At 64.5% G+C, this 57552-nt stretch carries 52 protein-coding genes and 1 pseudogene (1 of these 53 cut by a window edge); 41 read left to right on the top strand and 12 right to left on the bottom strand.

What is annotated here, in order from left to right; genetic code table 11:
* The 3 genes from aceE to lpdA form a co-directional block, all read left to right on the top strand.
* Positions 1–1501 carry the 3' portion of a pyruvate dehydrogenase (acetyl-transferring), homodimeric type gene (gene aceE, locus AB3X95_RS04870; RefSeq protein ID WP_368620802.1) on the top strand. It extends 1205 nt beyond the left edge of the window, so only the last 1501 of its 2706 coding nucleotides appear in the window; its start codon lies off the left edge, out of view; the stop codon is at positions 1499–1501.
* An 83-nt stretch (positions 1502–1584) separates the two neighbouring features.
* Positions 1585–3243, top strand: a complete 1659-nt coding sequence (gene aceF, locus AB3X95_RS04865) for a dihydrolipoyllysine-residue acetyltransferase (protein ID WP_184226650.1) — start codon at positions 1585–1587, stop codon at positions 3241–3243.
* A gap of 131 nt (positions 3244–3374) precedes the next feature.
* Positions 3375–5147: a dihydrolipoyl dehydrogenase gene (lpdA, locus tag AB3X95_RS04860; protein ID WP_176108187.1), complete on the top strand. Its 1773-nt coding sequence runs from the start codon at positions 3375–3377 to the stop codon at positions 5145–5147.
* Between the two features lie 325 nt (positions 5148–5472).
* On the opposite strand, the gene AB3X95_RS04855 is transcribed toward lpdA, so the two are convergent.
* Positions 5473–6048 carry a phasin family protein gene (locus AB3X95_RS04855; RefSeq protein ID WP_013089827.1) on the bottom strand — a complete coding sequence of 192 codons (576 nt, stop codon included), beginning with the start codon at positions 6046–6048 and terminating at the stop codon, positions 5473–5475.
* Positions 6049–6827: 779 nt separating this feature from the next.
* Here AB3X95_RS04855 and pbpG point away from each other — a divergent pair.
* Positions 6828–8042 carry a D-alanyl-D-alanine endopeptidase gene (gene pbpG / locus AB3X95_RS04850; protein ID WP_368620801.1) on the top strand — a complete coding sequence of 405 codons (1215 nt, stop codon included), beginning with the start codon at positions 6828–6830 and terminating at the stop codon, positions 8040–8042.
* Between the two features lie 149 nt (positions 8043–8191).
* Here pbpG and AB3X95_RS04845 read toward each other — a convergent pair whose 3' ends face one another.
* The gene (locus tag AB3X95_RS04845) at positions 8192–9016 is read right to left on the bottom strand and encodes an IclR family transcriptional regulator (RefSeq protein WP_176126472.1); all 825 of its coding nucleotides are present in this window, start codon (positions 9014–9016) and stop codon (positions 8192–8194) included.
* Between the two features lie 179 nt (positions 9017–9195).
* On the opposite strand from AB3X95_RS04845, the gene AB3X95_RS04840 reads away from it, so the two are divergent.
* Both AB3X95_RS04840 and AB3X95_RS04835 read left to right on the top strand, forming a co-directional pair.
* Entirely contained in the window at positions 9196–9918 is a 723-nt protein-coding gene (locus AB3X95_RS04840) for a (Fe-S)-binding protein (RefSeq protein ID WP_176108189.1), read from the top strand.
* A 112-nt stretch (positions 9919–10030) separates the two neighbouring features.
* Positions 10031–11446 (top strand): lactate utilization protein B, encoded by a 1416-nt coding sequence (locus AB3X95_RS04835; RefSeq protein WP_176126470.1) that lies wholly within the window; start codon positions 10031–10033, stop codon positions 11444–11446.
* Positions 11447–11536: 90 nt separating this feature from the next.
* Here AB3X95_RS04835 and AB3X95_RS04830 read toward each other — a convergent pair whose 3' ends face one another.
* On the bottom strand, positions 11537–12037 hold the full coding sequence (locus AB3X95_RS04830) for a hypothetical protein (RefSeq protein WP_176126468.1): 501 nt from the start codon (positions 12035–12037) through the stop codon (positions 11537–11539).
* A 276-nt stretch (positions 12038–12313) separates the two neighbouring features.
* Here AB3X95_RS04830 and AB3X95_RS04825 point away from each other — a divergent pair, with 276 nt between their 5' ends.
* The 10 genes from AB3X95_RS04825 to iscX all read left to right on the top strand — a co-directional run bounded on the left by AB3X95_RS04825 (position 12314) and on the right by iscX (position 19553).
* Complete coding sequence (locus tag AB3X95_RS04825; protein ID WP_176126466.1) at positions 12314–12553, top strand: hypothetical protein; 240 nt, start codon at positions 12314–12316, stop codon at positions 12551–12553.
* 155 nt (positions 12554–12708) lie between these two features.
* Positions 12709–13206, top strand: coding sequence for a low molecular weight protein-tyrosine-phosphatase (locus AB3X95_RS04820; protein ID WP_176126464.1), 498 nt, complete (start codon positions 12709–12711; stop codon positions 13204–13206).
* A gap of 198 nt (positions 13207–13404) precedes the next feature.
* Entirely contained in the window at positions 13405–13935 is a 531-nt protein-coding gene (iscR, locus tag AB3X95_RS04815; protein ID WP_013089819.1) for a Fe-S cluster assembly transcriptional regulator IscR, read from the top strand.
* A gap of 83 nt (positions 13936–14018) precedes the next feature.
* Entirely contained in the window at positions 14019–15242 is a 1224-nt protein-coding gene (locus AB3X95_RS04810; RefSeq protein ID WP_176108193.1) for an IscS subfamily cysteine desulfurase, read from the top strand.
* 72 nt (positions 15243–15314) lie between these two features.
* The gene (gene iscU, locus AB3X95_RS04805; RefSeq protein ID WP_013089817.1) at positions 15315–15728 is read left to right on the top strand and encodes a Fe-S cluster assembly scaffold IscU; all 414 of its coding nucleotides are present in this window, start codon (positions 15315–15317) and stop codon (positions 15726–15728) included.
* Positions 15729–15809: 81 nt separating this feature from the next.
* On the top strand, positions 15810–16133 hold the full coding sequence (iscA, locus tag AB3X95_RS04800; protein WP_129959361.1) for an iron-sulfur cluster assembly protein IscA: 324 nt from the start codon (positions 15810–15812) through the stop codon (positions 16131–16133).
* Between the two features lie 138 nt (positions 16134–16271).
* Positions 16272–16799: a Fe-S protein assembly co-chaperone HscB gene (gene hscB, locus AB3X95_RS04795; RefSeq protein WP_368620800.1), complete on the top strand. Its 528-nt coding sequence runs from the start codon at positions 16272–16274 to the stop codon at positions 16797–16799.
* A 181-nt stretch (positions 16800–16980) separates the two neighbouring features.
* Positions 16981–18852, top strand: coding sequence for a Fe-S protein assembly chaperone HscA (hscA, locus tag AB3X95_RS04790; protein ID WP_184226654.1), 1872 nt, complete (start codon positions 16981–16983; stop codon positions 18850–18852).
* 146 nt (positions 18853–18998) lie between these two features.
* On the top strand, positions 18999–19340 hold the full coding sequence (fdx, locus tag AB3X95_RS04785) for an ISC system 2Fe-2S type ferredoxin (protein WP_013089813.1): 342 nt from the start codon (positions 18999–19001) through the stop codon (positions 19338–19340).
* 15 nt (positions 19341–19355) lie between these two features.
* Positions 19356–19553, top strand: coding sequence for a Fe-S cluster assembly protein IscX (gene iscX / locus AB3X95_RS04780; RefSeq protein WP_008922031.1), 198 nt, complete (start codon positions 19356–19358; stop codon positions 19551–19553).
* Between the two features lie 112 nt (positions 19554–19665).
* Here iscX and AB3X95_RS04775 read toward each other — a convergent pair whose 3' ends face one another.
* From AB3X95_RS04775 to AB3X95_RS04755, 5 genes are all read right to left on the bottom strand, one after another.
* Positions 19666–20415 carry a glycine zipper 2TM domain-containing protein gene (locus AB3X95_RS04775; protein ID WP_368620799.1) on the bottom strand — a complete coding sequence of 250 codons (750 nt, stop codon included), beginning with the start codon at positions 20413–20415 and terminating at the stop codon, positions 19666–19668.
* Between the two features lie 343 nt (positions 20416–20758).
* Complete coding sequence (lysS, locus tag AB3X95_RS04770) at positions 20759–22315, bottom strand: lysine--tRNA ligase (protein WP_221313999.1); 1557 nt, start codon at positions 22313–22315, stop codon at positions 20759–20761.
* 135 nt (positions 22316–22450) lie between these two features.
* Positions 22451–23555 (bottom strand): peptide chain release factor 2 gene (gene prfB, locus AB3X95_RS04765; protein ID WP_013089810.1). Its coding sequence is split into 2 segments (ribosomal slippage): positions 22451–23473 and positions 23475–23555, totalling 1104 coding nucleotides; the frame shifts between segments, so codons are not numbered across the junction.
* Between the two features lie 110 nt (positions 23556–23665).
* Complete coding sequence (gene recJ, locus AB3X95_RS04760; protein WP_176368621.1) at positions 23666–25372, bottom strand: single-stranded-DNA-specific exonuclease RecJ; 1707 nt, start codon at positions 25370–25372, stop codon at positions 23666–23668.
* 16 nt (positions 25373–25388) lie between these two features.
* Positions 25389–26507 carry a regulator gene (locus tag AB3X95_RS04755; RefSeq protein ID WP_176125649.1) on the bottom strand — a complete coding sequence of 373 codons (1119 nt, stop codon included), beginning with the start codon at positions 26505–26507 and terminating at the stop codon, positions 25389–25391.
* Positions 26508–26813: 306 nt separating this feature from the next.
* On the opposite strand from AB3X95_RS04755, the gene AB3X95_RS04750 reads away from it, so the two are divergent.
* From AB3X95_RS04750 to ftsB, 9 genes are all read left to right on the top strand, one after another.
* On the top strand, positions 26814–28067 hold the full coding sequence (locus AB3X95_RS04750) for a lipoprotein-releasing ABC transporter permease subunit (RefSeq protein WP_176125650.1): 1254 nt from the start codon (positions 26814–26816) through the stop codon (positions 28065–28067).
* Positions 28060–28815, top strand: a complete 756-nt coding sequence (lolD, locus tag AB3X95_RS04745; RefSeq protein ID WP_013089806.1) for a lipoprotein-releasing ABC transporter ATP-binding protein LolD — start codon at positions 28060–28062, stop codon at positions 28813–28815. Before AB3X95_RS04750 ends, lolD begins: the two co-directional genes overlap by 8 nt.
* 135 nt (positions 28816–28950) lie before the next feature.
* Positions 28951–29739, top strand: coding sequence for a TatD family hydrolase (locus AB3X95_RS04740; protein ID WP_368620798.1), 789 nt, complete (start codon positions 28951–28953; stop codon positions 29737–29739).
* 113 nt (positions 29740–29852) lie between these two features.
* The gene (locus tag AB3X95_RS04735) at positions 29853–32483 is read left to right on the top strand and encodes a DNA internalization-related competence protein ComEC/Rec2 (protein WP_368620797.1); all 2631 of its coding nucleotides are present in this window, start codon (positions 29853–29855) and stop codon (positions 32481–32483) included.
* A 117-nt stretch (positions 32484–32600) separates the two neighbouring features.
* Positions 32601–33404: an alpha/beta fold hydrolase gene (locus tag AB3X95_RS04730; RefSeq protein WP_176125654.1), complete on the top strand. Its 804-nt coding sequence runs from the start codon at positions 32601–32603 to the stop codon at positions 33402–33404.
* A 143-nt stretch (positions 33405–33547) separates the two neighbouring features.
* Positions 33548–35209, top strand: a complete 1662-nt coding sequence (locus AB3X95_RS04725) for a CTP synthase (RefSeq protein ID WP_368620796.1) — start codon at positions 33548–33550, stop codon at positions 35207–35209.
* Positions 35206–36060: a 3-deoxy-8-phosphooctulonate synthase gene (gene kdsA / locus AB3X95_RS04720; RefSeq protein WP_368620795.1), complete on the top strand. Its 855-nt coding sequence runs from the start codon at positions 35206–35208 to the stop codon at positions 36058–36060. The genes AB3X95_RS04725 and kdsA overlap by 4 nt, the downstream gene beginning before the upstream one ends.
* 215 nt (positions 36061–36275) lie before the next feature.
* Positions 36276–37559, top strand: a complete 1284-nt coding sequence (eno, locus tag AB3X95_RS04715; RefSeq protein WP_013089800.1) for a phosphopyruvate hydratase — start codon at positions 36276–36278, stop codon at positions 37557–37559.
* Positions 37560–37672: 113 nt separating this feature from the next.
* Positions 37673–38110 carry a cell division protein FtsB gene (gene ftsB / locus AB3X95_RS04710; RefSeq protein WP_176368626.1) on the top strand — a complete coding sequence of 146 codons (438 nt, stop codon included), beginning with the start codon at positions 37673–37675 and terminating at the stop codon, positions 38108–38110.
* Between the two features lie 95 nt (positions 38111–38205).
* Here the strand turns inward: ftsB and AB3X95_RS04705 are convergent, their stop codons facing one another.
* From AB3X95_RS04705 to AB3X95_RS04695, 3 genes are all read right to left on the bottom strand, one after another.
* Complete coding sequence (locus AB3X95_RS04705) at positions 38206–38568, bottom strand: hypothetical protein (protein WP_176108209.1); 363 nt, start codon at positions 38566–38568, stop codon at positions 38206–38208.
* 205 nt (positions 38569–38773) lie between these two features.
* Entirely contained in the window at positions 38774–39724 is a 951-nt protein-coding gene (gene hslO, locus AB3X95_RS04700; protein WP_176108210.1) for an Hsp33 family molecular chaperone HslO, read from the bottom strand.
* 63 nt (positions 39725–39787) lie between these two features.
* A complete protein-coding gene (locus AB3X95_RS04695) occupies positions 39788–40312 on the bottom strand; it encodes a gamma carbonic anhydrase family protein (RefSeq protein WP_176125657.1) in 525 nt (174 codons plus the stop codon).
* Between the two features lie 273 nt (positions 40313–40585).
* Between AB3X95_RS04695 and AB3X95_RS04690 the strand changes: the two genes are divergently transcribed.
* From AB3X95_RS04690 to AB3X95_RS04645, 10 genes and pseudogenes are all read left to right on the top strand, one after another.
* Positions 40586–41485 carry a ferritin-like domain-containing protein gene (locus AB3X95_RS04690; protein WP_368620794.1) on the top strand — a complete coding sequence of 300 codons (900 nt, stop codon included), beginning with the start codon at positions 40586–40588 and terminating at the stop codon, positions 41483–41485.
* A 72-nt stretch (positions 41486–41557) separates the two neighbouring features.
* Complete coding sequence (locus AB3X95_RS04685) at positions 41558–42442, top strand: alpha/beta fold hydrolase (protein ID WP_368620793.1); 885 nt, start codon at positions 41558–41560, stop codon at positions 42440–42442.
* 176 nt (positions 42443–42618) lie between these two features.
* Entirely contained in the window at positions 42619–43449 is an 831-nt protein-coding gene (locus AB3X95_RS04680; RefSeq protein ID WP_176125660.1) for a 3',5'-nucleoside bisphosphate phosphatase, read from the top strand.
* A 113-nt stretch (positions 43450–43562) separates the two neighbouring features.
* Positions 43563–44198 (top strand): L-threonylcarbamoyladenylate synthase, encoded by a 636-nt coding sequence (locus AB3X95_RS04675; RefSeq protein WP_018435435.1) that lies wholly within the window; start codon positions 43563–43565, stop codon positions 44196–44198.
* Positions 44199–44254: 56 nt separating this feature from the next.
* Positions 44255–44917 (top strand): site-2 protease family protein, encoded by a 663-nt coding sequence (locus AB3X95_RS04670; protein ID WP_176108214.1) that lies wholly within the window; start codon positions 44255–44257, stop codon positions 44915–44917.
* A gap of 6 nt (positions 44918–44923) precedes the next feature.
* Positions 44924–46126 carry a tryptophan--tRNA ligase gene (locus AB3X95_RS04665; RefSeq protein WP_176108215.1) on the top strand — a complete coding sequence of 401 codons (1203 nt, stop codon included), beginning with the start codon at positions 44924–44926 and terminating at the stop codon, positions 46124–46126.
* A gap of 28 nt (positions 46127–46154) precedes the next feature.
* A pseudogene (locus tag AB3X95_RS04660) lies at positions 46155–46757 on the top strand (class I SAM-dependent methyltransferase).
* A gap of 43 nt (positions 46758–46800) precedes the next feature.
* Positions 46801–47718: a 4-hydroxy-tetrahydrodipicolinate synthase gene (gene dapA / locus AB3X95_RS04655; protein WP_176125663.1), complete on the top strand. Its 918-nt coding sequence runs from the start codon at positions 46801–46803 to the stop codon at positions 47716–47718.
* 123 nt (positions 47719–47841) lie between these two features.
* Complete coding sequence (gene bamC / locus AB3X95_RS04650) at positions 47842–48981, top strand: outer membrane protein assembly factor BamC (RefSeq protein WP_176125664.1); 1140 nt, start codon at positions 47842–47844, stop codon at positions 48979–48981.
* Between the two features lie 7 nt (positions 48982–48988).
* Positions 48989–49762, top strand: coding sequence for an MBL fold metallo-hydrolase (locus tag AB3X95_RS04645; protein ID WP_368620792.1), 774 nt, complete (start codon positions 48989–48991; stop codon positions 49760–49762).
* A gap of 145 nt (positions 49763–49907) precedes the next feature.
* On the opposite strand, the gene AB3X95_RS04640 is transcribed toward AB3X95_RS04645, so the two are convergent.
* Positions 49908–50606 (bottom strand): Bax inhibitor-1/YccA family protein, encoded by a 699-nt coding sequence (locus AB3X95_RS04640; protein WP_018417558.1) that lies wholly within the window; start codon positions 50604–50606, stop codon positions 49908–49910.
* A 269-nt stretch (positions 50607–50875) separates the two neighbouring features.
* Between AB3X95_RS04640 and ndk the strand changes: the two genes are divergently transcribed.
* The 6 genes from ndk to AB3X95_RS04610 all read left to right on the top strand — a co-directional run bounded on the left by ndk (position 50876) and on the right by AB3X95_RS04610 (position 57481).
* The gene (gene ndk, locus AB3X95_RS04635; RefSeq protein ID WP_176125666.1) at positions 50876–51301 is read left to right on the top strand and encodes a nucleoside-diphosphate kinase; all 426 of its coding nucleotides are present in this window, start codon (positions 50876–50878) and stop codon (positions 51299–51301) included.
* A 218-nt stretch (positions 51302–51519) separates the two neighbouring features.
* A complete protein-coding gene (gene rlmN / locus AB3X95_RS04630; protein ID WP_176108220.1) occupies positions 51520–52671 on the top strand; it encodes a 23S rRNA (adenine(2503)-C(2))-methyltransferase RlmN in 1152 nt (383 codons plus the stop codon).
* Between the two features lie 213 nt (positions 52672–52884).
* A complete protein-coding gene (locus AB3X95_RS04625) occupies positions 52885–54021 on the top strand; it encodes a helix-turn-helix domain-containing protein (protein ID WP_176125667.1) in 1137 nt (378 codons plus the stop codon).
* 85 nt (positions 54022–54106) lie between these two features.
* Positions 54107–55423: a flavodoxin-dependent (E)-4-hydroxy-3-methylbut-2-enyl-diphosphate synthase gene (ispG, locus tag AB3X95_RS04620; protein WP_176125668.1), complete on the top strand. Its 1317-nt coding sequence runs from the start codon at positions 54107–54109 to the stop codon at positions 55421–55423.
* Between the two features lie 21 nt (positions 55424–55444).
* The gene (gene hisS, locus AB3X95_RS04615; protein WP_184226661.1) at positions 55445–56785 is read left to right on the top strand and encodes a histidine--tRNA ligase; all 1341 of its coding nucleotides are present in this window, start codon (positions 55445–55447) and stop codon (positions 56783–56785) included.
* Between the two features lie 66 nt (positions 56786–56851).
* Positions 56852–57481: a tetratricopeptide repeat protein gene (locus tag AB3X95_RS04610; RefSeq protein WP_184226662.1), complete on the top strand. Its 630-nt coding sequence runs from the start codon at positions 56852–56854 to the stop codon at positions 57479–57481.
* The last annotated feature ends 71 nt before the right edge of the window (positions 57482–57552 follow it).

The following is a 57552-nucleotide window of genomic DNA, read 5'->3' as shown; positions in this document are numbered from 1 at the left end:
CATGGGCGAAGCCGGCCAGGCGATGAACATCACCCACCAGCAGAAGAAGATGCAGGTGGAGCAGCTGAAGAAGTTCCGCGACCAGTTCCGTCTGCCGATCACGGACGAGCAGATCGTCGACGTGCCGTACCTGACCTTCGAGGAAGGCTCGAAGGAACTCGAATACATGCGCCAGCGGCGCATGGACCTCGGCGGCTATCTGCCGGCGCGTCGTCAGAAGGCCCAGTCGCTGCCGGTGCCGGAACTGTCGGCATTCGAGCCGCTGCTGAAGGGCACGGGCGAAGGCCGCGAGATCTCCACGACGATGGCGTTCGTGCGGATCCTGAACATCCTGCTGAAGGACAAGGCGCTCGGCAAGCGCGTCGTGCCGATCGTGCCGGACGAGTCGCGTACGTTCGGTATGGAAGGTCTGTTCCGCCAGATCGGCATCTGGAATCAGGACGGTCAGAAGTACGTGCCGGAAGATTCCGACCAGCTGATGTTCTACCGTGAGTCGGAAACCGGTCAGATCCTGCAGGAAGGCATCAACGAAGCCGGCGGCATGGCCGACTGGATTGCAGCCGCGACGTCGTACTCGACGCACGGCGAGATCATGATCCCGTTCTACATCTTCTACTCGATGTTCGGCTTCCAGCGCATCGGCGACCTCGCATGGGCCGCTGGCGACATGCGCTCGCGCGGCTTCCTGCTGGGCGGTACTGCCGGCCGCACGACGCTGAACGGCGAAGGTCTGCAACACGAAGACGGCCACTCGCTGCTGTGGGCGGCTTCGGTGCCGAACTGCATCAGCTACGACCCGACCTTCGGCTACGAACTCGCGGTCATCGTGCAGGACGGTCTGCGCCGCATGGTCGCCGAGCAGGAAGATGTGTATTACTACATCACGGTGATGAACGAGAACTACGAGCACCCGGCGATCCCGCAGGGCCCCGGGCTGGAAAGCGTAGCCGAGGACATCATCAAGGGCATGTACTCGTTCAGAAAGACCGCTGCCGACAAGAAGGCGCCGCACGTGCAGCTGATGGGCGCGGGCACGATCTTCAACGAAGTGATCGCCGCGGCCGACCTGCTAAAGAACGACTGGGGCGTGAACGCCGACCTGTGGAGCGTGCCGAGCTTCACCGAGCTCGCGCGCGAAGGTCACGAAGTGCAGCGCTGGAACCTGCTGCACCCGACCGAAGAGAAGAAGCTGTCGCACGTCGAGAAGCTGCTGAAAGATGCGCCGGGTCCGGTCATCGCGTCGACCGACTACGTGCGTGCGCTGACCGAGCAGATCCGCGCGTTCGTGCCGCAGAAGTTCGTGGTGCTGGGCACCGACGGCTACGGCCGTTCGGACACGCGCGAGAAGCTGCGTCACTTCTTCGAAGTCGATCGCTACTGGGTCACGGTCGCCGCGCTCAACGCGCTGGCGGACGAAGGCACGATCGAACGCAAGGTGGTCGCCGAGGCGCTCAAGAAGTACAACCTTGATCCCGCCAAACCCAACCCGATGACCGTCTAAGGCATCACCCGTGTGCCACGATGCACGCGCCTGCTCCTCGTCGCGAGGGGCAGGCGGCGTGCGCGGCCCAGGAGACACTAACAATGAGTCAAGCGATCGAAGTCAAGGTGCCGGACATCGGCGATTACAAGGACGTCCCTGTGATCGAGGTGCTGGTAAAGGCGGGTGACACCGTCGAAAAAGAGCAATCGCTCGTTACGCTGGAATCCGACAAGGCGACGATGGACGTGCCGAGCTCGGCTGACGGCGTCGTCAAGGAAGTGAAGGTCAAGGTCGGCGATGCGGTGTCCGAAGGCACGCTGATCGTCGTGCTGGAAGGCGCCAACGCGGCTGCCGCGGCGCCCGCGCCGGCGGCAGCTCCTGCGCCTGCACCGGCACCGGCGCCGGCGCCGGCGGCAGCTCCCGCCGCGGCGCCCGCGGCGGCAGGCGGCGGCGTGCAGGAAATCAAGGTGCCGGATATCGGCGACTACAAAGATGTTCCCGTGATCGAGATCGCGGTGAAGGTCGGCGACCGCGTCGAGAAGGAACAGTCGCTCGTCACGCTCGAATCCGACAAGGCGACGATGGACGTGCCCAGCTCGGCCGCCGGCGTCGTCAAGGAAGTGAAGGTCAAGGTTGGCGATACGGTGTCGGAAGGCTCGGTCATCGTCGTGATCGAAGCGGAAGGCGGCGCTGCTCCAGCACCCGCGCCCGCACCGGCCGCGAAGGCGCCGGTCGAAAAGCCGTCCGACGCACCCGCCACGCCGACCCCGGCGCCGGCCGCGCCGTCCGCGCTCGCGCAGGCGCCGCTGATCCCGGCCGGCGAAGGCGGCACGCGTCATCCGAGCCACGCTTCGCCGTCGGTGCGCAAGTTCGCGCGCGAACTCGGCGTCGACGTGAGCCAGGTGAAGGGCACGGGTCCGAAGGGCCGCATTACGCAGGCCGACGTGACCGCGTTCGTGAAGGGCGTGATGACCGGCCAGCGCGCGGCGCCGGCAGGAGCCGCCGCCCCGGCCGCCGGCGGTGGCGAACTGAATCTGCTGCCGTGGCCGAAGGTCGACTTCACGAAGTTCGGTCCGATCGATCCGAAGCCGCTGTCGCGCATCAAGAAGATCTCGGGCGCGAACCTGCATCGCAACTGGGTCATGATCCCGCACGTCACGAACAACGACGAAGCGGACATCACCGAGCTCGAAGCGCTGCGCGTAAAGCTGAACAAGGAACACGAAAAGGCGGGCGTCAAGTTCACGATGCTCGCGTTCGTGATCAAGGCCTGCGTGGCGGCCCTGAAGAAATTCCCGACTTTCAACGCGAGCCTCGACGGCGACAACCTGGTGTTCAAGCAGTACTACCACATCGGTTTTGCCGCGGACACGCCGAACGGCCTCGTCGTTCCGGTGATTCGCGACGCGGACAAGAAGGGTCTCGTCGACATCGCGAAGGAAATGGCCGACCTGTCGAAGGCCGCGCGCGAAGGCAAGCTGAAGCCGGACCAGATGCAGGGTGGCTGCTTCTCGATCTCGTCGCTGGGCGGTATCGGCGGCACGCACTTCACGCCGATCATCAATGCGCCTGAAGTCGCGATTCTCGGCCTGTCGCGAAGCGCGATGAAGCCGGTGTGGGACGGCAAGCAGTTCGAGCCGCGCCTGACCATGCCGCTGTCGCTGTCGTACGACCATCGCGTGATCGACGGAGCGGAAGCCGCGCGCTTCAACGCATACCTCGGTTCGATTCTTGCCGATTTCCGGCGTGTGATTCTTTGACCGGCTGATGAGGTCCGCCGGCGCGGGCGCGGATAGTTCCGACCGTTCCGCGTCGCGCCGTCCGCGCGTTCGCGTGCGCCATGCGCGCCGAACGCGCCGCTCATCATCGATCAATAAGAGAAGGGGACACCATGAGTCTCGTCGAAGTAAAAGTGCCGGACATCGGTGACTTCAAGGATGTCGACGTTATCGAAGTCAACATCAAGCCGGGCGACGTCATCGAGCAGGAGCAGTCGCTGCTGACGCTCGAATCCGACAAGGCGTCGATGGAAGTGCCGAGCGATACCGCCGGCACCGTCAAGGAAGTGCGCATCAAGCCGGGCGACAAGGTTTCGCAGGGCACGGTGATCGCGCTCGTCGAGGCAGCGGCGGGCGGCGCGGCCGCGGCCGCGCCGGCAGCGAAGGAACCTGAAAAGGCGGCGCCCGCGCCGGCGCCTGCCGCGCCGAAGGCCGCCGCACCGGCGCCGCAGGCCGGCAGCTATTCGGGCAGCGCGGACATCGAGTGCGACATGCTCGTGCTCGGTTCGGGCCCCGGTGGCTATTCGGCCGCGTTCCGCTCCGCCGACCTCGGCATGAAGACCGTGCTGGTCGAGCGTTATCCGACGCTCGGCGGCGTGTGTCTGAACGTCGGCTGTATCCCGTCGAAGGCGCTGCTGCACACCGCGCTCGTCATCGACGAAGCGGCTGATCTCGCGTCGCACGGCATCACGTTCGGCAAGCCGCAGATCGACCTCGACAAGCTGCGCGATTTCAAATCGGGCGTGGTCAAGAAGCTGACCGGCGGTCTCGCGGGCATGGCCAAGATGCGCAAAGTCGAAGTGGTGACGGGCACCGGCGCGTTCGTCGATCCTAACCACATGGAAGTGCAGACCGAGGGCGGCAAGAAGGTCGTCAAGTTCAAGCAGGCGATCATCGCCGCGGGCTCGGAAGCGGTGAAGCTGCCGTTCATTCCGGAAGATCCGCGGGTCGTCGATTCGACCGGCGCGCTCGAACTGCGCCAGATTCCGCAGCGCATGCTCGTGATCGGCGGCGGCATCATCGGTCTCGAAATGGCGACCGTGTACTCGACGCTCGGCGCACAGATCGACGTCGTCGAAATGCTCGAAGGCCTGATGACCGGCGCGGACCGCGATCTGGTCAAGGTCTGGGAGAAGTACAACAGCCAGCGGTTCGCGAACGTGATGCTGAAGACCAAGACCGTCGCGGCCGAAGCGAAGGACGACGGTATTTACGTGTCGTTCGAGGGCGAGAAGGCGCCGGCCGAGCCGCAACGCTATGACCTCGTGCTGGTGGCCGTGGGCCGCTCGCCGAACGGCAAGCGGATCGGTGCGGAAAAGGCCGGGGTCGCGGTGACGGATCGCGGCTTCATCGAAGTCGACAATCAGCAGCGCACAAACGTGCCGCACATCTTCGCGATCGGCGATATCGTCGGTCAGCCGATGCTCGCGCACAAGGCCGTGCACGAAGGCCACGTGGCGGCGGAAGCCGCGCATGGCGAGAAGGCGTACTTCGACGCGATGCAGATTCCGTCGGTGGCATACACCGATCCGGAAGTGGCATGGGCCGGCAAGACGGAAGACCAGCTGAAAGCCGAAGGCATCAAGTTCGGTAAGGCGGTATTCCCGTGGGCCGCGTCGGGCCGCGCGATCGCCAACGGCCGCGACGAAGGCTTCACGAAGCTGCTGTTCGATGAGGAGACGCATCGCGTGATCGGCGGCGGTATCGTCGGTCTGAACGCGGGCGACCTGATCAGCGAGGTCTGTCTCGCGATCGAGATGGGCGCGGACGCAACGGATATCGGCAAGACGATCCATCCGCATCCGACGCTCGGCGAATCGATCGGCATGGCGGCCGAGTTGTATGAAGGCGTCTGTACCGATCTGCCGCCCGTTAAGAAGAAGTAAAGCGGTGCGCCGGGAATGCATGGCGACATGCGGGCCCGGCGAAGTGCGTCAGGCTGTAGCGCAAAGAAAAACGGCGCGCTCCATGTCGGAGCGCGCCGTTTCTGTTTTCCCGGCGGCCGGTAGGCGGGCAAAAAAATCCCGGCTTGGCGGCCGGGCAAACGATACGTCCATTGCAACGTATCGGAGCGTTCGGCCAATCAAACCGTATAAGCGGCAACGGCACGACGCTGTTGCTTGCGATAACGCCGGCGCAGCGCGTAGGCTGGGCCGGCGGGAAAGACGACGACGCCAGGTGTTTAACGCCTGGCGTGTTGATGCGTGAAGCTTAGACTGCCTTCTTGGCGGCAGCGCGCGATGCTTGCGCAGCGGCTTGCGAAGCTGCCTTCGAAGCGGCCGTTGCAGCTGCATTGAAGTTGCTTTCGGCGATTTCGACAGCCTGACGGGTTGCCTTGTGGACCGTTTCGTACGTGGTGTTGGCGGCGGTGATAGCCGACTTCATCACGGCGACAGCGGTTTCCGAACCAGCCGGTGCATTCTTGGCGACGTTTTCGACGAGCGCCTGAACCTTGCGGTTTTGCTCTTCGAATTGCGCTTCCGCGACGCGGGTGAATTCACCTTGCGTTGCCGAAACGATTTCGTACACGTGGCGGCCATACGACAGCGCCTTTTCAGCCACCGGCTGCGCGAGGCTTGCTTGCAGTGCCAGCAGTTCCTGTGCGTCCTTCACGGACAGCGCGCGTTGGGCATTTTCCTGGCTTTCGGCGAGCGTCGACTTCACAACTTGCAGGTTCAGCTCAACCAGCTTTTCGACGCCTTCAAATGCTTTGGTCGTCAGGCCGAACAGGGTTTCGAAGTTGGCTTTCTGGGCTGCGGCGAATTGCTCAGGGGTCAGCAGAGTCATGGTTTACGCTCCTGGATCGCGGCCGGTCTGTGCGGACCGCATTGGGTGGGTGGCAAGACGCCGATTGATCGTCCGCCTGGACCGCGATGTATTGTGCATCGCAGCAATGGTTCCCATTTTAGGATGACCACAAGGAATGTCAAGCGTTTTTTGTGCGTCGCACAATGTTAAGAAAACGCCGATAAAACAAGAGGTTATGCAGTATGCATGTCATTAATATGACGCGGAACGATTGAGTCGCTGCACCTCGCTGGTGCGAGATAAACGACCCCCGCAACAGGCGGCCGCGAGATTATTTTTCGCCGTCAAAGCCTTTATGCGGGCCGAGAGGGTTGCATCGGAGCGATTCGCCCCTGAAAAACCAATCATCATCAATTCGATGTAAACCACCCGATGACAAGGAACGTTAAAGAACGAAGGCAGTCGAACGCGCGTTGGCGACTTTCGTCAGACACTTAAAAGTCTGTCGCACGCTCGCAACGCCCTCATGGCGCGGCGCAGTAGTTTCCGCCGGCGCTCTGACAGTATTTCCCCGGATCAAGGTTGTCTCAAAATTGCCGTTATCCTGCAAGGATCTGCTCGGTTGGGCTGGACGGCAGCAATGGCGAGGCTTGCTGGCGACGATCGTTTTTTTCGATCGAGGCGCGGCACTTATTCGTGTTTTCGCGATCGGAGCTGACAAGCCGGTTTAAGGACCGCGTATAAGTGCTTCAAATTGCTAATTTTTCGTTGCTTTACTACACTTGCGGAAACCTCTCGCCGCTCCCTATCGAACACCCATGAAAACCGACATGTTTTCGTCGCTAAAGGCGCTCCACGGCGCGGCGCGCAGCACCGCTCTGTCGGTGGCCGTCTCGCTGGCGGTCGCAGCGGCGTTCGCTGCGCCTGTCAGCGCTTTTGCAGCTACGTCTGCTGCATCCGCAAAAACTTCCACACACGCAAAAACCGCCAAAAAGCCGGCGCAAGCGGCCGCCACCGAGAAAGTGTCGAGCCGTGCGGCGAAAGCCGGCAAAGCTGAGGCAGCGAAAGCCGGCAAGGGCGAGGCCGTGAAAGCCGCTGCCGCAGACGAAGATGCGCCGCGCGCCAGCGTCAAACGCAAGCGCGTGACGTTCGCGGCGAACGGCCGGCACCATTCTGTGATGCGACGCGTCGCGTTCGAGCCGCGCCAGCCGAGCGTCGGCCAAGCGTTTGGTTTGCACGAGACGCCGGAGGCGCTGATGCTGCGCTCGAGCGTCGCCTACGTAATCGACCAGAACAGCGGCGAGACGCTGTTCGACAAGAACTCGCGTGCTGTGGTACCGATCGCATCGATCAGCAAGCTGATGACCGCGATGGTGGTCCTCGATTCGAAAGAGCCGATGACCGACCAGCTCGAAGTCACCGACGAAGACCGCGACTACGAGAAGAACACCGGTTCGCGTTTGGCGGTGGGCTCGGTGCTGTCGCGCGAGGACATGCTGCACATCGCGCTGATGGCGTCGGAAAACCGCGCGGCGGCGGCGTTGTCGCGCTACTACCCGGGCGGCCGCCCGGCGTTCCTTGCGGCCATGAACGCGAAGGCCAAGCAACTCGGCATGAACGACACGCACTTCGAGAACCCGACCGGTCTGACGAGCATGAACGTGTCGAGCGCGCGCGACCTGGTGAAGATGGTCAACGCGGCGTATCAGTACCCCCTGATCCGCAAGTTCTCGACCGATCACAGCTACGAGGTGTACACCGGCAAGCGCACGCTCGCGTATAACAGCACGAATGCGCTGGTGCGCAACCCGACGTGGGACATCGGTCTGCAGAAGACCGGCTTCATCAACGAAGCGGGTGAGTGTCTCGTGATGCAGGCGACCATCCACGGCCGGCCGATGATCCTGGTGCTGCTCGATTCGTCGGGCAAGTACTCGCGTTTCGCGGACGCGACGCGTCTGCGTACATGGCTCGACAACGGCGGCGACCAGACACGTATCACGAGCGCCGATGCCGGCGGTCCCGGTACCTGAAGCCGGAACGATTAGTCAGCCGATCGTATTCAGACCGGCCGCAGTTGTCGTGCCAAGAAAAAGCCTCGCGGATGCGAGGCTTTTTTCGTTGGCGTCGAAGACGGAGCGCAACGGTGCAACGGCTGTCAGGCGGCCCCTGTGCGTGCGGCCTACGAATGCTGGCCGTGCGAACTGTGCGAGCCGTGCGAATGATCCTGCTGCGCCTGCGGCCGATAGCCTAGCGACTCCGAAATCATCAACGCGGTCTGGCTCAACTGCCCCAGCCACGAATCCTGCAAGCGATCGGCCGGCGCAGACAGCGACAGCCCCGCGACCAGCTTGCCCGTATCGTCGTAGATGCCGGCGGCGATGCAGCGCACGCCCAACTCCAGTTCCTCGTTGTCGCGCGCGCAGGCCTGCTGGCGCACATGCGACAGCTCGCGCTCGAGTTTCGCGAGATCGGTGATGCTGTTTTGCGTGTGGCCCGACAGACCGGTGCGGGTTGCGTAGGCACGCACGCGGGTGGCTTCGTCGGCGGCGAGGAACAGCTTGCCGACCGAGGTCAGATGGAGCGGCGCGCGCCCGCCGATCGCCCGCACCACCTGCATGCCCGAGCGCTCCGAATACGCGCGTTCGATATAGACGATTTCGTCACCCTGACGCACCGACAGGTTCACGGTCTGCCCGGTCTGACGGTGCAGCTCGCGCATCGGCGTGAGCGCCGCGTCGCGCACGGACAGGCGCGCCTTGACGAGATTGCCGAGTTCGAGCAGGCGCATGCCGAGACGGTAGGTGCCGGGGTCCGAACGGTCGACCAGCCGGCACATCACCATATCGTTCAGGATCCGGTGCGCGGTGGAGGGGTGCAGCTCCGTGCGGAGGGCCAGTTCTTTCAGGCTGACCGGGTCGCTATGTGCCGCCAGTGCGTCGAGCAGGCGCATCATGCGTTCGATCACCTGGATCGAGGTTTTGGGATCCGGGTTCGTATCGCTCATATGAGAATCGGTGGATGCGTCAAACAGCGAAAACTGATTGTATCTCGTATTGTGAAAAAAGCGAACGCGCTTCGAGGCGCGCTTCCAATCCGACGGTGCTGCTTCCTATGCCTTCCGGCCGTTGGTATTGCACCAGCAAACAGCGGATAATCAGGGACGTTTCCCCGAAAGGAGGGCTCATGCGAGTCGGATTGTTCGTCACGTGCCTGATCGACCTGATGCGTCCCGAGATCGGTTTTTCGGTCATCAAGCTGATCGAAGGCGCCGGTTTCGAGGTCATGGTGCCGCCTGCGCAAACCTGTTGCGGGCAGCCCGCGTACAACTCCGGAGACCGCCGGCTCGCGCGCGAACTCGCTGAGAAAACGCTGCGCGAGTTCGAACAGTTCGACTACGTGGTGGTGCCGTCGGGCTCGTGCGGCGGCATGATCCGCGCGCACTACGGCGACCTGTTCCGCGATGATCCCGAACTTATGAATCGTTTCGGCCGCCTGCGCGGCAAGGTGTTCGAACTGACGGACTTCCTCGTCAACGTCGCGAAGGTGCAGCTGCAACCGGGCGAGTTCGCAGGACAGGTGACTTATCACGACTCATGTTCGGGCCTGCGGGAACTGGGCGTGAAGGCGCAGCCGCGCGAACTGCTCGCGCAGGTCGGCGTCGCGGTCACCGAAATGAACGGCTGCGAGCATTGCTGCGGCTTCGGCGGCACGTTCGCGGTCAAGTACGGCGATATCTCGACCGCGATCGTCGACGAAAAGTGCGCCAACATCGCCGCGAGCGGTGCCGGTACGGTCGTGCTCGGCGACCTCGGCTGCATGTTGAATATCGAAGGGCGGCTGCGCCGCCAGGGCGACTCCACGACGCGCGTGCTGCATATCGCGCAGGTGCTAGCCGGCGACGTGTAAGCCCCGCGCGGCGAACACGGCGATTGTTCGCGTCGCGTCTCTCTCGTCTTTCACGCATTGCGTCGCGCGCGGATGCGCCGCGCGTTTTCAATCCGATCTCCTCAGGGCCGCCATGCAAGTTCAATCGATGCAGTTCAAGGCTCGCGCCGGTCAGAAACTCGCCGACCAGCGCCTGCAGCAAAACCTGACCAAACTGTCTACGAAGTTCGTGTCGGCGCGCGCCAGCGCGATCACCGCGATCGACTTTCCCACGACCCGCGCGGCGCTCAAGGAGCGTCGCAATCGCGCGCTCGAGAATCTCGACGTGTGGCTCGAAACCTTCGAGCGCGAGGCGACCCGGCGCGGCGTGACGATGCTATTCGCGGAGACCACGCAGGAGGCCGCGCGGCTCGTCGGCGACATCGCACGCAAGCACGACGTAAAGAAGGTGATCAAGACCAAGTCGATGGTCACCGAGGAAATGCGCCTGAACGAAGTGCTCGGGCAGATGGGCGTGCAGTCGATCGAAACCGATCTCGGCGAATACATCCTGCAGATCAACGACAACGAGCCGCCGAGCCACATCATCGCGCCGGTCGTTCACAAGGATAAAGACGAGATCGCCGATCTGTTCGCGAAGACCCACGGCCGGCCGCGGCTCACCGAGATTCCCGACATGACGCGCGAGGCGCGCGAGATGCTGCGGCCGCATTTTCTGAGCGCGGACATGGGCGTGACGGGCGGCAATTTCATCATCGCGGAAACGGGCTCGGTGGTGGTCGTGACCAACGAGGGCAACGAAGGCATGTGCACGGTGATGCCGCGCGTGCACGTCGCAGTCACCGGCATCGAGAAGGTGTTGCCGACGCTCGAGGATCTCGCGACAGCGATGCGCCTGCTGCCGCGTTCGGCAACCGGGCAGGCCACCTCGAACTATTTTTCGGTGCTGACCGGGCCGCGTGGCGCGGGCGATCAGGACGGGCCAGAGCATATGTACGTGGTGCTCGTCGACGGTGGCCGAACTGGGCTGATCGGCGGAGACTTTCAGGAGATGCTTCGCTGCATCCGCTGCGGCGCGTGCATGAATCATTGCCCGGTGTATCAGAAGGTCGGCGGACATGCGTACGGGTGGGTGTATCCGGGGCCGATGGGCTCGGTGCTGACGCCGAGCTATGTCGGCATCGACAAGGCGCTCGATTTGCCGCAAGCAGCAACGTTGTGCGGCGAATGCAACAGCGTGTGCCCGGTCGGTATCCCATTGTCCGATCTGTTGCGCAAGCTGCGCGAAAAGCAGATGGAGCGACACCTGCGGCCGTGGAAGGAGCGCGCCGGGTTGGCGGTGTGGGGTTGGCTCGCGCTGCATCCCGATGCCTATGCGCTCTTTACGAAACTCGCGGTGCGCGTGCTGGAGCGCATGGGTGGGCGCAATCGGTCGATTGCAAAGCTGCCGCTCGGCGGCGCGGGCTGGACCGATACGCGCGACATGCCGGCGCCGGTGGGTCGTACGTTCCGGGAGTTGTATGCCGCGCAGCGCAGCCATATTGGCTGAGCCGGCGGCAGTGGGAGTGGTTTGACGGCTGCGCGCTCACACAGCTGTCATCTTGGGCGCGGGCGGGACTAGCTCGACGTCGGACGGTCCTCAATGTTCCGTCGGTTGCCCCGGGCGACGGGCAGGCGCATTTCTCACCCAGTCGTTGCCCCGTCCGCCGTTGCCTGCTTGCGGCTGCGGCTGCGGCTGCGCCGGCGGCGGGCCCCCTGCGCCGGGGCGCGGGCCGCCATTCGCCCCGCTCGGGCCGTGCGGACCGCCCGCTGCGCCCTGCGGCGGTGGCCCGCCGTGCGGCTGTCCAGGACCGCCACCATTGTTGCCACGATCGTTGCCGTGATTGTCGTGGTCGTTGTCGCCCGGATGACCGCGGAAGCCACGGCCCGGCGGCGGGCCGTAGTAGCGTCCCGGACCGTAATCGCTGTAGCCGAGGTACACATTGGATTGCGGCACGACCGCTACGCCCGGCGCGTAATCGTCATAGCCGCTATAGGCGCCGTAGCCGTTGCCATACATCGGCGTGCCGTCGGGATAGACCGCGCAGCCGCCGAGCAGCGCGGCGGCCACGAGGCCAGCGAAAGGTGCAATGCGTTTCATTTTGTGGGACCAGTTGCAAGTGCAAAGAAATGTCGATGTAAGAATAAGACCATCATTATCGCTTTCCGTCGCGGCGGCTTTGTATGAGTTTGTAAGGTCTTCTTTTTCGTGCCAGCGATCCCGCAATCGCTCATGGAAGACCTCTCAATTGACTGTTCCATTTCGAGCAACGATGTATCGCGTGTGCGCGGGTTTTTCCTGATTGTGAATTCCTATAGCATTTCGACTGGGCATAGTGCGCCAAAAGCTCATGCGCCCCTAATTGGAAAACACATCATGAAAAAGACAATATCGGTGTACTGGCCTCTGGCCATCGTTGGGGCGCTCGCGGTGCTCGCCTATCTGCACATCAACGGCCAAACCTCCTCGCGCGCTTCGCAGATGCCGCTCGATGCCAACCATCTGACCGCCGAACTCGCACGCGCGGTGTCATACGGCATGATCGACACAGCGTCGGCATTGCCGGCCAAACCGATGCCTGCCGCCGCGGCGACCCCGCTGGCCGAGGCGTCGTAGGCAGTCGCGGCGGACCGCGGCGGTACGAAGCCCGCTGCGCTTGCGCGGCTGTACCACGACCGGCGCGAATCCGTCGAGGTTTGTATAATCGCGGCGCAGTCCGCTGACTGTCTGATGACCTCACGCGCGGCGCCTGGAGCGCCGAAGAATCCCTGATGAAAACTGTGTCCATCTGTTTCGTTTGCCTCGGGAATATCTGCCGTTCACCGACGGCGGAGGGCGTGATGCGTCATCTAGTCGACGAGGCGAAGCTCGCGGATCGCATTCTGATCGATTCGGCCGGCACCGGCGATTGGCACATCGGCGCGCCGCCCGACGAACGCGCGCAACACGCGGCGCGCCAGCGCGGCTATGCCCTCGACGCGCTGCGCGGCCGCCAGATCACGGTCGCGGACTTCGAGCGCTTCGATCTGCTGATTGCAATGGACGACCGCAACGTCGCCGCGCTGCGTCAACTGTGCCCGTCTTCTCAGCGTGACAAGATCCGCCTGCTGATGGAGTTCGTGCCGGAGTCGGATGGCCGCTGGAGCGGCGCGCGAGAGGTCGTCGACCCGTATTTCGGCGGCGCGGAAGGCTTCGAGTTGGTGCTCGATCAGTGCGAAGCAGCCTGCCGCGGGCTGATCGCCGCGCTGCGCCCGCAGTTGCTCGCGTAGGTATGGGGCGAAGAGCGCGGGCGAATCCCTCGGGTGACAAACGCAGCCTCATGCTGCGTGTGCCGCGCATGTCAATCTGGCGTCGAAGTATGGTGATCAATTAAGCAGATGACACAAAATTTGCCGCCCATACTTGACTAAATCGGTCATGTATTTATACTTGACAAAACTTGTCGAGAATTGCGGTTCCCACACCATATGAGACTCACCACGAAAGGCCGTTTCGCCGTCACGGCGATGATCGACCTGGCGTTGCGCCAGGAGCAGGGCCCGGTGACGCTTGCGGGTATCAGCCAGCGCCAACACATCTCCCTGTCGTATCTCGAGCAGCTGTTTGGCAAGCTGCGCCGTCATGAAATCGTCGAGTCCGTGCGCGGACCGGGCGGTGGCTACAATCTCGCGCGCCGTGCCGAAGAGGTGACGGTGGCCGACATCATCATCGCGGTCGACGAGCCGCTCGATGCCACCCAGTGTGGCGGCAAGGGCACGTGCGAAGGCACCAAGCAGCACGATGGCCACTGCATGACGCATGAGCTGTGGTCGACGCTGAACCAGAAAATGGTCGAATACCTCGATTCGGTTTCGCTAAAGGATCTGGTCGACCAGCAGCGTTCGCGCGAAGGCGCGCCGGCGGTGCTGCGCGACAGGCGCAGCGACGCGCCGGCGGTCGAACCCGTCCGCGTGGCGCCCAAGGGTCCCAATTCCGTTTTCAACATGGCCGGTTCGTGAAGCGCGGCACGCGATAGAAATCCTTCGCCGCAGCCCCATATCGAATTCAGAAGCCAGAGCACATGACGTCCCCGGAGCAATTGATGAACAACGACTCTCTCCATCTGCCCATCTACATGGACTACAGCGCCACGACGCCGATCGATCCGCGTGTGGTGGACAAGATGATCCCGTATCTGCGTGAACAGTTCGGTAACCCCGCGTCGCGTAGCCACGCTTATGGCTGGAACGCCGAACGCGCGGTCGAGGAAGCGCGCGAGCAGGTCGCAGCGCTCGTGAACGCCGATCCGCGCGAAATCATCTGGACCTCGGGTGCGACGGAGTCGGACAACCTCGCTCTGAAAGGTGCCGCGCACTTCTACAAGAGCAAGGGCAAGCACATCGTCACGGTGAAGACCGAGCACAAGGCCGTGCTGGACACCACCCGCGAACTTGAGCGCGAAGGCTTCGAAGTCACCTATCTGGATGTCAAGGACGACGGTCTGATCGACCTCGACGCATTCAAGGCGGCGCTGCGCCCGGACACGATTCTGGTGTCGGTGATGTCGGTCAACAACGAGATCGGCGTGATCCAGGACATCGAGGCGATCGGCGAGATCACGCGTGAAAAGGGCATCATTTTCCACGTCGACGCGGCGCAGGCCACCGGCAAGATCCAGATCGATCTGCAGAAGCTGAAGGTCGACCTGATGTCGTTCTCGGCGCACAAGACCTACGGCCCGAAGGGCATCGGCGCGCTGTACGTGCGTCGCAAGCCGCGCATCCGGATCGAGGCGCAGATGCACGGCGGCGGCCACGAGCGCGGTATGCGTTCGGGCACGCTCGCGACGCACCAGATCGTCGGCATGGGCGAAGCTTTCCGCATCGCGCGTGAAGAGATGGCGACCGAAAACGAGCGCATCCGCATGCTGCGTGACCGTTTGCTCAAAGGCTTGTCGGAAATCGAGGAAGTGTATGTGAACGGCGACATGGAAAAGCGTGTGCCGCACAACCTGAACATCAGCTTCAATTTCGTCGAAGGCGAATCGCTGATCATGGCGGTGAAGGACGTCGCGGTGTCGTCGGGTTCGGCGTGCACGTCGGCGTCGCTGGAGCCGTCGTACGTGCTGCGCGCGCTCGGCCGCAACGACGAACTGGCGCACAGCTCGATCCGCTTCACGGTGGGACGCTTCACGACCGAGCAGGAGATCGACTACGTGATCAACCTGCTGAAGACGAAGATTTCCAAGCTGCGCGATTTGTCGCCGCTGTGGGAAATGCACAAGGACGGCATCGATCTGTCGACCATCCAGTGGGCCGCGCACTGACGCGCCCGCGGAACGAAACCGACATCGAACGTTCATCGGATTGCAGGTTGAAACGAATCAAGGAGTGTAATCATGGCTTATAGCGACAAGGTCCTCGACCACTACGAAAACCCGCGCAACGTCGGTTCCTTCGCCAAGGACGACGACACGGTCGGTACCGGCATGGTCGGTGCGCCGGCCTGCGGCGACGTGATGAAACTGCAGATCCGCGTCGGCGCGGACGGCATCATCGAAGACGCGAAGTTCAAGACCTACGGCTGCGGCTCGGCCATCGCGTCGAGCTCGCTCGTCACCGAGTGGGTGAAGGGCAAGACGCTAGACCAGGCCATGTCGATCAAGAACACGCAGATCGCCGAAGAACTGGCACTGCCGCCGGTGAAGATCCACTGCTCGATCCTCGCGGAAGATGCGATCAAGGCAGCAGTCGCCGACTACAAGCAGCGCCACGGCGAAGCGGCGGTCGCTGAAGACGGCAAGGCCGCCTGAGCAGCAACAAGGTAAGAACGAAGCAACAGGTGAGCGCGGCGCGAACACGCGTGCCAAGCACACCGGCAACTGAGAAACGTTATGGCAATTACGTTGACCGAAAAGGCAGCACAGCACGTCCAGAAGTATCTGACCCGCCGTGGTAAAGGCATCGGGTTGCGCGTCGGCGTGCGCACCACCGGTTGCTCGGGCCTCGCCTACAAGCTCGAGTACGTGGACGAACTCGCGCCGGAAGATCAGGTCTTCGAGACAGGCGGCGTGAAGGTCGTGGTCGACCCGAAGAGTCTCGCGTATATCGACGGCACGGAGCTCGACTTCGCGCGCGAAGGGCTGAACGAAGGCTTCAAGTTCAACAACCCGAACGTGAAAGACGAATGCGGCTGCGGCGAGTCGTTCCGAGTCTAGATTCGTTACTTTCCGCGTGCGGCGGATCAAAGGCGGCGCGGGCCGCCTTTTTAGTTTGATCGGTGCGCGCGTGAAGCGCTCACGCCTGACACGGCCCAACGTTTCCACACCAGGTTTTCATCAACGGACTTTCATCCGATGGCATCGCTGAACGACAGCCACTTCGATCTGTTTGGTCTGCCGGCGCAATTCGCGCTCGACGCGAGCACGCTCGATCACGCGTACCGCACCGTGCAGGCGCAGGTGCATCCGGACCGCTTCGCGGCGGCCGGCGATGCGCAAAAGCGTATCGCGATGCAATGGGCGACGCGCGCGAACGAGGCGTATCAGACGCTGCGCGATCCGCTCAAGCGCGCGACCTATCTGCTGTCGCTGCGCGGCATCAACGTCGGCGCGGAGAACAACACGGCGATGGAGCCCGCGTTCCTGATGCAGCAGATGGAGTGGCGCGAGAGCATCGAGGATGCGGCCGCGGCGAAGAACGTCGACGCGCTCGACGCGCTGCTCATCGAGTTGCGCGACGAGGAACGTCAGCGCTTGGACAAGCTCGGCGCATCGCTCGATAACGGTGCGAATCAGGCGGCGGCCGAGGCGGTGCGGCAGATGATGTTCATCGAACGCGTCGCGTCGGAAATCGAAGCGCAGATCGAGCGGCTCGAAGGCTAGCCCGGTTTCGTGCGGCGCGCGCAAAAAGCGCGGCGCCGGCAAGCAGCAACACGCCGAAGCAGCACCGGCAGGCAGCGATGTAGCAAGCGACAAACAAAAACCAGAGCGGCCGCGAGCCGTGGCATCACCCCCAGCAACGCGAACATTCAGGACGGGGCACAACGTCCCCGAGAAGATCCAGATGGCCTTACTGCAAATCTCCGAACCCGGCATGGCGCCGGCGCCTCACCAGCGGCGTCTGGCGGTCGGTATCGATCTCGGCACCACCAACTCCCTCGTCGCCGCCGTGCGCAGCGGCCTGCCCGATGTGCTGCCCGACGAAGACGGGCACGTGCTGCTGCCCTCGGTGGTGCGCTACCTGGAACAGGGCGGCCGTCGCATCGGCCGCCGGGCGAAGGCCGAGGCCGCCAGCGACCCGCGCAACACGATCGTGTCGGTCAAGCGCTTCATGGGCCGCGGCAAGGCCGAGGTGGAGGGCGCCGAAAACGCGCCGTACGACTTCATCGACGCACCCGGCATGGTGCAGATCCGTACTGTGGACGGCGTGAAGAGCCCGGTGGAAGTATCGGCTGAAATTCTCGCGACGCTGCGCCAGCGCGCCGAAGACACGCTCGGCGACGAACTGGTCGGCGCGGTGATCACGGTGCCCGCATACTTCGACGAAGCGCAGCGCCAGGCGACGAAAGACGCTGCGCGCCTCGCCGGGCTGAACGTGCTGCGGCTGCTGAACGAACCGACCGCGGCCGCGATCGCCTACGGTCTCGACAACGGCGCCGAAGGTCTGTACGCGGTCTACGACCTCGGCGGCGGCACCTTCGACTTGTCCATTCTTAAGCTCACCAAGGGCGTGTTCGAAGTGCTGGCGGCGGGCGGCGATTCCGCGCTCGGCGGCGATGACTTCGACCATGCGCTGTACCGCCATGTGCTCGAACAGGCCGGCATCGCGCCGCAGACGCTCGCGCCGCACGACGTGCGCCTGCTGCTCGATAGCGTGCGCGAGGCCAAGGAGGCGTTGTCGAGCGCGCCGAAGGCTAACCTCAAGCTCACGCTTGCCAACGGCACCGCGCTCGATCTGACGATCGACGAAGCCACTTTCGAGACCATCACGGCCGAGCTGGTGCAACGCACGCTGGGTCCGACGAAGAAGGCGCTGCGCGACGCGAAGGTCACCACCAAGGACATCAAGGGCGTCGTGCTTGTCGGCGGCGCGACGCGCATGCCGGTGATCCGCCGCGCGGTCGAGGCGTTCTTCGGCCAGGCGCCGCTCGTCAATCTCGATCCGGATCAGGTCGTCGCGCTCGGCGCGGCGATCCAGGCCGATCTGCTGGCCGGCAACCGCGGCGCGGAAGGCGACGAGTGGCTGCTGCTCGACGTGATTCCGCTGTCACTCGGCGTCGAGACGATGGGTGGTCTCACCGAAAAGATCATTCCGCGCAACTCGACGATTCCAGTCGCGCGCGCGCAGGATTTCACGACCTTCAAGGACGGTCAGACCGCGATGGCGATTCACGTCGTGCAAGGCGAGCGCGAGCTCGTCAGCGATTGCCGTTCGCTCGCGCGCTTCGAGCTGCGCGGCATTCCGCCGATGGCCGCGGGCGCCGCGCGCATTCGCGTGACCTATCAGGTCGACGCCGACGGCCTGCTGTCCGTGTTCGCGCGCGAGCTCGCGTCGGGCGTGGAGGCGTCGGTCGTCGTGAAGCCTTCGTATGGCCTCGCCGACGACGACATCGCGCGCATGCTCGAAGACAGCTTTTCGACCGCTGAAATCGATATGCGGGCGCGCGCTCTGCGCGAGGCGCAGGTCGAAGCCCAGCGTCTCGTCGAAGCGACCGACGCGGCGCTCGCCGCCGACGCGGAACTGCTCGACGACAGTGAACGCGCCGAACTCGATGCGCTGCTCGCCGCGCTGCGCAACGTCGCGTCGGGCGAGGACGTCGGCGCGATCGAAGCCGCGACGAAGGCGCTCGCCGAAGGCACCGACGAATTCGCCGCGCGCCGCATGAACAAGGGGATTCGCCGCGCGTTGTCGGGCCGCAAGCTCGACGAGATCTGAACGGGCGAACGAACTGCGAACGTCGCACGAATCACCGGAGCGCGCCGGCTGGACTTAAAAAGTCCGCGCGGCGCCAGTAAAATGGTACGGAGCCTGCACGCGGCATTGCTGGCAGCCGCTGTGCCTCAGACCCAAACGGAAACTGTATGCCTCAAATCGTTGTGCTGCCTCACGTCGAACTGTGCCCGGAAGGCGCGGTGATCGACGCCGTTCCCGGCAAGAGCATCTGCGACAACCTGCTCGATAACGGTATCGAAATCGAGCATGCGTGCGAGAAGTCGTGCGCATGCACGACGTGTCATGTGATCGTGCGTGAGGGTTTCGCCGCCTTGACGCCGTCCGAGGAAGACGAGGACGATCTGTTGGACAAGGCATGGGGGCTCGAACCGGCTTCGCGCCTGTCGTGCCAGGCGATCATGCCGGACGAGCAGGATCTGGTCGTCGAAATTCCGCGTTACTCGATCAATCACGCGAAGGAAAACCACTAACAGGAGGGCGCCGCCATGAAGTGGACCGATACGCAAGAAATCGCGATGGCTCTGACCGACAAGCATCAGGATGTCGATCCGCAGCAGGTGCGTTTCACCGATCTGCATCGCTGGGTGATGGAGCTCGAAGGCTTCGACGACGATCCGAACCGCTCCAGCGAAAAGATCCTCGAAGCGATTCAGGCGGCGTGGATCGAAGACGCGGATTATTGAACGCGCGTTCGAACCGATTCATCGAACTGCAAAGAAAAGGCGATTCCGATGGAATCGCCTTTTTTCATGGCTGCGTCGACGAGAGTGGAGCGCGTGAGTGACGCGGCCGATGTCAGTCGGCGACGAGACCGCCGTTCTGCACGCGCACGCGCTCGCCGTCGTGGAACGGCGGGGCCTCGTGATACGTGAAGTAGCGCGTCTTGCCGTCTTCCATGCGCACGCGCACCGAATACGACGTCGTGCTGCGCAGATGTTTTTCGACCGAGTTGCCGGCCAACCCGCCGCCGAGCGCGCCGAGCAGCGTCATCGCGGTACGCCCGCTGCCGGCCCCGAACTGATTGCCGACGACGCCACCGGCCACCGCGCCGCCGACCGCGCCAATACCGGTGCCATGTCCTTCATGCCGAACTGCAGAGATCGCGACGACTGTGCCGCAAGTCGAGCAATGAGCGGCTTGTGGCGCCGGCTGCTGCGCGTACTGGGGCGCTGCTTGCGGCCCGGGTTGTTGCGCGTACTGCGCCTGAGGTGCGGCCGGCGCCTGTTGCTGCTGCGCGTATTGCTGTTGCTGCGCCGGAACGGGGGCCGGGGCTGGGGCGGGCTGCGCAGCTTGCTGAGCCTGAACCTGCTGCTGTTGCGCGGATGGATTGACCGGTGCGGCCGAATCGACGACGCCCGGCACTTGCGTGCTGACCTGCGCGGCCTGTGTCTGACCGTTCTGTGCGCCGTTGCCCGACGCCTTCGGGAACACGCCGGTGATCGCGGCGGTAGCGACGAGACTTGCAACGAGCACCGCGCCGGCGGCGACCGCGATCAACGGATGAAGACGACGTGGCTGCGTGGGTTGATGAGTAGGGGTGTCCATGTGGGGCCTCCGCTTCTGACAGAGCCGACTGCCTATGAGACTGAGTGTCGGGCAATTCGATCCCGGCAGCGTTTCCATTTGTAACCGGCTCGATGGCGGCCTCGGGCGTGGGCCGGTGGCCTCTGCGCGGCGCGCCTTGTGTCAGCAAGCTTTCAAGACTGTTGCGACCACGGCGATTTGCGCGCACTGGCGCGGCTTTTACCGCCGGTTACAAAACGACTGCTCGCAGAAACCGGTCCCGCCAAGCGAAAACGCGCATAAAAAACGCCCGGCATCGACCGGGCGCTCTTCAGAACCATCACATTGCACGCGAAGCGCAACGACTACTCGCGCTTAGCGTCGCTCAATCTTCGCGACGCAGATGCGGGAACAGAATCACGTCGCGGATGCTCGGGCTATCGGTCAGCAACATCACCAGGCGGTCGATGCCGATACCGCAGCCGCCCGCCGGCGGCATGCCGTATTCGAGCGCGCGGATGTAGTCCGCGTCGTAGAACATCGCTTCCTCGTCGCCGGCGTCCTTCTGATCGACCTGTTTCTTGAACCGCGCGGCCTGATCTTCCGGATCGTTCAGCTCGGAGAAGCCGTTGGCGATTTCGCGGCCGGTGATGAACAGCTCGAAGCGCTCGGTGATGCCTTCCACCTTGTCCGACGCACGCGCGAGCGGCGACACCTCGATCGGGTAGTCGATGATGTAGGTCGGCTCCCACAGTTGCGACTCGGCGGTCTCTTCGAACAGCGCCAGCTGCAGCGAGCCGATGCCCGCGTTCAGGAACTGCGGCTGCGACGCATCGACACCGAACTTCTTCAGTTCGGCGCGCAGGAACGTGCTGTCGGCGAGCTGTTCGTTCGTGTATTGCGGCGCGTATTTCTGGATCGCCTGCGTGATCGTGAGGCGATGGAACGGCTTCGACAGATCGAGCTCGCGGCCCTGATAGGTGATGGTGGCCGTGCCGAGCGCATCGATCGCGGCCTGGCGGATCAGCTGCTCGGTGAAGTCCATCAGCCACTTGTAGTCGGTGTAGGCCGCGTAGAACTCGATCATCGTGAATTCCGGGTTGTGGCGCACGGACACGCCCTCGTTGCGGAAGTTACGATTGATTTCGAACACGCGCTCGAAGCCGCCCACCACCAGACGCTTCAGATACAGCTCCGGCGCGATGCGCAGGAACATCTGCATGTCGAGCGCGTTGTGATGCGTCGAGAACGGCTTGGCCGCCGCGCCGCCCGGAATCGGGTGCAGCATCGGCGTTTCGACTTCCATGAAGTTCGCATCGGCCATGTACTTGCGGATCGACGAAATCGCCTTCGTGCGCGCGACGAACGTGCGGCGCGTTTCCGGCGTGACGATCAGGTCGACATAGCGCTGGCGGTACTTCATTTCCTGGTCGGCGAGACCGTGGAACTTGTCCGGCAGCGGACGCAGCGACTTCGACAGCAGACGCAGCTCCGTGCAGCGCACCGACAGCTCGCCCTTATTGGTGCGGAACAATACGCCGCGCGCGGCGACGATGTCGCCCATGTCCCACTTCTTGAACGCGTCGTAGGTTTCCTGGCCGACGTCGGCCGGCGTGATGAAGAACTGGATCTGACCCGAGCCATCGCGCACGGTCGCGAAGCTCGCCTTGCCCATCACGCGTTTGAGCATCATGCGGCCGGCGATCGCGACTTCGAGCGGATTCGCTTCGAGCGCTTCCTTGTCAGCGTGCTCGTACTGCGACTGCAGATCTTCGGCGTGGTGCGTGGGACGGAAATCGTTCGGATAGGCGACGCCTTGCTCACGCAGCTCGCGCAGCTTTTCGCGGCGCTCGGCGATGATCTTGTTGTCGTCCACTTCGGGCACGACAGTCGGCTGGGCGGCATTCCGCTGGGCCGCATTTGGCTGGGTCGGTTCAGTCATGATGATTTGGTATTCGGTGGCCCGCCGCGGCGTGCGCCGCAAAGCGGGAAGCCAGTCAGTGTAGAAACCTCAGGCGGTACTGGAAAACGAAGCAAGCGCGGTCCCGATCGCTGAACGTGGCCGCGCCGTGCGCGCTTAGACGCCCTGTTTCAGGCTTGCGCTGATGAACGGATCGAGATCGCCGTCGAGCACGCTCTTCGTGTTGCTGATTTCGACGTTGGTGCGCAGATCCTTGATGCGGCTGTTGTCGAGAACGTACGAGCGGATCTGATGGCCCCAACCCACATCGGTCTTGCCGGCTTCGAGCTTGTCCTGCTCGGCCTGACGCTTGCGGATTTCCGCTTCGTACAGGCGCGATTTCAGCATCGCCATTGCTTCGGCGCGGTTGCGGTGCTGCGAGCGGTCGTTCTGGCACTGCACGACGATGCCCGACGGCATGTGCGTGATACGCACCGCCGAGTCGGTCTTGTTGATGTGCTGACCGCCCGCGCCGGAAGCACGGTACGTGTCGATGCGCAGATCGGCCGGGTTGATCTCGACTTCGATCGAGTCGTCGATTTCCGGGTACACGAACACCGACGAGAACGACGTATGCCGGCCGCCCGACGAGTCGAACGGCGACTTGCGCACGAGGCGGTGCACACCGGTTTCGGTACGCAGGAAGCCGTAAGCGTATTCGCCTTCGATCTTGATCGTCGCGTTCTTGATGCCGGCGACGTCGCCTTCGGTCTGCTCGAGCACTTCGGTCTTGAAGCCCTTGCGCTCGCAGTAGCGCAGATATTGGCGCAGCAGCATCGACGCCCAGTCGCACGCTTCGGTGCCGCCGGCGCCGGCCTGGATGTCGAGAAAGGCGTTGTTGGGGTCGGCCGGATTCGCGAACATCCGGCGGAATTCCATGTCGGCGACGCGCGCCTCGATGGCTTGGGCATCGGCTTCACAGGCGAGCAGCGTTTCGTCGTCGGCTTCTTCGCGCGCCATGTCGAACAGGTCTTGCGCGTCGTTCACGTCGTTGGTGATCGACGTGAGTTTGCCGACCGTGTCGTCGAGCAGCTTCTTTTCCTTACCGAGTGCCTGGGCGTGCTTCGCATCGTTCCAGACGTCCGGGTCTTCGAGTTCCCGGTTGACTTCGATTAGACGCAGTGCTTTGTCGTCGTAGTCAAAGATACCCCCGTAGGTCGTCCGCGCGCTTGCGCAGGTCGGCCAGAGAGGCTTCGATCGCGTTGAGACGTTCCGCTTCCATGTCGATCTTTTATAGCTTCGTAAAAAGGAGAAATTATAGCCGATCGGCACGCCGCGCCGGAGCCCCGCGGGAGATCCGGCGCGTGTTCGCAATTGATTTTGCGGAAGATTTCAGCTCGCCGCGTGCTCGACGATCAATTGCACGCGCGACACGCCGTTCCATGTGTCGCTCGCGAGCCGGTAGGCGACGGTGGTGCGCGCGGGCAGCGTATCGGTGTGATTGAACCAGATCGCGTTGAAGCGCTGGCGGCCGCGCAACAGTTGCAGCTTCAGGTGCTTGTCCTTCACGAGCGCCTGCGACGCGACCTCGAATTCGCCCGAGAACACCGGCGCCGGAAAGCCCTGGCCCCATACGGCCGCATCGAGCATCTCGACGAATTGCGGCGTGAAGTACGCGTCTTCTAGCTCGCCGTCGGTTTCGACCGTGCGCGCGAGCGCCTCCGCGGACAGCCATTCGCGGCCGACCGCCTCGAAGGCGGCCGTGAAGCGCGGCACGTTCGCGGCGGCGATCGTCAGGCCCGCGGCCATCGCGTGGCCGCCGAATTTGACGATCAGGTCCGGTTCGCGCTTCGAAATCAGATCGAGCGCGTCGCGCAGATGGAAGCCCGCGATCGAGCGGCCCGAGCCCTTGACGAGCACGCCGGTATCGTCGGCGGGTGCGAACGTGAACGACGGGCGGTGGAATTTCTCCTTCAGCCGTCCGGCGACGATGCCGATCACGCCTTGATGCCAGCCCGGATTGAACAGCGTGATCGTGGTCGCGCCGTCGGGATCGACCGTCGACAGGTCGTCCAGTGCCTGCTGCTGCATGCCGGCCTCGATTTCGCGGCGCTCCCGGTTCATCGAGTCGAGCTGCTGCGCGAGCTCCCACGCGCGGCCGACGTCGTCGGTGGTCAGGCATTCGATGCCGAGCGACATGTCCGACAGCCGCCCCGCCGCGTTCAGGCGCGGTCCCAGCGCGAAGCCGAGGTCGAAGCCGGACGCGTTGCGCGCGTCGCGCGCGGCGGCGCGAAAAAGGGCGGCGATGCCCGGCTGCATGCGACCCTTGCGGATGCGCTGCAGACCTTGCGCGACCAGCACGCGGTTGTTGCCGTCGAGCTTGACGACATCGGCGACGGTGCCGAGCGCAACCAGATCGAGCAGGCCGTCGAGGCGCGGTTCGGGCAGCGCGTCGCCGAACGCGCCGCGGCGGCGCAGTTCGGCGCGCAGCGCGAGCAGCACGTAGAACATCACGCCGACGCCGGCCAGGCACTTGCTCGGGAACGTGCAGCCCGGCTGGTTCGGATTGACGATCGCGCGCGCGGCGGGCAGTTCGTCGCCGGGCAGGTGGTGGTCGGTGACGAGCACGTCGATGCCGAGCGCGTTGGCGGCGGCGACGCCGTCGACGCTCGCGATGCCGTTGTCGACGGTGATCAGCAGATCGGGCTTGCCCGTAGCGCCGCGCGCCGCCAGCTCGACGATGTCCGGCGTGAGCCCGTAGCCGTGCTCCATGCGGTTCGGCACCAGATAGTCGATGCGCGCGCCGAACATGCGCAGTCCGCGCACCGCGACCGCGCAGGCGGTCGCGCCGTCGCAGTCGTAGTCGGCGACGACCAGCATGCGGCGCTGCTGCTGGAGCGCGTCGGCGAGCAGCGCGGCGGCCGCGTCGCAGCCCTTCAGTTCGACGGGCGGCACGAGCCGCGCGAGGCCGGTCTCGACCTCTTCGGGCAGGCACACGCCGCGCGATGCGTACAGGCGCGCGAGCACCGGATGCATGCCGCAGCGGATCAGTACTTCGGCATCGACGGGGGAGCAGGGGCGCGTAACGATTCGGGTCATGCGGAAGGGCCGTGGATCATTCGATGAAAAGCGAGGCCAGCACGCGCCGTCGCCAGAATTTGCGCAGATCGCCGCGCGTGACGGTCAGCGTCACCGAGCCGGTGTCGCCGCACAGCGTGAGGTCGAGTTCGGCGAGTTCGCCCGCCTGCAGCGCCGCGAGCGCCGGCTCGAACCAGTCGGTCTGCAGCGCGGCGAATGCCTGGTTCCAGCGCGCCCAGTCCTGTTCGATGTAGGGCGCGGAGAATGGATCGAGTTCGACGAGTGTCGCGCCGCTGCCGTTGGTTGCACGGCGCAGCGCCGCCGGCAGTTCGCGATACGACGCCGGCGGCGCGCCTGGCGTGATCCCCGCGCTGAGCGCGAGGCCCCGCGTCGCGGCGGCGTCGGACAGCACCTGCGCGAACGGACTGCGCACCGGCCGCGCGGCGCCTTGCGCGTAAAACCAGATCGAGTTGACGGCCGGCAGCCCGCGTGCCTCGCGCGCCTCGTTGACCGGATGCTCGAACCATGCCATCTGCACTTCGTTCTGCAGCTTCATCCATGCGCGCGAGCGTTCGCCGGAATGCGCTTCGTGGGGCAGCCAGATCTCGATGTTGCGGCCGCTCGCGCGCAGCGGCGACGCGCCCGCGAGCGTGCCGAACGCGTCGCTCGACAGATACCAGCGAGTCGGTTTCGGCGCTTCGATGCGCACGCCGAGCTCCTCGATCAGCGGACGCGCAAGCGCGAGCAGCGTGGCCGCTTCGTCGTCCGACAGATCCAGCGACGCGGGATCGATCAGCACCAGGTGGTCGTGCGCGATGTGCACGTGCACCGGCTGCACGCAGGCCCACGTCGCGCTGCCGGGTTCGCCGCCGTCGGCGCGCAACATGTAGGGCGCGAGCGGGGCTTCGTCGGCGGCGGCCGAGGCGCCCGCCGTGCCATCGGGCAGCGCGCCGAATTGTCGCGCGACCCAGCGCTCGTGCGGCAGCGTGCGCTGAAAATCTTCGCCGATCACGCGTTCGATCAGCGTCGCGCGGGCGATCAGCCTGTCGAGGGCGGGGCTCTGGATGTCGTGAAGCGCGGTGGAGGCGTCGGCCGCGGCGGGCAGCGCGAAGGGCAGCAGAAGATGGAGGCGGTCGGCAGGCATGATGCTGCGCATTGTAGGGCAAACGGTGCGAGTATTTCGACGAAGCACGGTCGGTTTGTCGATCGCGAACCGAGGCATGAGCTTTGCGCGAGCCGGCGGCATTGTGTGGCAAACTTCGCGCTTGATCGCTGGGCGCGGCAGGGGTGGCGCACCGTGCCGCCACGCCTCCATGCGCCGGCGGAGCCGCACGGCGGCTGGGCGGGCGAGGAACGATCCGCGCCGCCGCGAGCCCAACGATCACGACGTTCGGGCCGCTCGGCGCACGCTCGCTGTCCGCCGCTCCCGACACACAGTCGAAGAACGCACAAAAGGATTCGCTTGAAATTTCCCTACGAATGGCAGATTGGCTGGCGCTACACACGCGCCGGCAAACGCACGACTGGCAACGGCTTCATCTCGTTCATCGCGCTGGTGTCGATGTCGGGCATCGCGCTTGGCGTCGCGGCGCTGATCGTGGTGCTGTCGGTGATGAACGGCTTTCAGAAAGAGGTGCGCGACCGCATGCTGTCGGTGCTCGCGCACGTCGAGATCTTTTCGCCGACCGGGTCGATGCCCGACTGGCAACTGACCGCGAAGGAAGCGCGGCAGAACCAGCTGGTGATCGGCGCGGCGCCCTACGTCGAGGCCCAGGCGCTGCTCACGCGCCAGGATGCGGTGAGCGGCGTCGCGTTGCGCGGCATCGAGCCGACGCTCGAACCGGAAGTGTCCGATATCGGCAAGGAAATGAAGGGCGGCAAGCTGACCGACCTCGTACCCGGCGACTTCGGCATCGTGCTCGGCGCCGATCTCGCGGCCAACCTCGGCGTGCAGTTGAACGACAAGATCACGCTCGTCGCGCCCGAAGGCACGATCACGCCGGCCGGCATGCTGCCGCGCCTGAAGCAGTTCACGGTGGTCGGCATCTTCGAGTCGGGCCATTACGAATACGACAGCACGCTCGCGCTGATCAACATCAAGGACGCCCAGGCGCTGTTCCGGTTGCCCGCGCCGACCGGCGTGCGGCTGAGGCTCACCGACATGCAGCGCGCGCCGGAAGTCGCGCGTCAGCTCGCGCGCACGCTGTCGGGCGATCTGTACATTCGCGACTGGACCCAGCAGAACAAGACCTGGTTCTCGGCGGTGCAGATCGAGAAGCGCATGATGTTCATCATCCTGACGCTGATCATTGCGGTGGCCGCGTTCAATCTGGTGTCGTCGCTGGTGATGACGGTGACCAATAAACAAGCCGATATCGCGATCCTGCGCACGCTCGGCGCGCAGCCCGGCTCGATCATGAAGATCTTCGTCGTGCAGGGCGTGACGATCGGCTTCATCGGCACGGCGACCGGCGTCGCGCTCGGCTGCCTGATCGCGTGGAGCATTCCGTGGCTGGTGCCGATGATCGAGCATCTGCTCGGCGTGCAGTTCCTGCCGCCGTCGGTGTACTTCATCAGCGAGCTGCCGTCCGAGCTGGTTCCGGCCGACGTCGCTCGCATCGGCATCATCGCGTTCGTGCTGTCCGCGCTCGCGACGCTGTATCCGAGCTGGCGCGGCGCGAAGGTCCGTCCGGCGGAGGCGCTGCGCTATGAATGACCGCCTCGTCCATCCCTCAACCGATTCATCCATGACCGCTCAGGACCCCGCATCGTATCCGTACGTGCTCGAAGCCACCGGCATTTCCAAATCGTTCGTGCAGGGTGGCCTGAACGTGCAGGTGCTCAACAATGCCGAGCTCGCCGTGCGGCGCGGCGAGAAGCTCGCGATCGTCGGCGCGTCGGGCTCCGGCAAGAGCACACTGCTGCACGTGCTCGGCGGTCTCGACGATCCGAGCGCGGGCGAGGTGTCGGTGCTCGGCAAGCCGTTCACGAAGCTCTCCGAGCGCGAGCGCAACGACCTGCGCAATCGCGCGCTCGGTTTCGTTTATCAGTTTCACCATTTGCTGCCGGAGTTTTCCGCGCTCGATAACGTCGCGATGCCGCTGCGAATTCGTCGCGAGACGACCGAAGTCGCGCGCCGTGAGGCGATGGCGGTGCTGGAGCGCGTCGGCATGGGGCATCGCGCGAAGCATCGGCCGGGCGAGCTGTCGGGCGGCGAGCGTCAGCGTGTCGCGATCGCGCGCGCGCTCGTCACGAAGCCCGCCTGCGTGCTCGCCGATGAGCCGACCGGCAACCTCGACGGCGGCACCGCCGACACCGTGTTCAACCTGATGCTCGAACTGTCGCGCACGCTCGAGACGAGCTTCGTGATCGTCACGCACGACCCGGAATTGGCGGGGCGCTGCGATCGCATCATGCGGCTGCGCGACGGCGTGCTGCACGAAGAACCGCCGGTGCCGGTCTGAAACCGGGTTGAGCCCGAGTTGAGCCCGGGTTGAGCAATATCCCGGCACGGTCGTTGCGGGTGGTCCGCGGATGCTGACCGCCGCCGCGAACCACCAGACCACCTTCGGTCGGCTCCATTGCCAGTGAGACAACCCATGTGGATCGATACGCACTGCCATCTCGACGCTTCGGAGTTCGACGCCGATCGTGACGCGGTCGCGGCGTCCGCGCGCGATGCGGGCGTGTCGCGCATCGTGATCCCAGCGATCGGGCGACAGAACTTCGCGGCGGTGCGCGAGCTCGCGCACCGTGTCGACGGCGGCGCGTACGCGCTCGGCATTCATCCCATGTACACGCCAGGCGCCGTCGACGCCGACCTCGACCTGTTGCGCATGGAGATCGAGGCGAGTCTCGACGATCCGCGCTTCGTCGGCATTGGCGAGATTGGGCTCGACTTTTTCGTCGACGGTCTCGACGATGCGCGCCAGCAATTTTTCTACAACGGGCAGTTGCAACTCGCGCGCGAGTTCGATCTGCCGGTCATCTGCCACGTGCGCAAATCGCAGGATCAGGTGATCGCGGGACTGCGCCGGCATCAGATCCATCGCGGCATCGCGCACGCGTTCAATGGCAGTTTCCAGCAGGCTCGGGCTTATATCGATCAGGGTCTGCATCTTGGGTTCGGCGGCAACCTGACGTTCGAGCGCGCGCGGCAGATCCGCCGACTCGCCGAACAGCTGCCATTCGACGCGCTGGTCGTCGAGACCGACGCGCCCGATATCGCGCCATCGTGGATGTACAGGCAGCGCAATTCGCCGGAGCAGATTCCGGCGATCGGCGCGAGTCTCGCGCAACTGCGCGGTGTCACTTCCGACGCAGCAGCCCTTGGCACAACGGCTAACGCGCTCGCCGCGCTGCCGCGACTCGCGCTTTCCTCTGCATAATCGATTCCGTTGATCGAAAGGGTTCGCGCCGGGCGACGCCCATGCCCGGCGGGCTCGCTGCTGCCTGCTCGCCGGCGCGTGACGACGCCCGGCGCCAGTGGCGCGGAGGGCGGATGCGGGCAGTCTGGTGCGGGTTTGCGTTGGGCGTGATCTGGCTGCAGCAGCAGGCGGTGTTGCCGGATGCGGGCGGATGGTGGGCGTTGATACTGGCCGGCTCCACGGCGGCTGGCGTTGCCGTGTGGGGTTTGCGTGGCGATAGGGTGGGTGCGGCGTACCGGCTCGAATACGAACTGCGCTTTTCGAACCGGTTCGCGAGCCGCGCATGGCGCGATGTCCGCATGCGGCGGGTCGCCGGTTGGGGCGCCGTGTGGTGCGCGGCGATCTGCGTCGGTTTCGGATATGCGGCTCTGCGCGCTCATACGCGGCTCGCCGTGAGTCTGCCGCATGACTGGGAAGGGCGCGACATCGAGGTGGTCGGCGCTATCAAGGGACTGCCAACGCGCGACGACAAAGGCGCGCGCTTCCTGTTCGACATCGAGTCGAACGATGCGCGCCTCGCCGCTTTTCCGCGCGTGATCCAACTCGCCTGGATCGCGCGCGGCGCCCCGGCGCCGCGGCTCGAACCGGGCGAGCGCTGGCGTCTGACCGTGCGCCTGAAGCGCCCGCACGGCAACGCGAATTTCGGCGTGCGCGATGCCGAGGCGAGTCTGCTCGCGCGCAACGTCCGCGCGACTGGTTACGTGAGCGTGCCGGAGCATGCGCGACGCCTTGCCGGTCGCGCGCGCGGGCTCGCCGTGCTGGTCGACCGCTGGCGCGCCGCATTGCGCGAGCGTATCGACACGGTGCTCGCCGATGCGCCGCATCGCGGCATCGTCGTCGCGCTCGCGGTCGGCGCGCAGGACCAGGTGAGCCCCGCCGACTGGCAATTGATGCGCGGCACCGGCACGAGTCATCTGGTGGCGATTTCGGGCTTGCACATCGGCCTGGTCGCGGGGCTGACCGGCTGGCTCGCGGCAGCAGTCTGGCGACGCTCGGGCTGGCTCGGCCGCAACTGGCCGCTGCGCCTGCCCGCGCAGCTGGTCGGCGTGACGGCGGGGGCGCTGTTCGCCGCGCTGCATGCCGCGCTCGCGGGCTTCAACGTGCCGGCGCAACGCGCGCTGTGGATGGCCGCACTCGTCGCGCTGGCGTTCGTCGGTGGCCGGCAACTGGCGCGCTCCACGGTGCTCGCGTGGGCGCTCGGGCTCGTGCTGCTGGTCGATCCGTGGGCGGTCGTGTCGGCCGGATTCTGGCTGTCGTTCTGCGCGGTCGGCGCGATCCTGTTCGCGATGGCGGGGCGGCCGCGCGTGCGCGGTCCACAGGCGTCCCTTCGGCATGAAGACGAAGAGCGCGGCGCGGCGCATGGTAGGTGGCTGGCGCTGCGTCCTGACTTGATCCGGCATCTGCGTGCCTTCGCCGAACGCTTGCGCAGCGCCGCGCACGTGCAGTTCGCGGTGACGGTCGCGCTTGCGCCGCTGACCGCCTACTGGTTCGCGCAGATTCCGCTCGTCGGTCCGCTCGCGAATGCGTTCGCGATTCCGTGGGTGAGCGCGCTCGTCACGCCGGCGGTGCTCGCGGGCGTCGCATTGCCCGCGCCGCTCGACGCGTTCGCGTGGCGCATCGCGCACACGCTGCTCGATGGTCTCGTGGCCGGCCTGGAGCTGGTGTTCGGACCGCGCTGGACGCTGTGGTGGTTGCCGCAGCCGCATGCGTGGTCGCTCGCCGCGGCGGCGCTCGGTGTGCTGTGGTGTCTCGCGCCGCGCGGCTGGCCGTTGCGCTGGGCGGCCCCGCTGACGTGGCTGCCGCTGCTGATGCCCAGTGCAAACGGCGCACTCGCCGAGCCATCGGGCGCGTTCCGTCTGACTGCGCTCGATGTCGGGCAAGGCACGTCGGTGCTCGTGCAGACCGCGCATCACGCGTTGCTGTTCGATGCCGGCCCCGGCCCGGAATCGACGCATGCTGGCGAGCGAGTGGTGGTGCCGTTCCTGCAGGCGCAAGGTGTGACGATGCTCGATACGCTGATGATCAGCCACGACGATTCGGATCATTCGGGCGGCGCGCCGGCAGTGCTCGACGCGATCGAGGTGCGTCAGCTGGTGGCCGGACTGAAGCCGGACAATCCGCTGTGGCCGAAGGCGAAGCAGCATGGCGCGCAGACGCTGCCGTGCGTGGCGGGGCAGCGCTGGCAGTGGGACGGTGTCGAGTTCGCCGTATTGTGGCCGGACGCCGGGGCGCTCACTGGCAAGGCGAACGAACATTGCTGCGTGTTGAGAGTCAGCACGTTGCCCGCCACCAATGCAGGCCAGACGGCGTTGGTCAGTGCGAACGCGCCGCATTTCGCGGCCCTGCTGACCGCCGACATCGAAGCGCCGACCGAACGCGCGCTGCTCGCACGCGATCGCGAGATGCTACGCGCGCAAGTATTGATAGTGCCGCATCATGGCAGCAAGACCTCGTCGACCGAACCGTTCCTCGACTCTATCGATCCGTCCATCGCATTATTTCAGGTAGGCTACGAGAATCGTTTTCATCATCCGAACGCGGGCGTGCTCGCGCGCTATGTGGCGCGTCATATCGAGCTCGCGCGCAGCGATCGGGATGGCGCCGTCAGGGTCGACGTCGATCCGGGCGCGCGCGGTGAGGAGGGCGCCGCGCTCACGCTCGAGCGCTATCGCGACACGCAGCGCCGCTACTGGATGGAGCCCTGAGCGCGTCGCCGCTCAATGAGCGCAGCGGCGCAGACAACGGGCGCAAGCAGCGGTATAAGCAGCGGCAGAGGCGCAGCACCCGCCCGCGCGTAAAAAACACAACGGAGATTGCCGCAGTTGAAAAACATCATCCATTTCTCGCACGCGAACGGCTTCCCGGCCTCGACTTACCGGACCATCTTCGCCGAACTCTCCGACGACTACGAGGTGCGCTCGATCGAGCGGATCGGTCATGATCCGCGCTTTCCGGTCACGCAGGACTGGCCCCATCTGGTTGAGCAACTGCTCGACGATATCGCGCGCAAGTACGAGCAGCCAGTGTGGCTCGTCGGGCATTCGCTCGGCGGTTATCTGTCGCTGATGGCGGCGCTGAAAAAGCCGCAGTGGGTGAGGGGCGTCGTGATGCTCGACTCGCCGGTGATCGCCGGCTGGCGCAGCAGCATGCTGCGCGTGTCGCAATGGACCGGGCTCGACGAGCGGCTGTCGCCCGCCGCCGCGACGCGCAAGCGCCGCACGCAATGGGCTAGCCGCGACGAAGCCTGGCGGCACTTCCATTCGAAACCCGCGTTCGCGCGCTGGGACGAGCGCATGCTGTCCGACTATATCGACTTCGGCATTCCGCAGAGTTCGCCCGACGGCACCCGCGTGCTCGCCTTCGATCGGCGCACCGAATACCAGATCTACCGAACTTTGCCGCATACGCTCGGCGCGCGGCTCGCGCGCGGCGCGGCGGTGCCGGTCGGATTCATCGCCGGCACGCACTCGAAGGAAATCCGCCAGGCCGGTCTCGACGCGACGCGGCGCGCGACCGGCGGGCACGTCGAGTGGATCGAGGGCAGCCATCTGTATCCGATGGAAAAGCCGATCGAAACCGCGCGCGCGGTGCAACGCATGTTGCGCGAGCTGGAGCGAACCGCCTGACGCGCTGCGCGCACGAAGCGGGCCCCAAACTGCTGCGCCGGCTGCCACGCGAGGCGGCATCGGCGCGCGGCGGGCGGGTCGTTTTTTGCTGGGTCGGGACCATCCTTTACGGTATAATCCGTTTTTCCCGCGAGCATCCAGCGATGACCAAATATGTTTTCGTCACCGGCGGCGTAGTATCTTCCCTCGGCAAGGGTATTGCCGCCGCTTCCCTCGCCGCGATCCTCGAATCGCGCGGTCTTAAAGTCACCCTCCTCAAGCTCGATCCCTACATCAACGTCGACCCCGGCACGATGAGCCCGTTTCAGCACGGCGAAGTGTTCGTGACGGAAGACGGAGCGGAAACCGACCTCGACCTTGGCCACTACGAGCGCTTCATCAGCACGAAGATGCGCAAGGCCAACAACTTCACCACGGGCCAGATTTACGAATCAGTGATCCGCAAGGAACGCCGCGGCGATTATCTCGGCAAGACCGTGCAGGTCATTCCGCACATCACCAACGAAATCCAGGCATTCGTCGAACGCGGCGCAGCTTCTGCAACGTGCGGCGAGCCCGATGTCGCGATCGTGGAAGTGGGTGGCACGGTGGGTGACATCGAATCGCTGCCGTTCCTCGAAGCCGCGCGTCAGATGAGCCTGCGCCTCGGCCGCAACAGTGCGTGCTTCGTGCACCTGACGCTGGTGCCCTGGGTGGCCACGGCCGGCGAACTCAAAACCAAGCCCACCCAGCACAGCGTGCAGAAGCTGCGCGAAATCGGCATCTCGCCGCACGTGCTGCTGTGCCGTGCCGACCGCCGCATTCCGGACGACGAGCGCGCGAAGATCTCGCTGTTCTCGAACGTGCCTGAAGACGCGGTCATTTCCGTGTGGGATGCGGACAGCATCTACAAGATTCCGCAGATGCTGCACGACCAGGGGCTCGACGCGATCATCTGCGAAGAGTTGAAGCTCACGCCGAAGGCGGCGGACCTTTCCATGTGGTCCGACCTCGTCGAGAAGCTGCAGAATCCGAAGCACGAAGTGACGATCGGCATGGTCGGCAAGTATGTCGATCTGACCGAGTCGTACAAGTCGCTGATCGAAGCGCTGCGTCATGCATCGATGCATACGTCGACGCGCGTGAACATCGAGTACATCGACTCCGAAGAGATCGAAACGCAAGGCGTCCAAAGCCTCAAGCATCTCGACGCGGTGCTCGTGCCGGGCGGCTTCGGCCGTCGCGGCACCGAAGGCAAGATTGCCGCGATCCGCTACGCACGCGAAGCGAAGGTGCCGTATCTCGGCATCTGCCTCGGCATGCAGCTTGCGGTGATCGAATTCGCGCGTGACGTGGTCGGCCTGAAGGACGCGAACAGCACCGAGTTCGATCAGGAAACGAAGAATCGCGTGGTCGCGCTCATCACCGAGTGGTACGACCGCGAAGGGCGCGTCGAGAAGCGCACCGAAGAATCGGACCTCGGCGGCACGATGCGTCTCGGCTCGCAGCGCTGCCCGATCAAGCCCGGCACGCTCGCCGAAGAGATCTACGGCACGGATGTGAACGAGCGTCATCGTCACCGTTATGAGGTGAATAACCGTTTCGTGCCCCAGCTGGAAGGGGGTGGCCTCATCATTAGCGCCCGTACCCCGAGCGAGGATCTGCCGGAAATGATGGAACTGCCGCGCAGCATGCACCCATGGTTCGTCGGCGTGCAGTTCCATCCGGAATTCACGTCCACGCCGCGTGACGGTCATCCGCTGTTCAAGTCGTTCGTCGAAGCGGCGCTCGCGCATCAGCAGTCGAGGGTCGAGGAGAAAGCATGAAACTGGGCGATTTCGAAATCGGGCTCGGCAAGCCGTTTTTCCTGATCGCCGGTACCTGTGTCGTCGAATCCGAACAGATGACGATCGACACGGCCGGCCGCCTGAAGGAAATCTGCGGCAAGCTGAACATTCCGTTCATCTACAAATCGTCGTACGACAAGGCCAATCGCAGCAGCGGCAAGTCGTTTCGCGGTCTGGGCATGGACGAAGGTCTGCGTATCCTGTCGGAAGTGAAGCGCCAGCTCGGTCTGCCGGTGCTGACCGACGTGCACGCCGAGCACGAGATCGAGCAGGTGGCGTCGGTCGTCGACGTGCTGCAAACGCCCGCGTTTTTGTGCCGTCAGACGGACTTCATCCACGCGTGCGCGCGCTCGGGCAAGCCGGTCAATATCAAGAAGGGCCAGTTTCTCGCGCCGCACGACATGAAGAACGTGATCGACAAGGCGCGCGACGCCGCGCGTGAAGCGGGTCTGTCGGAAGACCGCTTCATGGCGTGCGAGCGCGGCGTGTCGTTCGGCTATAACAACCTCGTGTCGGACATGCGTTCGCTCGCGATCATGCGCGAGACCAACGCGCCGGTCGTGTTCGACGCGACGCACTCCGTGCAGCTGCCGGGCGGTCAGGGCACGAGCTCGGGCGGCCAGCGCGAATTCGTGCCGGTGCTCGCGCGCGCCGCGGTGGCGGTCGGCGTCGCGGGTCTGTTCATGGAAACGCACCCGAATCCGGCGCAGGCGAAGTCGGACGGGCCGAACGCGGTGCCGCTCAATCGCATGGCCGACCTGCTCGAGACGCTCGTCACGCTCGACCAGGCCGTCAAGCGCGGCCCGTTCCTCGAAAGCGACTTCAACTGATTCAGGTGTGAGCCGCGTGTCACGATTGCTCTCGATAATCGACCCGCGGCGTTTTCGCATAATGGTCGTCGAACGTATCGGCGCGCGAGTTGTCTGTCGGGGAGACCGGCGGGTGCTTTGCATGGGACCGGAGTAGGCGCTAAAGCACCAACTCCGGATCGACAGCGCGATACAGTGTCAGAGTAAAGAATTCAACGTCATCCTTTGAGGAAACCATGAGTGCTATCGTAGACATCATCGGTCGAGAGATTCTCGATTCGCGAGGCAACCCCACCGTCGAATGCGACGTGCTGCTCGAGTCGGGCACGATGGGCCGCGCAGCCGTGCCGTCGGGCGCGTCGACCGGCTCGCGCGAAGCGATCGAACTGCGCGACGGCGAAGCCGGCCGCTACGGCGGCAAGGGCGTGCTGAAGGCCGTCGAGCACATCAACACGGAAATCTCCGAAGCGATCATGGGTCTCGACGCTTCCGAGCAGGCATTCCTCGACAAGACGCTGCTCGAGCTCGACGGCACCGACAACAAGTCGCGCCTAGGCGCGAATGCGATGCTGGCCGTGTCGATGGCCGTCGCGAAGGCCGCCGCTGAAGAAGCCGGCCTGCCGCTGTACCGCTATTTCGGCGGTTCGGGCGCGATGCAACTGCCGGTGCCGATGATGAACATCGTCAACGGCGGCGCGCACGCGAACAACAGTCTGGACATCCAGGAATTCATGATCGTGCCGGTCAGCCAGCCGAGCTTCCGCGAAGCGCTGCGCTGCGGCGCCGAAGTGTTCCACGCGCTGAAGAAGATCCTGTCGGATCGCGGCATGAGCACGGCAGTCGGCGACGAAGGCGGCTTCGCGCCGAATTTCGGCAGCAACGAGGAATGCCTGTCCACGATTTTGCAAGCCATCGAGAAAGCGGGCTATCGCGCCGGTGAAGATGTGCTGCTCGCACTCGACTGCGCGGCCAGCGAGTTCTACCACGACGGCAAGTACCAGCTCGCGGGCGAAGGCCTGCAGCTGTCGTCGACGGAATTCGCGGATTACCTCGCGAACCTGGCGGACAAGTTCCCGATCGTGTCGATCGAAGACGGCATGCACGAAGGCGACTGGGAAGGCTGGAAGATCCTGACCGACAAGCTCGGCGACAAGGTCCAGCTGGTCGGCGACGACCTGTTCGTCACGAACACGCGCATCCTGAAGGAAGGCATCGAGAAGGGCATCGCGAACTCGATCCTGATCAAGATCAACCAGATCGGCACGCTGACGGAAACCTTCGCGGCGATCGAAATGGCCAAGCGCGCGGGCTACACGGCCGTGATTTCGCACCGCTCGGGCGAAACCGAAGACTCGACGATCGCGGACATCGCCGTCGGTCTGAACGCCGGCCAGATCAAGACCGGTTCGCTGTCGCGTTCGGATCGCATCTCGAAGTACAACCAACTGCTGCGTATCGAGGAAGATCTCGGCGATATCGCGAGCTACCCCGGCAAGTCGGCGTTCTACAATCTGCGCTAAGCGTTTTCGCCAGATTGTTCACGCCGATCGATGAGCCGGTTATCCTTCGTTTCTGATTGACCTCGCCGCCCTGCGTATAGCGCAGGGCGGCGCGTATTTATTGTGCTTACTTCATGCGGCTTGTCACTGCTGTCCTGATCGTTCTGCTGGCATTGATCCAGTACCCGCTCTGGTGGGGGCACGGCGGCTGGCTGCGCGTGCATGAGTTGCAAGGCCAGCTCGCGCAGCAACTGCAGAAGAATGCCGACGCCAAGCTGCGCAACGAGCGCATCCAGGGCGAAGTGCAGGATCTGCAGAACGGCACCGCCGCGGTCGAAGAGCGGGCGCGCTACGAAATGGGCATGGTCAAGGACGGCGAAGTGTTCGTGCAGTTCGTGTCGCCGAACCAGCCGTTGCCGCTGGCGAATACGCCGGCGGCGGATACTTCGACGCGCGGTGAGGTGTCGGCCGCGCCGCTGCACGTGGTGCCGAATCCGGAGTCGCGCGCGAAACCAGATCGCAAGCATGGCGGGAAGGCGGCGGCTGCGAAGGAGAAGAAGCCGGCGCACTGAGGTTCGATATCTCGCATCGGCTTCGCCACGAAGGGCGAAAAAAGCGCGGTTCACTTTGAACCGCGCTTTTTGTTTTTGGGCTGCCGTATTCGCTGCTACCAACCCCAATACGGCCCGAACCCGACGCCGACCCCAGTTCCCCAGCCACGTCCCCAGCCGCCGCTCGAGAAGCCCAAGGAAAACCTCACGGGCGGCGAGCGCGAGTAATAGCGGGACCAGGCTTGCGCGGCGGCGTCCGTGGCGATCGCCTGATTCTGTTCGAACATGACCTGTTGCTCAATCGCGTCATAGCGCGCGCGTTCCTCCGGTGTCAGCGTCTGTGTATGGCTGATGGCCTCCGCCTGATCGGGCGGCAGACGGCTCAGAATCGGCGCGGGGCCCGGCGGATCGATCGAGCAGGCGGCCAGCGCCGCGCAGCCCGTGAGGACGGCCAGGATCAACGAAAGCGTATGCTTCATGGTCGAATCTCCATCGGTCCGAGGTCCGAGGCTCGAGCAGGCGTCTTTCAACACGTGGTGACGCATCCTTCCAATGTATCAACGCCGCGCTCAAATGCAACGCGCCGCCCGAGCCGTGGCGAGGCATGGGGCGGCGCGGTCAGGACTTCCGTCGTAATGCGCGATCAGTTCGCGGGCGCGCACTTCGCTTCAGCGAAAGCGCACTTTAGTGCCGCTGCGCGGCCGCCGGCGTCACGCCTTGTGAGAGTCCGCCGGCGACGAAAAGTTGCGCGACGTCGACCGGGTCGAACTCGTAGCGCTGGTTGCAAAACTCGCAGTGAATCTCGACGTGGCCGCGTTCCTCGATCACGCCGTCGACTTCATCGCGGCCGAGCATCTTCAGCATCGCGCCGACTTTTTCGCGCGAGCACGTGCATTCGAAGCGCGCGGTGACAGGCTCGAAATGCTGGACGTTTTCCTGCCAGAACAGGCGCCGGAACACCGTCTCCGGTTCTTCCTTCAGCAACTCGTCCTGTGACAGAGTGCCGCCGAGCGTGCAGACGCGCTCCCACGTATCCGCGTCGAGCGCGCCTGGATGCGGGACGATGCCGCCGTCGCCCGGCAGCTTCTGCAGCAGCATGCCGACCGCGCGCTCGGTGTTCGCCGCGAGCCACATGCGCGTGTCGAGCTGCTCGGAGTGATGCATGTAGTGCTCGAGCACTTCGGCGATCGACTTCAGCGGTCCGTTCGCGCCCGACAGCGGCACGATACTCTGATACGGCTGCTGGCCGGGCTGCTTGTCGGTCGGGTCGAGCGTGATCACGCAGCGGCCGTGGCCGCTCGCGTTCACCAGATCGATCAGCGAGGTCGTGTCGTCGATCGTATGGGCGGCTTCGCCGGACAGCTTCGCGGTGGCGCGCATCGTCAGGTTCGAGCTGCACTGCACGACCAGCATCTTGATCGGGCCATCGCCGAAAATTTGCATGACGAGCGTGCCGTCGAACTTCAGGTTCGCCGACAGCAGCGCGCACGCGGCCATCATTTCGCCCAGAATCGTTCGCACGGGCGCCGGATAATCGCGGCGCGTCAGCACGTCCTGCCAGGTATTGCGCAGGGAAACGATCTCGCCGCGCACCGGCGCCGCGCTGAACATGAATTTTTGCAACTGGTCGCTCACAACTTTTCCTCGCTGGAATGACGCGGCGTGATGCCGCGCCTTTGCGCGCCGCGCGCCGGCCGTCTAGCCAATGCGTACGAGCTGCGCCTTGAAATACTCGCGACGCCCGGCATAACTTGCCGCGGCGCGCTGCAGGTTGGCGATATCCGCTTCCGTCAGTTCGCGCACCGCTTTCGCGGGCGCGCCGAGGATCAGCGTATTGTCGGGAAACACCTTGCCCTCGGTGACGATGGCGCCCGCTCCGACCAGACAGTTGCGGCCGATCACCGCGCCATTCAAGACCACCGCCTGAATTCCGATCAGCGCGCCTTCCTTGATCGTGCAGCCATGCAGCATCGCCTGATGGCCGATCGTCACGTTCGACTCGACCGTCAGCGGATAGCCCGGGTCGGTGTGCAGCACCGCGTTTTCCTGCACGTTGCTGCCGGCGCCGATCTTGATCGGCTCGTTGTCGCCGCGCAGCGTCGCGCCGAACCACACGCTCGCGTTCTCCTCGAGCGTCACGTTGCCGATGATGTTCGCCGAATCCGCGACGAACACGCTTTCATGAATGATCGGGGCGGCTTCGCCCAGCTTGTAAATCGTCACAATGTCTCCTTATCGGTCGGAGCCTAGGCCTTGGGGCGGCTCCGATCCCGTGCACGATGGGTGTCTGATCGATTGCCTCGCATGGGCTGGGCGGCGTGCGACCCGGCGCGGTGCGAGTTTGGCGGTTCTGCGTGGCCAACTGACGGGCGTGCCCGAAAGCGCGCCGGATGGTCGAATCGGGTATTGTAAACGGTTGTGTGCTTGAGCCGCTCGGCCGCTCGCGTGCGGGCCGGACGCCGTCGGCTTCACCGCTTCCATCGCCTATCCGTTCTCATGACGTCCGTCCCTTCGCTCGTTTCCGTCGCTTCCCCCGCATCGAATTCTCACGACGAGCCACTGTGCGCGCGCCGCGCCGCGCTCGCCGCGTTGCGCGAGCGTGAACCGGCCGCGAAGGTCGCGGCGACCCGCGAACTGTACGCTGCGGTACTCGATGGCCGCGCGCTCTGTGACGCCGGCCTCGATCTCGCCGAGCCCGCCGGCCTGCCGGGCCGCCCCGAACGGCCGGAACTGGTCGAACCGCGCCAGCTCGGCCGACGCAGCATGCAGTCGCCGCAGGGGCGCGCGGTGCTGCTCCACGCGCTTGCGCACATCGAGTTCAACGCGATCAATCTGGCGCTCGACGCCGTCTGGCGCTTCTCCGGCATGCCCGCCGAGTTCTATGCCGACTGGCTCAAGGTCGCCGCCGAAGAGGCATATCACTACTCGCTGCTCGCCGCGCGTCTCGCCGAATACGGCCACGCATACGGCGATTTCCCGGCGCACGGCGGCCTGTGGGACATGTGCGAGCGCACTCGCGGCGACGTGCTCGCGCGCATGGCGCTCGTGCCGCGGACGCTCGAAGCGCGCGGCCTCGACGCGTCGCCGCCGATCCGCGCGCGGCTGCAGCAGGCCGGCGATCACGCGTCGGCGGCGATTCTCGACGTGATCCTGCGCGATGAAATCGGCCACGTGCTGATCGGCAACCGCTGGTTTCGTCACCTGTGCGACGCGCACGGCCTCGATCCGCACCACACGTATCTGCGTCTGGCCGACCAGTATCACGCGCCGAAACTGCGTGGCCCGTTCAATTTCGAAGCGCGCCGCGACGCCGGTTTCGACGACGCCGAACTCGCCGCGCTCGCACGCGAGGATACGCAAGCCACACGGGCTGCGGACGACCGGGCGTCGCCCTAATGATCCGTTACCACCTCTTGCGGCGTCCACCCTATAATCGAACGACCATTCTTTTTTGCGAGTGCGCCGTTGATGAATACCTCCCACTCTGAATTCGTTAGCGCACATGGCGTCCGGCTGCACGTGCGGCGCTGGGGCCGTCCCGACGCGCCGATACTGTTCATGCTGCACGGCTGGATGGATGTCGGCGCGTCGTTCCAGTTTGTCGTCGATGCGCTCGGCGGCGACTGGCAGGTGATTGCGCCGGACCTGCGCGGCTTCGGTCTGTCCGGCTGGCCGGTTGCCGAGCGCGGCGGCGGCAGCTACTGGGTGCAAGACTATCTCGGCGATCTCGACGCGTTGATCGACCACTACGCGCCGGACGGCGAGGTGAACCTCGTCGGTCACAGCCTGGGTGCGAACGTCGTGTGCCTGTACGCCGGTGTGCGGCCGCAGCGGGTGCGGCGGGTGGTCGATCTGGAGGGCTTCGGGCTCGCGCCTTCGCATCCGGCGCAGGCGCCGAAACGTCTGCTGAACTGGCTCGACGAATTGCGCGATCCGCCGCAGTTGAAGCGCTACGCGTCGCTCGACGAGGTCGCCGCGCGCCTGATCAAAACCAATCCGCGCCTCGATCCGCGGCGCGCGCAGTTCCTCGCGCAGTACTGGTCGAAGCCGGATGGCGAAGGGCGCTTCATGCTGCTCGCCGACCCGGCGCACAAGGTCCGCGGCCCCACCTTGTATCGCCTCGACGAGGTGATGGCGGTGTGGCGCAAGGTCAGCGCGAAGGTGCTGCACGTCGAAGCCGCCGGCTCGCCGACGCTCGCGCGAATCGCCGGCGACGTGCCGCTCGACGAATTCAAGGCGCGTTTTCACGCGTTTGCGGATTGGCGCGAGAAGATCATCGACGGCGCGGGGCACATGGTGCATCACGACCAGCCGGAGCAGGTCGCCGCGTTGATCGAGGGTTTCTGCGCCTGATGCCGTGCCTGAAGCTACGGTCGAAAGGGCGCTCGCGGGTCGCCCGGACGTTGGTCTCGGCACCGCCCCGTCCTGACCTTCCGGCACCCGGGCAAGTGCAACCGGCGTCGCCAGATACCCCTGCGGACCCTTACTGCATTGCAGTAAAATGACCGCAGAACCCTTCCAGGACCACGATGAACGCCGATCTTCACTGCCACTCCACCGTTTCCGACGGCCAGTTCGCGCCGACCGACGTCGCGCGCCGCGCGCACGCGAACGGCGTGACGCTGTGGGCGCTCACCGATCACGACGAAGTGGGCGGCCAGCAAGAGGCGCGCACTGCGGCCGAGGCGCTCGGCATGAACTACCTGAGCGGCGTCGAGATTTCGGTTACGTGGGCGGGGCGCACGGTGCACATCGTCGGACTCGGCATCGATCCGTCCAACCAGGTCCTGATCGACGGTCTTGCCCGCACCCGCGACGGCCGCGCCGCGCGCGCCGAGGCAATCGGCGAGCAACTGGCCACGCTCGGCATTCCAGACGCGTACGAGGGCGCGCTGCACTACGTATCGAATCCCGACATGATGTCGCGCACGCATTTCGCGCGCTTCATGGTCGAGCACGGTCACTGCGCAAACACCCAGGAAGTGTTCGACCGCTATCTCGGCGACGGCAAGCCGGGTTATGTCGCGCACCGCTGGGCCAAGCTCGCCGACGCGCTCAGCTGGATCCAGGCCGCCGGCGGCGTCGCGATCGTCGCGCATCCGGGGCGCTACGCCTATTCGCAACTCGAATTCGACGCATTCTTTGGCGAATTCATCGACCTCGGCGGCAAGGCGATCGAGGTCGTGACCGGCAGCCACACGCCCGACCAATACCGCGAATATGCGGACGTCGCGCGTCGCTATGGCTTCGAGGCCTCGCGCGGGTCGGACTTCCATGCGCCAGGCGAAGGCCGCATCGAACTGGGCACACTGCCGCCGCTACCCGCCGATCTGAAGCCCGTCTGGGAACGCTGGCTGTGACCGTGCGCCGTGCCGGAACGGCACGTTTCGCGCGCGGGCCGGCTGGCTGCGGCACACGCTCTGCTCGCCGCAGCCCATCCGCCGCAGTTCGTCTGCCGCCATCGTGAGTCTCCATGTCCCAATACTTTCGGCTCCATCCCGACAATCCGCAGCCGCGCCTCGTCAAGCAGGCCGCGCAGATCATCAACGACGGCGGCGTGGTCGCCTTGCCGACCGATTCGACCTACGCGCTCGCCTGCCGTCTCGACGACAAGGATGCGGTCGAACGCCTGCGGCGTATTCGCGGACTCGACGAAAAGCAGCTGCTGTCGCTGCTCGTGCGCGATCTGTCGGAGCTCGCCAATTTTGCGATGGTGGACAACTGGCAGTATCGGCTGCTGAAATCGGTGACACCGGGTCCGTACGTGTTCGTGCTGCAGGCCACCAAGGAAGTGCCGCGACGCGTATCGCATCCGTCGCGCAAGACGATCGGTCTGCGCGTGCCGGATCACGCTATCACGCTCGCGATTCTCGAGGAGCTCGGCCAGCCGCTGCTCGGCACGACTCTGATCATGCCCGGCGAAACCGAGCCGCTGAACGACCCCGAGGAAATCCGCGCGCGGCTCGAAAAGCAGCTCGATCTGGTGATCGACGGCGGCGCGTGCGTGTGCGAGCCGTCCACCGTGATCGATCTGACCGGCTCGGAGCCGGTGCTGGTGCGGGCAGGGCGCGGCCCGCTCGAGCCGTTCGGCCTCGAGGAAACGGCGTGAGCGGCCCGAGCGAAAGCGGACAGACACGCGCGAGCGCATTGTTACAATAGCGAGTTATGGATTCTTCCCTGATACAGACAATTGCGGTGTACGCGCTGCCGGTGATCTTCGCGATCACGCTGCACGAGGCCGCGCACGGCTACGTCGCGCGCTGGCTCGGCGACAACACCGCGTACGTGCTCGGCCGCGTGTCGCTTAACCCGATGCGGCATATCGATCCGCTTGGCACGATCGCGATTCCGTTGCTGCTGTACTTCGCGACGAGCGGCGCGTTCATGTTCGGCTATGCGAAGCCGGTGCCGGTCGCGTTCGGCAATCTGCGCAATCCGCGCTGGGGCAGCCTTTGGGTCGCGGCGGCCGGGCCGGTATGCAATTTTGTCCAGGCGCTGCTGTGGGGCGTGCTTGGCATCGTGCTGGCGGTGCTCAATGTCAACGAACCGTTTTTTACGCGTATGGCGGGCGCGGGCGTCGGCGTCAATCTCGTGCTCGGCGTGCTGAACCTGTTTCCTCTGCCGCCGCTAGATGGCGGACGCGTGGTGATGGCCCTGTTGCCGCCGAAGCAATCGATCGCGTTGTCGCGGCTCGAACCGTACGGCTTTTTCATCGTGATGGCGCTCGTGATGACGGGTACGCTCACGCGTTTCTGGTTGAGGCCACTCGTTACGCTCGGCTATAGCGCGATCACCGCAATTCTGACTCCTCTTGTTTCGCTTTTCTAAATAACCATGTTCCCAGACCGTATCTTCTCCGGCATGCGGCCCACCGGGTCGCTGCACCTCGGCCACTATCACGGCGTGCTGAAAAACTGGGTGCGGCTGCAGTCCGAGTACCCGTGCTTTTTCTGCGTGGTCGACTGGCACGCGCTGACGACTCACTACGAAACGCCCGAAGTGATCGAAAAGAACGTGTGGGACGTGCTGATCGACTGGCTCGCTTCCGGCATCGATCCGGCGCAGGCGACGCTGTTCATCCAGAGCAGGGTGCCCGAGCATGCCGAACTGGCGCTGCTGCTCGGCATGAGCACGCCGCTCGGCTGGCTCGAACGCGTGCCGACCTACAAGGAGCAGATGGAAAAGCTGAAGGACAAGGATTTGTCCACCTACGGCTTCCTCGGCTACCCGGTGTTGATGGCGGCGGACATTCTGCTGTATCGCGGCTCGCTCGTGCCGGTCGGTGAAGACCAGGTGCCACACGTGGAGATGACGCGCGAAATCGCTCGTCGTTTCAACTACCTGTACGGCCGCGAGCCGGGCTTCGAGGAAAAAGCGAACGAAGCCGCGAAGAAGCTCGGCGGCAAGCGCTCGAAGCTGTATCACGAACTGCGCAACGCGTATCAGCAGGAAGGCAACGACGAAGCGCTCGAACGCGCGCGGGCGATGCTGCAGGAATCGCAAAGCCTGTCGATGAGCGATCGCGAGCGCCTGTTCGGCTATCTCGAAGGTTCGCGCAAGATCATCCTCGTCGAGCCGCAGGCGATGCTGACCGAGGCGTCGCGCATGCCGGGTCTCGACGGCCAGAAGATGTCGAAGTCGTACGGCAACACGATCGGCTTGCGCGAAGACGCGGAAACGATCACGAAGAAGGTCCGCACGATGCCGACCGACCCCGCTCGCGTGCGCCGCACCGATCCGGGCGATCCGGACAAGTGTCCGGTGTGGCAGCTGCATCAGGTCTACACCGACGAAGCGACCCACGAGTGGGTGCAGAAGGGCTGCCGCTCGGCGGGCATCGGTTGCCTCGATTGCAAGCAGCCGGTCGTCGAAGGCATTCTGCGCGAGCAGCAGCCGATGCTGGAGCGTGCGCAGAAGTACATGGACGACCCGTCGCTGTTGCGCGCGATCGTCGCCGATGGCTGCGACAAGGCACGCCGCTTCGCGACCGAAACGATGCGCGACGTCCGCGAGGCGATGGGGCTTTCGTACAACTGATGCGCACTCGAGGCGCCGCCCCGCAGCGATGAGCACGCCGGCTACCCCTGGCTTGCATGGCCTCGGTGAACCGTCGCGCTGGGTGCGTCACTGGGCGCACCTGATCGCGCCGGGCGGGGCGGTGCTCGACGTGGCATCGGGGGCCGGGCGGCACGCGCGCTTTTTTGCGTCGCTCGGCCATCCGGTCACCGCGATCGATCGCGATGCCGCTGCCCTCGACCTGCTGCGCGACGCACCGCTCGTCAGCCCTGTCGTGGCCGATCTCGAGAGCGCGCCGTAGCCATTACCGGACGATGCGGTGTTCGCCGCCGTCGTGGTCACCAATTACCTGCATCGACCACTTTTCCCGCAGTTGCTGCGCGCGCTCGCGCCCGGCGGCGTAATGGTTTACGAGACCTTTGCGCAAGGAAACGAAAGCGTCGGCAAACCCTCCAATCCGGCGTTTTTGCTCGCGCCTGGCGAGTTGCTCGAGATCGTGCGGGGCCAATTGCGGGTGATCGCATTTCAGGACGGATTTCTCGCCGAGCCGCGTCCGGCGTACGTTCAGCGCATCTGCGCGGTTCGGGAAGCGGCACGTGCGGATGATCCCGCACGAGCAACAGTTCCACCTTGTTACGAGTTGGCTGGCTAATCCGCTACAATCGCGGTTTACCTGATCATATTCATGGCGTTTCATGACTAACGGCAACCACAGCGGTCACCAGGACGGCGTTCAGATCCGCGGCAGCATTCCTGCCATCATCACTCCGATGCTCGAAGACGGCAGCCTTGATCTGCCGGCGTTTCGCAAACTGATCGACTGGCACATCGAGGAAGGCACGAATGCGCTCGTCGTGGTCGGCACGAGCGGCGAGTCGGCCACTCTGTCGGTCGAAGAGCACGTGCTGATGGTCAAGACCGCGGTCGACCACACCGCTGGACGCATTCCTGTCATCGCGGGCGCGGGCGCCAACTCCACCGCCGAGGCGATCGAACTCACGCAGCACGCGAAAGACGTCGGCGCGAATGCCACGCTGCAGGTCGTGCCGTACTACAACAAGCCGACCCAGGAAGGCATCTACCGCCATTTCGCGAAGATCGCGGAAAGCGTCGATCTGCCGGTGATCCTGTACAACGTGCCGGGCCGCACCGTCGCCGACATGAGCAACGAGACCATCCTGCGCTGCGCGCAGGTGCCGGGGATCGTCGGCGTGAAGGAGGCCACGGGCAACATCGACCGCGCTGCGCATCTCATCAAGTCGGCGCCGGCAAACTTCAGCATCTATAGCGGCGACGATCCCACTGCGATCGCGCTGATGCTGCTCGGCGGTCACGGCAATATTTCGGTCACCGCGAACGTCGCGCCGCGCGCAATGAGCGAGCTGTGCAAGGCCGCGCTCGCCGCGGACGCGAAGACCGCGCGCGAGATTCATCTGAAACTCCTGTCGCTGCACAAGTACCTGTTTGCCGAAGCGAATCCGATTCCGGCGAAGTGGGCGCTGCAGCAACTGGGGCGTGTGCAGGGCGGCATCCGCCTGCCGCTCACGCCGCTCGACGCGCAATACCACGAAGTGGTGCGCGGCGCGCTGCGCGAAGCGGGCCTGCTCTGCTGAACGGCCCGCCCGTCCAGCCGCCCACGCCAGACCGCCACCGGCATTTCATTAACCGACGTCGCTTCAGCCCACGTTCCCGGCAGACCGAACGAGGCATCGCGTTCCAGCATCACGAAGGACCTCATGAAACGTTCCGCACTTTCCCTCCACGCAACCCGCATGGCGGCGCTGGCGCTTGCCCTCTCGACGCTCGCCGGCTGTGACACGCTGAACGACTGGTTCGCTTCCGACCGCGTCAACTACAAGGCGACCTCGAGCGCACCGCCGCTTGCCGTGCCGAGCGACCTGAGCACGTCGCCGAATGACCAGCGCTATGTGGCGCCGCCCGCCAATCTGGCGCTCGGTGGCACGCCGACGCGTGCTGTCACGGCCGCCGGCAACGCAACCGAAGGTCAGCCGACCGCACAGGATCCGCTCGGCATGCATATCGAGCGCGACGGCGACCGTCGCTGGCTGGTGGTAGACGGCCGTTCCCCGGAACAGCTGTGGCCGCAACTGCAGGAGTTCTGGCAGGAGAACGGCTTCGTGCTGAAGACCGACGCGCCGGCCACCGGCATCATGACGACCGACTGGGCGGAGAACCGCGCGAACATTCCGGACGACTGGTTCCGCCGCACGATCGGCAAGGTGATCGACTTCGCCTATTCGTCGGGCACCCGCGACAGTTTCCGTACGCTCGTATCGCGCGGTTCGGACAGCGCGACCGATATCTCGATCACGCATAGCGCGATGGAAGAGGTGATGACCGGGCAGGACAAGACGTCTTCGCGCTGGGAAGAGCGTCCGCGTGACCCGGCGCTCGAGGCGCTGTTCCTCGCCAAGCTGATGCAGAAGTTCGGCCTGACCGAAGCGCAGTCGAAGCAGCTGCTGACCGACGCGCGCCCGGCCAGCGCGCCGACTACCATCGAGCAGAACGCGGGCGCGTCGACGCTCGATCTGCAGGAGTCGTTCGACCGCGCCTGGCTGCGTGTGGGCCTCGCGCTCGATCGCACCAACTTTACGGTCGACAACCGCGATCGCGAGAAGGGCATCTACTACGTACGCTACGCGGATTCGATGCAGGAGCTGAAGAAGGAAGGTCTGTTCGGCAAACTGTTCTACAGCGGCAATTCGACGCGCAAGCCGGGCCAGGAATTCCTCGTCAACGTGCGCGCGAAGGGCGACGCCGTGACGCAGGTTGCGGTCGTCGACGCGAACGGGCAGATCGATACGTCGTCGGACGCGCAGCGCATCGTGTCGCTGCTGCACGCGCAACTGAATTAGGCGGGTCGTGCGCTTCGCAAGTCTCGGCAGCGGCAGTGAAGGCAACGCGCTGCTGGTGGAAGCGCACAGCGGCGCGAGCACCACGCGCGTGCTGCTCGACTGCGGCTTTTCCGGGCGCGAAGTTGAGCGGCGTCTCGCGCGGCTCGGCGCGAGCGCCGAGCATCTCGATGCGATCCTGATTACGCATGAACATAGCGATCACATCGGCAGCGCATTGACGCTGGCGCGCAAGTGGTCGATTCCGCTGTACATGAGCTGGGGCACCGCGCGCGCGGTGGGCGCCGACGAAACCGATGTCGACCTGCAGGTGCTGTGGGGCGACGAGGCGGTAGCAATCGGCGAGCTCAGCGTTCTCCCTTATACCGTTCCGCACGACGCTCGCGAACCGTTGCAATACGTGTTCTCGAACGGCGCGCGCCGGCTCGGCGTGCTCACCGACGTTGGCACGTCCACCCCGCATATCAGCGCGGTGCTGAGTGGTTGTGACGCACTCGTGCTCGAATGCAATCACGACGTGCAGATGCTCGCGGGCAGTCGTTATCCGCCGTCGCTGAAGGCGCGTATCGGCGGCAATCACGGGCATCTGAACAACGACGCGGCGGCTGAAATCCTTGCGTCGCTCGACCGCTCGCGTTTGCGGCATCTGGTCGCCGCGCATCTGAGCCAGCAGAACAATCTGCCGGAACTCGCGCAGGCGGCGCTGGCGGGCGTGCTTGGCGCGGCTCCCACCGAGGTGGTGGTTGCGTCGCAGAGCGAAGGTTTCGGGTGGTTGACTCTGTGACTGCGGTGCAGGGCTGGCTTCCGGTTGCGCCGCGCAGCGTGTGTCAGCTGATCAGGCAATGAAAAAAGCCCATAACGAACAATCGTTATGGGCTTTTGCTTGGAGCGTCGAGGCGGCGCAGGGCACGCCTCGCGACCGGCCAAGCTTAATTGCGGTTGCCGCCGAAAATGCCGAGCAGCGCAAGCAGGTTCACGAACACGTTATACAGATCCAGGTAGATCGCTAGCGTCGCGGTGATGTAGTTCGTCTCACCGCCGTTCACGACGCGCTGCACGTCGAACATGATGTAGGCGGAAAAGATCACGATTGCCATGACCGAAACCGTCAGCATCAGTGCCGGCAGTTGCAGGAACACGTTCGCGACCGAAGCCAGCAGGATCACGATCACGCCCATGAAGAGCCATTTGCCGAGGCCCGAGAAGTCGCGTTTGCTGACCGTGGCGATGGTCGCCATGGCCGCGAAGATCACACCAGTGCCACCAAACGCGAGCATGATCAGCGACGGGCCGTTCGAGAAGCCGAGCACGAACGCGAGAATGCGCGACAGCATCAGCCCCATGAAGAACGTGAAGCCGAGCAGTACGAATACGCCGACGGCGCTGTCCTTGGTGCGCTGAATCGCGAACATGAAGCCGAACGCGATCGCGAAGAACGCCAGCATGCTCATGGCGGGACTGGTGGCGGCAAACAGCGAGAAGCCGGTGGCAAGACCGACCCAGGCGCCGAGCACCGTTGGGATCATCGACAACGCGAGCAGCCAGTAGGTATTCCGTAGCACGCGGTTGCGTGTTTCGACCGTACTGACCGCGCCGTTGCGGCCAAACATATATGGATGTTCGTTCATGGTCTCTCCTTACCTCGGAAGCGTGTTTCGTGATGGTGAAACGGAAATTTGCGAAGCGCCGGCGGGCGCACCGTTCATCCGTAAGATTAGCGCGGCGGCACGGAGTTTCAATACCCTCCAGTCGGCCCAATGGCCTACGCTACCAGTATTTTGCACCCGTTGCTTCGATCCTTTCGATGCTGTAAGGGTTCAATCGCAATGATACACGGGAACATGCTACAATAGCGGATTCATTTAAATCTGTAACCTCTTAATTTTTTGGAGTTTTTATGGCGATCGAGCGCACCCTGTCGATTATCAAGCCGGACGCAGTGGCCAAAAACGTGATCGGCCAGATCTATACCCGTTTCGAAAACGCTGGCCTGAAGATCGTGGCATCGCGCATGGTTCATCTGTCGCGTGCTGACGCCGAGAAGTTCTACGCTGTGCACGCAGCACGTCCGTTCTTCAAGGACCTCGTCGAATTCATGATCTCGGGTCCGGTGGTTGTGCAGGTGCTGGAAGGCGAAAACGCGATCCTGAAGCACCGTGACCTGATGGGTGCGACGGACCCGAAGAAGGCAGAAAAGGGCACGATCCGTGCTGACTTCGCTGACAGCATCGACGCCAACGCGGTGCACGGTTCGGACGGGCCGGAAACGGCTGCGGTCGAAATCGCTTTCTTCTTCCCCCAAGTCAACGTCTACTCGCGTTGAGCGCCTCGCGCTGAGGTCGGGCAGTGACCTCAGCCGCGTATCGCAAGCCGTCTTTCGCGTGGCGCGTTTCGTGCGGTCGAATTGTTTTATCGCATGGATCGCGCGCGGTGTACGGCAAAAGTAGTAAGGTAAAAGCAGCAGGAATGGGCGCGAACGGCACGGCGTTCATGCAGCTTGTTGCATGAACGTAGTCTCGCACTGAAATGGCAGGATTCGATATGACGAGCAGTCCCTCCGTCAACCTTCTCGACCTCGACGCCCAAGGGCTCGTCGCCTATTGCGACAGCCTGGGCGAGAAACCGTTTCGCGCCAAGCAATTGCAGCGCTGGATTCACCAATACAACGCTGCCGACTTCGACGGCATGACCGATCTCGCGAAGTCCTTGCGCGAAAAGCTCAAAGGGCGCGCCACGATCACAATGCCTGGCGTCGTCAGCGATCATATTTCGTCGGACGGCACACGCAAGTGGCTGATCGATGTCGGTAATGGCAACGCCGTCGAAACCGTGTACATCCCCGAAGAAACGCGCGGAACGCTATGTGTGTCGTCGCAGGCGGGGTGTGCGGTCAACTGCCGATTCTGCTCGACCGGCAAGCAGGGGTTCTCCCGCAATCTCACCACCGGCGAAATCATCGGCCAGTTGCGCATGGCCGAGTTTGCGCTGCGCGCGTCGCGTGGCGATGCCGGCGGCCGCGCAATGGGCGGCGACGGCAAGGGCGAGCGCGTCGTCACAAACGTCGTGATGATGGGGATGGGCGAGCCGCTGCTCAATTACGACGCGGTCGTGCCGGCCATGCGTCTGATGCTCGACGACAATGCGTACGGCCTGTCGCGCCGGCGCGTCACGTTGTCCACTTCGGGCGTCGTGCCGATGATGGATCGGCTTGGCGCGGACTTGCCCGTGGCGCTCGCGGTGTCGCTGCATGCGTCGAACGACGCGCTGCGCGACGTGCTGGTGCCGCTCAACAAAAAGTATCCGCTGCGCGAACTGATGGCGGCGTGCGAGCGCTACCTGAAAGTGGCGCCGCGCGATTTCATTACGTTCGAATATTGCATGCTCGATGGCGTGAACGACAGTGAGGCGCACGCACGCGAGCTGCTCGCCGTCACGCGCAGCGTGCCGTGCAAGTTCAATCTGATTCCGTTCAATCCGTTTCCCGAATCGGGCCTCATCCGCTCGAAACCGGAACAGATCAAGCGGTTTGCGCAGGTGTTGATCGACGCAGGCGTCGTCACCACCGTGCGCAAAACCCGCGGCGACGATATCGATGCTGCCTGCGGTCAGCTGGCCGGCGCGGTGAAAGACCGCACGCGTCTTGCTGAGCGCACCGGGAAGGCGGCGAAGGTGATCGAGGTTCGCGCCGTGTAATCGCGTGGGGCAGCAGGGCGTCGGCGTTCGGCGGAAAGCACTGCGAACGCAAAAATGCTCTGATGCCACCGGCGGTTGAAAAGAAAGTTTGCAGAATCGATCGGGAGCGGCACACAAAGCCGCACATTTTGTTATAAACGGTCTGCGATTTGGACGTGAGGCTCGAGCCCGTCCAGTCGCACGATTAAAAGAATCGACGCGAAAGGATTTGGGATGAGTGAGCCGCAGCACCCGCAGCCGCACGAGACAGACACGAACGATGGCCATCCAGCACCCGTTGCAAGGGCGGTGGTCCAGCCGGTCGTGCAACCGGCCCTCGATTCGTTGGCAGCGGTTGGCGCGCGCTTGACCCAGTTGCGCGAGTCGAAAGGCTGGGCGATCGAGGACGTGTCGGCGCGGCTGAAGGTGTCGGTCGTCAAGCTGAGCGCGCTCGAAGCGGGCGACATTAGCCATCTGCCGGACACGACATTTGCACTCGGCGTCGTGCGCAGCTACGCGAAAATGCTCGGCGCCGATCCGGCGCCTTTTACGGCGGCGCTGCGTCGCGAGAGAGGAGTGCCGGCGCCGAATCTGTCGATGCCCGCGTCATCCGGCAAGGATCTGCCCCGCGGCAAGGTTTCGCTGTCGCTCGGCGATAGCGGACACAAGAGCCGTTCGTGGCTCTGGGGCATTGCGGCGATCGTCGTCGCGGTCATCGCGCTCGGCATGTGGCGCACCAACGGCGGCGATTCATCCGCGTGGCTCGCGCGGCTGAAGGCCAGCGCAAATAGTTCGACGAGCAGCGACACGGCGGCGTCGGGCCCGGTCGCGCAAGGCCCGGCGACGGCGGAAGGCGCATCGGCGCCGGACGCGGCGGTCACGGCGGACAACGCGGGGAGTGCGGATAATGCGGCGTCTGCGTCGGCAACGCCGATGCCCGCACCGCTTGCCACCGGCACCGCGCCGGGCTCGGCCCCGGCCGCGAATACAGCGGCAACGCCGGCGCCGACGGCAGCGGCAGCGAAGGCTGGCTCGCAGGCGCAGGCACAGGCCGCCATGGAGAGCCCAAGTGCACCGGTGGTCGTGGCGAACGCGTCGGCACCGGCGGTTGCGCCAGCGCCCGGCGAGTCGGTCGTCGCGCTGCGCGTGACGCAGGACAGCTGGTTCAGCGTGCGTGACAAAAACGGCAAGGAACTGTTCTCCGGCCTCGTGCATGCTGGCGATCCGAAGGAAGTGACGGGCGCCGGCCCGTTCAAGGTGACGGTCGGCAACAAGGCGGGTCTCGAGTCGGTGACGCTCGACGGCCAGCCGGTCGATCCGTCGAAATATGCGGCAGCCAAGGGCAATGTGGCGCGGTTTGCGCTGCCTTGACAGATACGGTACGCGCCGCGGCCAACGGGTCCGCGGCGCTTTTTCAATTGAGGCGCTGCGTTTTTGCATAGCGCGTGCGGCGTAAATGGGTTTTTCGATGCAAACCGAAGCTCAATCCCAATCTTCTAGCAAGATCGTTTCAGACGAGCCGGTGTTCGGCGGCCCCGCGATGCGGCGCAAATCGCATGCGGTCAACGTCCGCTGGGGCGGCCAGCTCGTGACCATCGGCGGCGATGCGCCGGTGCGCGTGCAGTCGATGACCAACACCGACACCGCCGACGCGATCGGCACCGCTATCCAGATCAAGGAGTTGGCGCAAGCCGGTTCGGAACTGGTGCGTATCACCGTGAATACGCCGGAAGCGGCGGCGGCCGTGCCGGCTATCCGCGAGCAACTCGACCGCATGGGCGTGATGGTGCCGCTCGTCGGCGACTTCCATTACAACGGCCATCTGCTGCTGCGCGACTATCCGGGCTGTGCGGAATCGCTGTCGAAATACCGGATCAATCCGGGCAACGTCGGGCACGGCGCGAAGCGCGACACGCAATTCGCGCAGATGATCGAGGCGGCGGTCAAATACGACAAACCGGTGCGCATCGGCGTGAACTGGGGCAGCCTAGACCAGGACCTGCTCGCCAAAATGATGGACGAAAACGGCTCGCGCGCTATTCCGTGGGAAGCGCAAAGCGTGATGTACGAAGCGCTGATCCAGTCCGCGATCGGCTCGGCGGAACGCGCGGTCGAACTCGGCCTCGGGCGCGACCAGATCATCCTGTCGTGCAAGGTCAGCGGCGTGCAGGATCTGATCGCGGTGTACCGCGAACTCGCGCGCCGTTGCGATTTCGCGCTGCATCTGGGCCTGACCGAAGCAGGCATGGGCTCGAAGGGCATCGTCGCGTCGACCGCGGCGCTGTCGGTTCTGCTGCAGCAGGGCATCGGCGACACGATCCGTATCTCGCTGACTCCGGAACCGGGCGCGTCGCGCACCGGCGAAGTGATCGTCGGTCAGGAAATCCTGCAGACAATGGGCCTGCGCTCGTTCACGCCGATGGTGATCGCTTGCCCGGGCTGCGGCCGCACCACGAGCACGCTGTTCCAGGAACTGGCGTCGCAGATCCAGACCTATCTGCGTCAGCAGATGCCGGTGTGGCGTGACCAGTATCCCGGCGTCGAGCAGATGCACGTCGCGGTGATGGGCTGCATCGTCAATGGTCCGGGCGAGTCGAAGCAGGCGAATATCGGCATCAGCCTGCCGGGCTCGGGCGAGAACCCGGCCGCGCCGGTGTTCATCGACGGCGAGAAAGTGAAGACGCTGCGCGGCGAAAACATCGCGCAAGAATTCCAGCAAATCGTGAGCGACTACGTCGAGCGCCGCTATGGCCGCGCCGAAGCGCTCAACTAAATACCGGCAATCGAAACACAGATGACTGAACAGAAGAAAAAGCTCGAGAAGCTTTCCGGCGTGAAGGGCATGAACGACATCCTTCCGCAGGAAGCCGGGCTCTGGGAATTTTTCGAAACCACCGTCAAGTCGATGCTGCGTTCGTATGGATATCAGAATATCCGCACGCCGATCGTCGAGCATACGCAGCTGTTCACGCGCGGTATCGGCGAAGTGACCGACATCGTCGAAAAAGAGATGTACAGCTTCACCGACGCATTGAACGGCGAAAACCTGACGATGCGCCCGGAAAACACGGCGGCGGTGGTGCGCGCGTCGATCGAGCACAACATGCTGTACGACGGCCCGAAGCGCCTGTGGTACATCGGGCCGATGTTCCGTCACGAGCGTCCGCAGCGCGGCCGTTATCGCCAGTTCCACCAGGTCGGTGTCGAGGCGCTCGGCTTCGCGGGTCCGGATGCGGACGCGGAAATCATCATGATGTGCCAGCGTCTGTGGGACGACCTCGGCTTGACCGGCATCAAGCTCGAAATCAACTCGCTGGGCCTCGCTGAAGAGCGAGCCGCGCATCGCGTCGAACTGATCGCATACCTCGAGAAGCACATGAACGTGCTCGACGAAGACGCGAAGCGCCGTCTCTATACGAACCCGCTGCGCGTGCTCGATACGAAGAATCCCGCGCTGCAGGAAGTCGCGCAAAACGCGCCCAAGCTGATCGACTTTCTCGGCGAAGAATCGCGCGCGCACTTCGAAGGTCTGCAGCGTCTTCTAAAGGCGAACAATCTTCCGTTTACGATCAATCCGCGTCTCGTGCGGGGTCTCGATTACTACAATCTGACTGTATTCGAGTGGGTGACCGACAAGCTCGGCGCGCAAGGCACGGTCGCGGCGGGCGGCCGCTACGATCCTCTGATCGAGCAGCTCGGTGGCAAGCCGACCGCTGCGTGCGGCTGGGCGATGGGCATCGAGCGGATTCTCGAGTTGCTGAAGGAAGAGCAGCTCGTGCCGGAAGACGAAGGTTGCGACGTGTACGTGGTCCATCAGGGCGACGCCGCGCGCGAGCAGGCTTTCATCATCGCCGAGCGTCTGCGCGATACCGGTCTCGACGTGATCCTGCATTGCAGCGCGGACGGTCAGTCCGCAAGCTTCAAGTCGCAGATGAAGCGCGCCGATGCGAGCGGCGCCGCGTTTGCGGTCGTGCTCGGCGAGGACGAGATCGCCAATGGCACGGTCGGCGTGAAACCGCTGCGCGATACCCAGGCCCATGGCGGTAAGAACGAGCAACAGAACGTGCCCGCCGAAGACTTGACCGAATATCTAATCAATGCGATGGTTGCATCCGCCGAAGACGGCGACGACTGATCGCGATGTCGTCGAGCCGGCTGGCTCGACACGCACACGTAGCAAGAATGAGGAAATCGCCGGGCAATGAGTTACCACGACGAACAAGAATCGATTGAAAGTCTGAAGGCATGGTGGCAGCAGTGGGGCAATGCGACCACGTGGATCGTGCTGGTGGTGTTGTTGGCAGGCGCGAGCTGGAATGGCTGGAATTTCTGGCAGCGTCGCCAGGCCGCGGAAGCCGCGGTGCTGTATGACCAGGTTCAACAAGCCACGGCAGCGGGCGACAAGGCGCAGATCGCGCGCGTCGCCGCCGACATGGAAGACAAGTTCGGCCGCACCGCCTACGCTCAGATGACCGCGCTCGGCGCCGCCAAGGCGCTCTACACCGCTGGCGACGAAGCCGGCGCGAAGGCGGAACTGCAATGGGCGATCGATCACGCGAAAGACGACGAGTTCAAGCAGATCGCGAAGCTGCGCATGGCATCGCTGCTGCTCGACGACAAGGCGTACGACCAGGGGCTCGCGCTTCTGGCGGAGCCGCAATCCGATGCCTTCAAGGGCGTCGTGGCGGACCGCCGCGGCGACCTGCTCGCCGCCCAAGGCAAGCGCGACGACGCGCGCGCGGCCTACAAGCTCGCGCTCGACTCACTGTCGAAGAGCGACAGTTCGGCGCGCCAGCTGATCCAGTTCAAGCTGGATGCGCTTGGCGGCTGAGCGTCCCGCGCGGCGCGCCGCGAGCCACGACCGCAAGACGGTCTCCTTTAATCCATTTCCTGAATGCTTCG

It is taken from the genome of Paraburkholderia sp. BR13444 (genome assembly GCF_040948755.1).
GTDB lineage: Bacteria > Pseudomonadota > Gammaproteobacteria > Burkholderiales > Burkholderiaceae > Paraburkholderia > Paraburkholderia youngii.
The sequence above is the reverse complement of the archived record's forward strand: the minus strand, read 5'-3'. Positions and strand labels throughout refer to the sequence as shown.

Coding starts and splice junctions, on each gene's coding strand:
- aceF (WP_184226650.1), top strand. CDS start 1,585: ATGAGTCAAGCGATCGAAGTCAAGGTGCCGGACATCGGCGATTACAAG.
- lpdA (WP_176108187.1), top strand. CDS start 3,375: ATGAGTCTCGTCGAAGTAAAAGTGCCGGACATCGGTGACTTCAAGGAT.
- AB3X95_RS04855 (WP_013089827.1), bottom strand. CDS start 6,048: ATGACTCTGCTGACCCCTGAGCAATTCGCCGCAGCCCAGAAAGCCAAC.
- pbpG (WP_368620801.1), top strand. CDS start 6,828: ATGAAAACCGACATGTTTTCGTCGCTAAAGGCGCTCCACGGCGCGGCG.
- AB3X95_RS04845 (WP_176126472.1), bottom strand. CDS start 9,016: ATGAGCGATACGAACCCGGATCCCAAAACCTCGATCCAGGTGATCGAA.
- AB3X95_RS04840 (WP_176108189.1), top strand. CDS start 9,196: ATGCGAGTCGGATTGTTCGTCACGTGCCTGATCGACCTGATGCGTCCC.
- AB3X95_RS04835 (WP_176126470.1), top strand. CDS start 10,031: ATGCAAGTTCAATCGATGCAGTTCAAGGCTCGCGCCGGTCAGAAACTC.
- AB3X95_RS04830 (WP_176126468.1), bottom strand. CDS start 12,037: ATGAAACGCATTGCACCTTTCGCTGGCCTCGTGGCCGCCGCGCTGCTC.
- AB3X95_RS04825 (WP_176126466.1), top strand. CDS start 12,314: ATGAAAAAGACAATATCGGTGTACTGGCCTCTGGCCATCGTTGGGGCG.
- AB3X95_RS04820 (WP_176126464.1), top strand. CDS start 12,709: ATGAAAACTGTGTCCATCTGTTTCGTTTGCCTCGGGAATATCTGCCGT.
- iscR (WP_013089819.1), top strand. CDS start 13,405: ATGAGACTCACCACGAAAGGCCGTTTCGCCGTCACGGCGATGATCGAC.
- AB3X95_RS04810 (WP_176108193.1), top strand. CDS start 14,019: ATGAACAACGACTCTCTCCATCTGCCCATCTACATGGACTACAGCGCC.
- iscU (WP_013089817.1), top strand. CDS start 15,315: ATGGCTTATAGCGACAAGGTCCTCGACCACTACGAAAACCCGCGCAAC.
- iscA (WP_129959361.1), top strand. CDS start 15,810: ATGGCAATTACGTTGACCGAAAAGGCAGCACAGCACGTCCAGAAGTAT.
- hscB (WP_368620800.1), top strand. CDS start 16,272: ATGGCATCGCTGAACGACAGCCACTTCGATCTGTTTGGTCTGCCGGCG.
- hscA (WP_184226654.1), top strand. CDS start 16,981: ATGGCCTTACTGCAAATCTCCGAACCCGGCATGGCGCCGGCGCCTCAC.
- fdx (WP_013089813.1), top strand. CDS start 18,999: ATGCCTCAAATCGTTGTGCTGCCTCACGTCGAACTGTGCCCGGAAGGC.
- iscX (WP_008922031.1), top strand. CDS start 19,356: ATGAAGTGGACCGATACGCAAGAAATCGCGATGGCTCTGACCGACAAG.
- AB3X95_RS04775 (WP_368620799.1), bottom strand. CDS start 20,415: ATGGACACCCCTACTCATCAACCCACGCAGCCACGTCGTCTTCATCCG.
- lysS (WP_221313999.1), bottom strand. CDS start 22,315: ATGACTGAACCGACCCAGCCAAATGCGGCCCAGCGGAATGCCGCCCAG.
- recJ (WP_176368621.1), bottom strand. CDS start 25,372: ATGACCCGAATCGTTACGCGCCCCTGCTCCCCCGTCGATGCCGAAGTA.
- AB3X95_RS04755 (WP_176125649.1), bottom strand. CDS start 26,507: ATGCGCAGCATCATGCCTGCCGACCGCCTCCATCTTCTGCTGCCCTTC.
- lolD (WP_013089806.1), top strand. CDS start 28,060: ATGAATGACCGCCTCGTCCATCCCTCAACCGATTCATCCATGACCGCT.
- AB3X95_RS04740 (WP_368620798.1), top strand. CDS start 28,951: ATGTGGATCGATACGCACTGCCATCTCGACGCTTCGGAGTTCGACGCC.
- AB3X95_RS04735 (WP_368620797.1), top strand. CDS start 29,853: ATGCGGGCAGTCTGGTGCGGGTTTGCGTTGGGCGTGATCTGGCTGCAG.
- AB3X95_RS04725 (WP_368620796.1), top strand. CDS start 33,548: ATGACCAAATATGTTTTCGTCACCGGCGGCGTAGTATCTTCCCTCGGC.
- kdsA (WP_368620795.1), top strand. CDS start 35,206: ATGAAACTGGGCGATTTCGAAATCGGGCTCGGCAAGCCGTTTTTCCTG.
- eno (WP_013089800.1), top strand. CDS start 36,276: ATGAGTGCTATCGTAGACATCATCGGTCGAGAGATTCTCGATTCGCGA.
- ftsB (WP_176368626.1), top strand. CDS start 37,673: ATGCGGCTTGTCACTGCTGTCCTGATCGTTCTGCTGGCATTGATCCAG.
- AB3X95_RS04705 (WP_176108209.1), bottom strand. CDS start 38,568: ATGAAGCATACGCTTTCGTTGATCCTGGCCGTCCTCACGGGCTGCGCG.
- AB3X95_RS04690 (WP_368620794.1), top strand. CDS start 40,586: ATGACGTCCGTCCCTTCGCTCGTTTCCGTCGCTTCCCCCGCATCGAAT.
- AB3X95_RS04685 (WP_368620793.1), top strand. CDS start 41,558: ATGAATACCTCCCACTCTGAATTCGTTAGCGCACATGGCGTCCGGCTG.
- AB3X95_RS04680 (WP_176125660.1), top strand. CDS start 42,619: ATGAACGCCGATCTTCACTGCCACTCCACCGTTTCCGACGGCCAGTTC.
- AB3X95_RS04675 (WP_018435435.1), top strand. CDS start 43,563: ATGTCCCAATACTTTCGGCTCCATCCCGACAATCCGCAGCCGCGCCTC.
- AB3X95_RS04670 (WP_176108214.1), top strand. CDS start 44,255: ATGGATTCTTCCCTGATACAGACAATTGCGGTGTACGCGCTGCCGGTG.
- AB3X95_RS04665 (WP_176108215.1), top strand. CDS start 44,924: ATGTTCCCAGACCGTATCTTCTCCGGCATGCGGCCCACCGGGTCGCTG.
- dapA (WP_176125663.1), top strand. CDS start 46,801: ATGACTAACGGCAACCACAGCGGTCACCAGGACGGCGTTCAGATCCGC.
- bamC (WP_176125664.1), top strand. CDS start 47,842: ATGAAACGTTCCGCACTTTCCCTCCACGCAACCCGCATGGCGGCGCTG.
- AB3X95_RS04640 (WP_018417558.1), bottom strand. CDS start 50,606: ATGAACGAACATCCATATATGTTTGGCCGCAACGGCGCGGTCAGTACG.
- ndk (WP_176125666.1), top strand. CDS start 50,876: ATGGCGATCGAGCGCACCCTGTCGATTATCAAGCCGGACGCAGTGGCC.
- rlmN (WP_176108220.1), top strand. CDS start 51,520: ATGACGAGCAGTCCCTCCGTCAACCTTCTCGACCTCGACGCCCAAGGG.
- AB3X95_RS04625 (WP_176125667.1), top strand. CDS start 52,885: ATGAGTGAGCCGCAGCACCCGCAGCCGCACGAGACAGACACGAACGAT.
- ispG (WP_176125668.1), top strand. CDS start 54,107: ATGGGTTTTTCGATGCAAACCGAAGCTCAATCCCAATCTTCTAGCAAG.
- hisS (WP_184226661.1), top strand. CDS start 55,445: ATGACTGAACAGAAGAAAAAGCTCGAGAAGCTTTCCGGCGTGAAGGGC.
- AB3X95_RS04610 (WP_184226662.1), top strand. CDS start 56,852: ATGAGTTACCACGACGAACAAGAATCGATTGAAAGTCTGAAGGCATGG.